Below are 57671 nucleotides of genomic sequence, written 5' to 3'. Positions count from 1 at the left end.
ATATTCAAAATAACGATGGCTTTTTATCACTCGATTATATTTTTGAGAAGGATTTTAAAGAGATCTTCAAGGAGAAAGACCCGGAGTTTTACGCGCATGTGAAGAACATGAGCATGGAAGCCTTTGTGGCCGAAATGATGGAACAGCGCGAGCGCCTGGACGCATTCCAATTACTAAAGGCAGAATATATGGAAGCCGAACGCTCCATCAAAAGAAAAGAATCCATCTTTTGGAAGGAGATGCTGGGCGTATTAAGCTTCGCGATGAACTATCCTGCCAAATATTTATGTGCCGAGGATATGCAAAGGCTGCAAAAAGTGTTGCAGCCACTAATATCGGTAGTGATCGCCTATATCCCCCAAAGTTCCTGCGAGGAATTGATGGCTATGCACGAGGCAGGCGTGCTGGAAATTGTTTCGGTAGGCGAAGACAGCAAAGTAAAACCCAACGAAACCGGCGGCGCTACCTATTATTACACCGACGAGGCCGGCGAAAAGCACGCCGACCTGTTTAAAACATTTGTAGATTCGGTTGGGCAGCCGCACCTGCCTTACGAAGATCTGCCCTATAAAAGCCTGATCGACCATAAAGCCGTCGCCCCGGCCCTGCTTAAATTCAGGGATGCTGATAAGGGTAAAGAAGCGATGCAGAAAGAGAAAAAATTGGTGCAAAAAGATGCAAAAGGCAACTATTGCCTTATTGTGCCCGGGCTTGCTATTAATGATAATTTCCAGGTGCTGAATGGCGAGGGCGTGGTAAACGATCGCATTTATATGATGGCTGTACCGTATATTGGCGGCTACAATCCCGATTACTCGGGACTGGATTTTTGCGAAGCAGCATCAGCAAACATTATTGAAAGCATGTTTAGCCAAAAAGAATGAGCGAAGGAACATCAACGGAATTAAAATTATATATGCTGCTGCTGGGCTCCAAAGCGCCGGGCAGGCACGTAGAGCAGCACGATTTTTTCTTTGGGGTTGCCCATTCCTTAAAGGAACTTGTCCCCGCTATCAAAAGCTTTTGGCATGGCACGGGCACCTCGCTACATGTTGATGGCTGGCGCGAAGTAACCAATGTAGATGGATACCGCGTAAGAGTATTGCTGAAACACGACGCTTACCCCGAATCGGAGAACAGGCTCTTCTTTGTAAATCTCGGCGGTTACCAGGCCGGTAAACTGGAGGAGCAGCATTACACCGTGTTAACCGTACAAAAGGACAAAGCACTCGCTATACAGCAATCCAAGAAAACCGTTTTCTACCGCACCGCTACCATAACAGGCATGAAGGGCGCCAACTCGCATATAGACGATAAGTACGGTATCGACGTGGACGATATTTACAAGATAGAGGAAATGCTTTCCCCCTCCCAAAAAGAAAGGTACTACATCGATATCACACCCGCTTCAGATCTTCCGGAGGATGAGGTACATTTGGGGTATTTTAGGTTAGAGAAGCTATGATCCGCCCCGCCACACCCGCCGATGCTCCCGCCATCGCCCAACTCATCCTGCTTGCCATGGGTAACGCCCTTGCAAGCAAATTTGCCAACAGCGATGACCCTGCAGTTGCCGAAGCGCTGTTCACCCGCTTCGCAGGATTAAGGGGCAATCAGTACAGTTACGAAAACGTATTGCTTTGGGAAGAGAACGGTGACGTCTGTGGGATGATAGCCGCTTACGATGGAGCGAAACTGGACGAACTGAGAACCCCGTTTTTAAATTACACCCGGCAGCAGCTCCGCTTCACGGGCACACCCGAAGATGAAACCCTAAGCGGCGAATTTTATATCGACTGCCTCAGCGTCTTCCCACAATACCAGGGCAAGGGCATCGCCAAAAGTTTGATAAAAGCTTTATTTGCGAGAGCCGCGAAACTCGGCCACCAAACCGTGGGCTTGCTGGTAAGTAAAGGCAACGATAAGGCAAAAAAGCTGTACACCGGGCTTGGCTTTGAAGTTGTAGGCGAACAGGCATTATTAGGCGGCAGGCATTACCACCTGCAGTACCAATTGCCCTAATATCGATTATGTAACTTGAATTGCATTGTAACTACTCCTACCCAAAGGAGGCACCTACGGAGCCAAAAACATATATTATTTTGCTATAAACAGGATACTCCTCCGGAGTGTTGCTTTTAATGCTAAGGCTCCAGCGGAGCTCCCTGTTTATAGCGCTTTTCTTAACCGTCATTGGCTCCGTAGGTGCCTCGTTATATATTATCGTGTTTCGTATATCTCCGGCTTAGTTGCTTGTAAACTGATAGGTTTTACCTTTTTGCGAGGCAAAAGTCAACAGGTAACTTCTTCCGTCCGCTTTAGACACTACGCCACTTCCCGCAAGCTTAACCGGCCAATTGCTACGCAACCTACAAAGGCCACCAGCCACAGATGTAATGCTTGCCTTTGTTAGCTTATGATCGCTCCAGCTGATGCTTACTTCGAAATTGCCCCTTGCTTTCAGGCCTTTAATACTGCCGCTTTTCCAGGCATCGGGCAGGGCGGGTAACAGGTACACATCGCCGGTTTGGCTTTGCAGCAGCATTTCGGCAACGCCTGCAGTGGCCCCAAAGTTACCATCTATCTGAAAAGGCGGGTGCGCGTCGAACAGGTTAGCATACGTGCCGCCGCCCTGGGCATAATCGGTACCTTCCTCGCCGGTTAGGTGCAGCAGATCGCGCAGTATTTTGTAGGCGTGGTTACCGTCCAGCAGCCTTGCCCAAAAATTTATTTTCCAGGCTTTGCTCCAGCCGGTGCCTTCATCGCCACGTATTTCCAATGTTTTTTTCGCGGCTGCCGCGAGGTCGGGCGTAGTAACCGGCGAGATCAGTTCGCCCGGGTACAAGCCGTACAGGTGCGATACGTGGCGGTGGTGCGGATCAGTTTCTTCCCAATCCTTGTACCACTCTACTAAATTTCCTTTTTTGCCGATATGGAAAGGCAGCAATTTGGCTTGCCTCGCTATCACTGTATCGCGCAATGCCTTATCCAGGTTCAATTGCTCCGACGCGGTTATAAAATGCGCAAACAGGTCGCGGATGATCGACATATCCATGGTACTGCCTAAGGCTATGGTGCCCACCTTGCCATTCTCATCCTTAAAGGCGTTTTCGGGAGAGCCGCTTGGCGCGGTAACCCAATAACCATCCTTATCCTTTACCAGCCAGCCAAGCGTAAATTCTATAGCGCCCTTCATCAGCGGGTAAGCTTTGGCCTTTAAAAAGGCTTCGTCTTTGGTAAACAGGTAGTGGTCCCAAAGGTGCCTGCTCAGCCAGTCGGCACCCATGGCCCAGTTGGCCCACATCGGGTCGCCAAAGCCGTCCCCAACGGGGTTACTCATCGCCCAGATATCGCTGTTATGGTGTACTACCCAACCGTTTAAATTATAAAACTCCTTAGCGGTCTTCCTTCCTGTAACGGCCAGCTCGCCGGTTAAGCGTAAAAGTGGCTGGTGCAGCTCGCTCAGGTTGGTGGTTTCTGCCGGCCAATAGTTCATTTGCGCGTTAATATTGGTGGTATAGTTACTGCTCCATGGCGGTTGTACCAAATTGTTCCAGATACCCTGCAAATTTGCCGCTGTGCCCCCCGGCCGCGAGCTGGAGATGAGCAGGTATCGCCCAAACTGGAAAAATAAGCCTTCAAATGCAGCGTCGTCTGCGCCCTTGGTGTAGGCCAGCAGGCGTTCATCAGTTGGCAGTTTTACCTTATCGCCATCATTTAGGGTAAGACTTACCCGGTTAAAATAGCGGTGATAATCTGCCACATGGGCAGCCAATAGCGCGGCATAGGGTTTGGTTACCGCAGCGGCTAAATATTTATTGCTGATAGCATATTCGTCCTTCCCGTCGGTTACCGGGTTTTTATCAAAACCGTTAAAGCTGGTAGCGGCGGATATCAGTATGGTAACTTCGCTTGCATTTTTTATGTTGATGCCAGATGTATCGGCAGCAACAGTACCGCCTTTGTTTACAACTTTGGTAAACCAGGCATAACGCATCCCTTTGGTTAAAGAGTCCTCATAACGCACCGGGTCGCGCTTGCGACCAAGATAGTTCGGATCCACATGCGTTGGCGCGCTGCCTTTTATCAAAATAGTATTAACGCCGATAACTGATTTTCGGTTCTTCAAAGGCGTATTAGCCAATACCTTCAGGCTAAGCTGATTGGGTTTGCTGGCGGTAAGCCTTACTACCATCACCTGCCCCGGTGCCGATGAAAACACTTGCCGGGTATAGGTAACTCCATTAACTGTAAAGCGCGTTGTGGCAACCGCATCGCCGATGTTCAGGTCGCGGTAATAATTGCTGATTGTGCTGCCGCCAAAATTTTGTTTAAGGGCAAGGTTGCCCAGTGGCAGATAGCTTTCGGAGTAATGACCCTGCATTTTTTTGCTGAGTTCCTGGGCTTTTTGGTAATCGCCTGCAAAAATGGCTTCGCGCACTTTGGGCAGGTACGAGGCCGACTCGGGGTTCATAACACTTTTTTTTACCGGCCCGCCCGACCATAAGCTACTTTCGTTCAGCTGGATGAGTTCATACTCTGCCCGCCCAAAGATCATAGCACCTAAACGGCCATTACCTACGGGTAGCGCCTGTGTCCACCGTTTAGCGGGTTGGTTGTACCACAATTTTAAGGGTTGCTGGGCAAATCCTATTAAGGGAGTTGATAGTAGCAACAGGGCAAAAAGTTTCTTCATAGGTTTATACTGGTATAATAAAACAATCGATTGCGCAGTGCATCTAAGTAACAGTTGTTTTAGATGAAATCAAAACTTTAGTGAAAGTATTTTGCGGTGCCGCCATTTCATGTCTATATAAAACAACAGCGCTTAAAACATTTTATCGCGTATAATATTATATTGATATCCAGAAAAGTGGTACATTGACATTCCTTAAAAAATCCAATACCTATGTCCGATAAGAAGCCAATTATTTCGCCCGATAGCGAAGGCATTTCCAATGGAACGCGCCGCGATTTTATCAAACAGAGCTCGGTATTAACGGCTGTGGCCCTAACGCCCGGCACCGTTGTACATGCCGCATCCGATCATATGGACGAGCAGATAGCTGCCGTATTTGAGAAAATGCCGCTAAAAATGGAGGTGAACGGCAAACCGCATAGCCTGCAGGTAGAGCCCCGCTCAACCCTGCTGGATATCCTGCGCGAACAGCTTGACCTTACGGGCACCAAAAAAGGCTGCGACCATGGCCAATGTGGCGCCTGCACCGTGCATGTGGATGGCCACAGGGTAAATTCCTGCCTCACATTAGGTGTAATGGTAAATGGTAAAAGGATAACCACTATAGAAGGCCTCGCCAAAGGCGAAGAACTGCACCCCATGCAGGAAGCGTTTTTAAAGCACGATGGTTTCCAGTGCGGGTACTGTACCCCGGGGCAGATCATGTCGGCAGTGGCTTGTATCCGCGAGGGGCACGCCAATTCCGAAGGAGAAATAAGAGAATACATGAGCGGTAATATTTGCCGCTGCGGCGCTTACCCCAATATAGTAAACGCTATACAGGAAGTAAAGGCAGGAGGGCAAGCCGTATGAAACAGTTTCAATATGTACACCCCGCCAGCCAGGCAGCTGTACTGGATGCGATAGCCAAACCGGGCAGCAAAATAATAGCCGGGGGTACTAACCTGGTCGACCTGATGAAGAAAGGCGTTATGTCGCCGGATAAGTTGATTGATATCAACAACCTGCCCTTAAACACCATAAACACCAGCCCCAACGGCTTGCACATAGGGGCACTTACACTCAACAGCGTCCTGTCTGAAAACAGTTTAGTGCTGGATAAACACCCGCTGCTGGCTATGGCCCTAAAGGCGGGCGCATCACCGCAACTGCGCAATATGGCAACCGTTGGCGGTAATATGATGCAGCGCACCCGTTGCGCTTATTTTTACGATACCGCCATGCCATGCAATAAACGCGCACCGGGCACCGGCTGCGGCGCTATGGGCGGCTACAATCGCATGCATGCTATTTTTGGTGCCAGTCCGCAATGCATCGCGGTTCACCCAAGCGACATGTGCGTGGCCCTTGCCGCGCTTGACGCCACGGTGACCATCGCCGGTAAAAAAGGCGAAAGGCGTATCCCCTTCACCGAATTTCACCGCCTGCCGGGCGAGCACCCCGAAATGGATAATCATTTGGCGGCCGGCGAAATGATCTTAGGCCTCGATATCCCCGATAACAACTTCAGCAAAAACAGTTACTACTTAAAAGTGCGCGACAGGCAGTCCTACGCTTTCGCGCTGGTTTCGGTTGCAGCTGCGCTGGAGATACAGGGCGGCGTGATCAAACAGGCACGTTTGGCCATGGGCGGCGTAGCACACAAGCCATGGCGCTTATTTGATGCCGAAAAGTTTTTAGCAGGCAAAGCGCTTACCGAAGAAAACTTTAACAAGGCCGCGCAACTGGCTATGCTGGGCGCAAAGGCACGCGAGTACAATGCATTCAAAATAAAACTTGCCCCGGCTACAATTGCCGAGGCCTTAAAACATGCGGGGGGCTTAGTTTAATATGGAAACTTTAATGAACAAACCCATACCAACATCTGCCGACGGGCTGAGCCGTGTAGACGGCCGCGCCAAAGTTACCGGCGCCGCCAAATACTCTGCCGAATATAACCAGCCGAATATGGCCTATGCCGTTTTGGTAGGCAGTACCATTACCAAAGGCACCATAGCTACTATTGATACCAAACTGGCCGCGAAAGCGCCTGGCGTACTGGCCGTGCTTACTTATTTAAACTCGCCGAAAGTGCCCGGGCATATCCCCACCAAAGCACAAAAACCGGGTGCAAAAAGCGGCCCGTTAAAGGTGTTTTACGATAACAAGATCTTATACAATGGGCACCCTATAGCCATGGTGGTTGCCGATACCTTCGAGCGTGCGCAATATGCGGCATCGCTGGTAAAGGCTACGTACAATAAGCAGGCACACGATACCAAACCACCGAAAGATTTGAGCCGAGGCGTTGGCGCATGGGGTGGTAAGGATTTTACAAGAGGCACGGTTGATGCCTGGAAAACGGCCCCCATTAAACTGGAGCAGGAATACATTCACCCCAGCGAGATCCATAACCCGATGGAACTCCACGCTATTATTGCCCGCTGGGACGCGCCCGATAAGCTCACCGTGTGGGACAAAACCCAGGGCACACAGGCTACCCGCGATGATATTGCCAAGGCCTTTAAACTAAAAAAAGAAGACGTACAGGTAAACTCGCAATTTGTGGGTGGTGCCTTCGGCAGCGCGCTACAGGTTTGGCCACACGAGGTAGCCGCGATACTTGGCGCAAAAGTGGTAAAGCGCCCGGTAAAATTGGTACTGAGCCGTCCGGACATGTTCACATCAGTTGGTTATCGCCCTTATACCTGGCAAAAAATTGGCATCGGCGCTACTGCCGATGGCAAACTGGTAGGCATTACCCACGAAGCGGTTGGGCAAACTTCCACCTTCGAAGATTTTGCCGAAGGACCTATTAATACCAGTAAGGGCTTGTATGCCGTACCGAATGTGACCACCCGCTACAAGTTATTGTCGTTGGATGTGAACACCCCCACCTGGATGCGCGGCCCGGGCGAAGCTACGGGTGCGTTCGCACTGGAATCCGCATTGGATGAATTATCTTACGCCCTGAAGATGGACCCTATCGACCTGCGCCTGAAAAACTACGCCAAAGTGGATCCTGACAATAACAAGCAATATAGCAGCAAATACCTGGACGAAGCCTACGCGATGGGTGCCGAACGAATTGGCTGGGAGAACCGGAAAGCCGAAGCCGGTACCACCATACAAAATGGCTGGCTGGTTGGCTATGGCATGGGCGGCGGCATGTTTGGCGCTTACCGCGATGTAGCAGTGGCCAGGGCCATTATGAAAGCCGATGGCACGCTTACCATCCAAACGGCCGTGAGCGATATAGGCCCGGGTACAGGTACCGCTATGGTGCTCATAGCAGCTAATAAAATGGGCATCGATCCCGGTAAAATAAAATTCGAAATGGGCGACTCGGCCTTGCCGCTTGCGCCGATGCAGGGCGGCTCGGCCACCACCTCGGCGGTAGGCTCTGCCGTACATGATGCCTGTACTGTGCTGAAGGAGAAATTCCAGCAGCTGATGGGTAACGGCGGTACCGATAACCCTGATTATGTAAAAATACTGAAAGAGAAGAACCTGCCTTCGTTGGAGGTACTAACCAAATCGCAGCCCGGGCCCGATAACGAAAAATATTCGATGCAATCGTGGTCGGTGCATTTTGTGAAGGTGTTGGTGCACCCAACCACTGGTGTAATAAAAGTTGATAAAGTAGTTTGCGTGGCCGATTCCGGTAAGATCATCAGCCCCAAAACGGCGCGCAGCCAGGTAGTTGGCGGTGCCATAGGCGGCATAGGTATGGCGCTGATGGAAGAAGCCATTATCGACCACCGCTACGGACGCTTTGTAAACAATAACTTTGCCGATTATCATGTGCCGGTGAATGCGGATATCCCGCAGATAGAAGCCCTTTTTGTAAACAAACCCGATCCGTATATCAACCCAATCGGCGCCAAGGGCATGGGCGAGATAGCGCTGATAGGTATGGCAGCGGCGGTGGCCAACGCGGTTTATAACGCCACAGGCAAACGCGTGAGGGATCTGCCGATAACGCCGGATAAATTGATATAATACGGAAAAGGCAAATAGCGATGGGTTTGAAACCTGGAGTTTTGTAACCGGGCGTAAATGTCCGCTCGGCAAGTCGACTCACCCCGACTACGCTAACGCTGGTCGACCCTCTCTGCTCCGCAAAGAGGGTGAAGAAAAATTATAAAAATAAAAAACTCCCCTCTTTACGAAGTAGAGAGGGGTTGGGGGGAGTCAACTCTGCAAGCGGACATTTGCGCCTGCAACCCCAGTCAAATTAACCAATGAAAGAACTGATAGATATAGTCGCCGCGTATGATATAGCCGCCAAACAGGGCAAAAAAACGGCGCTGGCAATAGTGGTGCAGGTAGAGGGTTCGGCCTACCGCAGGGCGGGTGCACGCATGCTCATCACCGAAGACGGTCAGCTTACGGGTGCCATCAGCGGAGGCTGTTTGGAGGGGGATGCGCTGCGCAAAGCCCGGCTGGTGATCTTACAGCAGGAACCCATGCTGGTTACCTATGATACTACCGACGATGATGACGCCAAGCTTGGCGTAGGTCTCGGCTGCAACGGCATTATCCATATCCTCATCGAACCGATAAATGAGGAACCTAACAACCCCATCAGTTTTTTAAAAACTGTAATTGCCAGTCGTAAGAACGCGGTACTGGTTACGCTGTTCTCTGTGGAGGACAGGAAAGCGCCGCAACCCGGTACGTGCCTGTGTTTAACAGAAAGCGGCCTTCTGCTGAACGGGCTGGAAAACTCGGCACACCATGCGCAGATAATTATTGATGCAAAACGGGTGATGGAAAATGGTAAATCTGAAACCAAACTGTATGATGGCGCTATGCCGTACACAGCCTTTGTTGAATTTATAAAACCCCTTTTTTCGCTGGTGATCATCGGCGCAGGGAATGATGCTGTGCCACTGGCCAAATTCGCTTCGGTTTTGGGCTGGGACACTACGGTTATTGATGGCCGCCCCAATTATGCCTTGCCCGAACGCTTCCCATCGGCACAAAAAGTAATTGTTGCTAAACCGGAACAGGTGCTATCGCACATCAGCATAAACGAGCATACCGCCTTTGTACTGATGACCCATAATTACAACTACGAACTTGCCCTACTGAAGGAATTATTACCGCTGCAATTAAATTATATAGGCATCCTCGGCCCAAAAAAGAAGCTGGCCCGCCTGCTTGCCGAGATAGAAGACGGCGGACAAAAAGTAACCGAAGAACAGCTTAAAAGCGTTTATGGCCCGGTAGGTTTGGATATCGGCTCGGAGGGCTCTGAAGAGATCGCCCTTTCTATTGTTGCCGAAATAAAGGCGGTGCTGTCTCATCGTAAAGGCTACTCGCTAAAATATAAGCCGGCATCTATCCACGCGCCGCACTTAACCACCATCACTAATTAATGGCAGGCATTATCATATTAGCCGCCGGCGAATCTAAAAGGCTGGGGCAGCCCAAGCAAAACCTCGTTTTTAAGGGCAAAACCCTCTTGCGGCACGCTATCGATACGGCGCTTGATTCGGCTTGCAGTCCCATTGTAGTTGTGCTAGGGGCGAATGGGGAGCAGATAACCATCCAACCAAATAAAAAGGTAACCATACTGCAAAACCCCGACTGGCCCGAGGGCATGGCCTCTTCCATCCGACTGGCTATCCATGAAATGATAAAACAGGGAGCCGAAAGCGCCTTCATCATGCTGTGCGACCAGCCTTTTGTTGATACCCAGCTGCTTAATGCCATGCTGCAGCAACAGAAAGATACCGGCAAACCCATCATCGCTTGCGCCTACAAAGGGGCTGCGGGTGTGCCCGTTCTGTTTAACAAATCGTTATTTCCCGATCTTCTTTTGCTGCAGGGACATGAGGGAGCCAGGAAGATCCTGCAAGATCGTGCTGATGATATCGCCCGGATACCGTTTGAAAACGGCGGGATAGATATCGATACGATAGATGATTATGAGGCGTTAATTGGTCGCCAAAATGTAAATTAATGTTATAATATGTTAATTTAGTGTTAAAGACGCTCTCAAAACCACGGCTATTACCTATCTTCATCAAGCTATTTTCACAATGCGTATGAGCACCCGTCGTTTTTCATTTTTTGTAAAAACTTTAATTATTGCGGTAGCTTTTTTGAGTTTTAATTCGGGCTCAAAAGCGCAGGTATTGTCGGCTGTACTACACGATCCCGCCGCTATTGATACCACCGGCAGGTACCTGAAAGAGAACCCGGGCTTTATTGTCAACAGGTCGCTTATTGCAAAAAGCGCATTAAAAGACCCCGCGCTTCAGCAGGAACTACAAGTATCTATCCGCAAACCATCCGACCGCAAAGCGCTGATGAAACACCTGCGGGAGATGAATATCGGCACCGATCTGGAAGCCAACCAATCTAACAAAAAACTACTTTTTAACCTCGCCAATACCTTCGCCCGCTTAAAACTGTATTCGCTGGCGATGAAATGCTTTTTTAAAACGCTGCAATATAACAAGGCCGATCAAGCCGGGGACGCCGATACACTTACTACCGCTACTCCCCTTCCGTCCGACTCGCTCAACGCGGATGTAACCAACCTCGACGAACGCTACCTCAACTTTAACGATAAAGACGACACCCTGCTGAACCACCAGCCCGCCCTGCAGCTGCCTCTTACCGACAAAGAACCGCGGAGCCCCAAAATAACCTACCAGCGTATTGTTGAAAGTTTTACGGATGGCAAAAAAGCCGTAGCCTATGCCATGCTTATCCATGTAAAACAGCCTGTAGGCGGCAAGGCCAAAGTTTACAAATTCACCAACTCGGGGCATACCTTTATTACGCTTATTAAATACAACAGCGATTCTACCTACGTATCGCTCTCCTTTGGTTTTTACCCGGATAAGCAGCACCCTTTTGCAGGCACACCATTGTTCCCCGGTTCACATTCTGCTTTCAGGGATGATGGGCAGCATAAATGGGATGAGGTGGCCGGAAAGTTCATCTCTAAACGCAGGTTTGAAAAGATCCTGGCACTCACCAAAAACTACGATGGCGTAAAATACCATCTCAGCAAAAATAACTGTACCGACTTCAGCCTGAATGCCGCCCTGATGGCCGAGCTCAGCATAAAAGAAACCACCGGCAAATGGCCCCTTGGGCATGGCAACAACCCCGGCATCACCGGGCAAAGTATGCTGCAAGGTAAAATAGCCGACGGCAATAAGCGCGGACTGGATGACGTGTTTGTGGATGATACGGTGAAGCAATAGATCCGAGCCTCACCCTGCCCTCTCCAGAGGAGAGGGTTCTAAAACTTTTTTAAGTCCCTCTCCTTTGGAGAGGGGTTTGGGGTGAGGCTCCCTTTTCCCCTTCTCCCAAAAATCTCCATCCCCCCTAAACAAAAAGCCTGCTTTTTCTATTCTATTAATCCAATGTTAATATTCTGTGATAGAATAGTTCTCATCATACTTAAAATACATTTTTATTATCATATTTGGATGTAAGAATCCTATTAACCGAAAATACAACATACTACTATGCAGGAATTAGACCCTACCATCCTTCAGAAAGCAAACTCATGGCTCGAAGGAAATTATGATGCTGATGTGAAGGCACAAATTCAGAAAATGATAGACGATAAAGCGTACACAGAACTTACCGATTCGTTTTACCGCGACCTGGAGTTTGGTACGGGCGGCCTCCGTGGTATTATGGGCCCTGGCAGTAACCGCATTAATAAATACACCATTGGTTCGGCCACACAAGGCCTGGCCAACTACCTTAAAAAAACCTACCCCGGCGAAAAGATCAAGGTGGCCATTGCACATGATAGCCGCAACAATGCCGACCTGTTCTCTACCATTACCGCTAATGTATTCTCTGCAAATGGTATCCACGTTTATTACTTTAAGGCACTGCGCCCAACGCCCGAGCTTTCCTTCGCCGTGCGCCACTTCGGTTGCAAAAGCGGGGTAATGCTTACCGCATCGCACAACCCAAAAGAGTACAACGGTTATAAAGCCTACGGCGATGATGGCGGTCAGTTTGTTGCCCCGCACGATGCTGCCGTAATGGATGAGGTTGCAGCCATCAAAAGTATCGATGAGGTGAACTTCACTCGCGTAGATGCCAACATCGAAGAAATTGGTGAAGAGGTGGATGCGCTTTATTTAGATAACATCACCACCCTTTCGGTTTCTCCTGACGCCATTAAACGCCAGAAGGACCTGAAGATCGTTTTCTCGCCTATCCATGGTACGGGTATCACTTTGGTGCCGCAGGCTTTGGAGCGTTTCGGCTTTGAGAACGTGATTTTGGTGGATGAGCAAACCACCCCGGATGGCAACTTCCCAACCGTGGTTTATCCTAATCCCGAGGAAAAAGAGGCCCTTACCCTTGCCCTTAAAAAAGCACAGGATACCGATGCCGACCTGGTACTGGCTACCGACCCGGATGCCGACCGCGTAGGTATCGCTGTAAAAAACACCGAAGGCGAGTTTGTATTGCTTAACGGTAACCAAACCGGCACCATGCTCATCAACTACCTGCTTACCGCCTGGGAAGAAAAAGGCAAACTAACCGGCAAGGAGTACATTGTAAAAACTATTGTTACCACTTACCTTTTAGATAAAATTGCCGAAGCCAAAAACGTAACCTGCTACAACACGCTTACCGGCTTTAAATACATTGGCGAGCTGATGACCAAATTCGAAGGTCAGCAAACCTTTATTGGTGGCGGCGAGGAAAGCTACGGTTACCTCATCGGCGATTTTGTGCGCGATAAGGATGCCGTTGTTTCCAGCGCGTTTATTGCCGAAATGACCGCCTACTACAAAGACAAAGGCAGCAGCCTTTTCGAGGCCCTGCTGGATACTTATGTGCAGTACGGTTTCTATAAAGAAAAGCTGATCTCGCTTACCAAAAAAGGTAAAACAGGTGCCGAGGAAATTGTGGCTATGATGGATAAGTTCCGCAACAATCCGCCTGCCGAACTGGGTGGATCAAAAGTGATCACCCTGAAGGATTACGAAAAAAGCGTGGAAACCGACCTGACCAGCAACACCACCAAAGCTATCGACCTGCCAACATCAGATGTATTGCAGTTTATTACCGCCGATGGCAGCATCATCTCGGCCCGCCCATCAGGCACTGAGCCAAAGATCAAGTTCTATTGCAGCGTAAACGGCAAACTGGCCAGCAAAGAAGCCTACGCCGAAACAGACAAGCAACTGGATGATAAGATCAATACGATAATGAAGGATCTGGGGGTATAAGCCTTTGGGATTTATAGACATTTGGAAGCCATCAGTTTTTAACTGGTGGCTTTTTTTGTTGAAATAACTTATTAATTTAGAACCATGTCAAAATATCCAACCGTTAAAGACATCGATTTAGTGGGCACATACCCAGCGCTTGTAAAATCAGGTGGTGGATATGTCTGGGACGAAGTATTAGAATATCGAGTTTGGTGCCATCCTGAAAATGGAGCCCCGGACACAGATGACGGCGAAGATTATTATTACGCTTTCGATAACTACGAGGACGCACTTGAATTTTTTGAAAGCAATCCCGGCACTGAAGAGCCATTAGCTTTAGTGTTGCAGGAAGAATACATTAGTGAACCACACCCGGGTGAATTTATACACGTTAAAGAACGACGGCTAACCGAATGGCCGGTTGAGTTTCTTGGTCGCCCTAAAAGAAGTTTAAATACAATTACCGACTTTCTCTCTCCTAATGCGCCTGCAAACAGATTGGCAATATTGCGTGGGTTGGCTTAAAATAAATACCCCTCACTGGTAGAAGTTTATAACTTCGACCTACGATGATTTAAGCTTTCAGTTTACGTGGAAATGTTAGCTCAACAAAAGCAACGATTTGGCAAGTCAGAAGTTGGGAATTTCCCATATTTTAGGTTGAAGTTATGCTGCGCTAAACTCCAACCAGTAGAGCATCTTCTCCTGCTATCATCTTTAATTCCAAACATTGCGAAGTATTCTGCAACATCATCATGAATTTGGCGTCTTTTATAACACATATATAAAACACCCTTCATGAAGTACTACCTACCCGGCCTTACGCTAAATAGTTCTGTTAAATTCTTTTTCTGCTGTATAGCCATCCTGGCAATGTCAGTTTGCGCGCACGCACAGGATAACAGCCCCTTTACTACAGGGTTTGAGGAAACCATTCCTTCGAAGATCTTAGCCCAACAGCGTAAAGTTTGGATCCATATCCCTACCAGCAACGGCGGAAATAAAGTTAAAGACCGTGGACATTACCCGGTGATCTATCTACTGGACGGAAGTGAGAATTTCAACACCGTTGTAAGTATTACCGAGCATATGGCCGAATCGAGCCTTTGTCCTCCTATGATCGTGGTTGGCATTGTACATTCTAACAGGCTTACCGAACTAACCACCGGGACCGATAAAGAATTGCCCGGTGTGGTTGGCAACGGCGAAAAGTTCATGGCTTATGTAGAGAAGGAACTTATTCCATATATCGATGCAACCTACCCCACCACCACTTATAAAACATTTATCGGTCACTCCCTTGGCGGATTAACGGTAATGAACGCGTTGCTGCATAAACCGGAGCTATTTAATTCTTATGTTTCGCTCGAGGCATCATTATGGTGGGATAATCAAAAACCCGTAAAAGAAGCGAAAACGATTTTGCCAGCTCAAAATTATAAAGGCAAAACATTGTTTATGGCCATGGCCAACCGTATGGAAAGAGGGGTTGACACATTAAGTGTTCAAAAAGACACCAGCGGGTCTACGGCGCTTATCCGCAGCAACTTGGAATTTATTAAAGACCTTAATAAAAACAAGAAGAACCAGTTGCGTTTTAAAGCGGGGTATTATGAAAACGATGATCACCCGTCTGTAAGATTGATCGGAGAATATGATGCGCTCCGGTTTATCTTTGATTTCTACAAGCTTAAAATTTACAACAGCGAATTAAAAGATCCCGGTTTTAAAATAGACTCGGTGCTGGTGGCGCATTACAAAAACGTTTCGGAACAAATGGGGTACCTGGTTAAACCAGGTGAAAGCCAGGTTAACAGCCTGGGTTACCAGATGCTGAACGCAAAGCAATACAAAAAAGCAGAGACATTATTCAAACTCAATATTGCCAACAACCCCGAAAGCGCCAATTGCTATGATTCACTGGGCGACCTATACCTCGCCACCGGCGATAAACCCAAAGCTATCCAAACTTTCAAAAAGGCTCTAACACTGCAGGCAATTCCGGAAACGAAAGAGAAACTGGAGAAGTTATTAAGCGGGAGTAAAAAATAATTCAACAAAAAGCACCTTACTTCTGCCACTGGTCGAAGTTTATACCTTCGACCGATGGTGGGGAATGAAATGGAGCCTGTCGAATGGCGCATGTAAAGGCCCTGGCCGCTATGGTTCGACAGGCTCACCATGATCCGCTACGCAAACATGCGCATGGGTAATTAAAAACACAAAAGCCACCGGTATTAACCGATGGCTTTTGTTTTGACAGATAAACGCTTACTTCTACAGCTCCTTCAACCAGGCCGCAACCTCTTCGCGGGCGGCTGTAATAACCGGTTTTCCCGCGCGGTAGTACATTTTCCATTGGCCGGGTTTGCGGCGATACTCTTCGTCGATAAATTCGCCGTTGGCGGTTTTGGCGCTAAAATCTACCTCGGCGGTAACCTTCATAAATTCTTCAAGGCGTTTCTTCACCATTTCCTGCGGATCGCCGGGATAGCTTTGTTCGCCGTTATCGCCGTTCAGCACTTTGTCCTTAGCCTTGTTTAACAGGCCTGATACACTGGGCATACCAAAGCGTTTGGCCTTGCCATAAAGCTGTTTGTTACGGAACTTTTTGTAATCGCTTGCAAAGGCGTCGGTTTGGGTGTAAGCTTTGGCCAGCTGCACCAGTTCGCGGGTGCAGGCCACGCGTACATCTACAGGCAGGCTGCGGGCTTTGTCTACCAGGTCGGTTTTAAAGTATACGTTGCTGGTTTTTACCGCCTGGAACATATACTCGTTGGCTTCTTTGCCGTCTACGTTTAGTTGGGTAAGTGCATCGCCTGTAAATGCCAGCAGTCCGATGGCTACAATAATAAGTTTGATTTTCATGATGATAAATTGTGTAATGGTTTAAGCAATTTTTGCTTGTTTACACAGACGACCATCAATAAAAAACGTTACAAACGCCGGTGGTTTTTATTACAATGCTAATTGGAGACCGAATTTACCTTACCGCAAACGCTGGGAAGCATCTTACAGACGAGATAACTGTCCCCTCAATAGATTTATCTATTTAAGATTGATTTTTGGGGTGGATAGTACCGAATCACAACACCTTAAACTTAACCGTTCCCGCTTGCTCCCAAACGCAAAGCGTTTTTCCATGGGGCAGTGCCGATGCCTGCAGAAACGCGCCCTTATCTATGGCTATGGTTTGTTTGCTTTTGAGAGACACCATCTTCACCGTGTCGTTTTGTTGATAGGTTAAGGCAAGGTTATCGCCGGTGCCGGAGATATCACAGTTGCGCCCCTTGGCAATAAAGGTTTCGGGCTGGCCGGCCTTTGCGAAATACACACCGCCTTTGCGTTGCCAGGTGGTGTAAATAGCCCCTTTATCGCCCAATAGTATTCCGCCGCCGTCCATGGTGCAGGCGTTCAATTTCCAGGTATCCAGGCCTAATTTTTGGGCAGCGCCAAAGGTTTTACCGCCGTTTGCCGACCTGGCTACATACAGATCGCGCGATCCCATCAGCCAGTTACGAAACATGATGGCAACCTCACTGCCATTTACGGCAATGTTGGGTTTGCAGCACTCACACACGTGCCCGTCTGGTGATTGATAGGCCATGGTGTTTTTCGTCCAGCGCATGCTTTTGCTACTTAGGGATGAAAAGTACACCTGGTTGTTACCACCGGTACGGATATCCAGCCAAACGGCGTAAAAGTTATCGGCCTTGTCGGCGGCAATGCTCATTAATCCTTCGGGTGCCGAGCCGGTTTTATCGTTAACGGTGCCCATGTTACTCCATTTGCCTGTGGCGTGGCTCTGGCGGAACCAATGGATGGCGCCTGCCTTATCCATAGCCGTTATAACCGTATAATTTAGCGAGCTGGTTACCTGCGGCCCGCGGGCCATACCCAAATGCATATTGGGTACGGTGGCCACCAAAACCGGGGCGGTAAAGCTTGCGCCACCATCGACAGATGTCACACAAAATATTTTGTCTTTATCCCCGTAAACCACCCGCACCACGCCTTTATTGTCAACAGCAATTTGCGGCTGCTGGCCCGGCGCAATGGTGCCGCTTTCATTCCCCTTAAAAGCAAAAATACATGCGATGATGATGACACTGAAAATAATGCCGAAGGTATTTCTCATGGTAGGGATAATTGGTTTTAGCCGCGCTTTTTTAGCGGGGTATGTTATTAACGCAAAAAAATGAATAACAGCTCGTTTTTTATTAGTTTATTTTATAAAAACACGAAAATTTTCGCACTTTTTTGCACACAGAAATGGCTGGTGTCCAGGTGCGTTCAGGGGTGTCCAATGCGTCCATAAAACAAAAACTGGACACCCTGAACGGTGGATGCCTTAAGCTTTTTTCATGGTTTGCTTCCGCAGCAAGTTAATCACCACATAAGCCCCAACCATCGCCGGGAAAAACAGCAGGAACGAGCGTTGCAACAACGTGAATATAGGCAGCAAAGTAGCCGGGATAATGGTACCGAACAGCTTGGAGATCAATACTTCGGCAAAGCCACTGCCACCCGGGCTTGGTGCAAAGTAAATGCCGAACTGGATAATTACCTGGAAGGCGATAACCTGCACCAGGTTGGCATTTACCCCGAGGCCCATCAGAATAACCCATTGCAGGCAGTACTTATTAAGGTAAAGCAGGGTGGTGATCAGCAAACTCAGCGGGAACAAAAACGGGTGCTGGCGAATGATAACGCTGCAGGTTTGCTGGTATTTACTGATGCTGATAAACGAATTTTCGGCCCATTTGCTTAGTTTTTCTTTCCGTTTAGGGAAGATGGATGATAAGCCATTCGCGATGTGTTTGATGATAGCGCCAACCCAAAGTGGTTTCCAAAAAGCCAGGATAAAAGCCATTAAAAACAGCAGGAAGAAGGTAAAACCAAACTTCAGCATCTGCGGCACAAAACTGCTTACCGAGCTGGTGTCCATCAGCATGATAGCTACGAAACCGGCCAATGGCATAAATATCAGCGTGGCGCCCATATTGATCAGGCTCACGGCAAAGGCATCAATAAATTTTACACCATTGCTGGTATACACAAAAATTTGAGCGGGACCAGCGCCGCCGTGTGCCGGGGTTACCGCACCCATAAACATATTAGCCACATTTGCCCTGAAGCTTACCCAATGCGATACGCCGGGTGCCAGCTTGCGGATGTAGATATGGTTGCGCCAGCTGCCCAGCTGCAGATCTACAAAAAGCATTACAAAACAAATGGCGATGTATTTATAGGAGATATGTTGAAGCGCCTTTACCGTATCGCCGGTATTGTTGTAAAAAAAGATGCCGGCAATGGTAATAACCGTTATCAGCGCGAACCAAAGGGCACCCTTTATGATAACGTTTTTGTTGAATACTTTATTTACTTCCTGCTTATCCGCAGTAATGGCTTCCTGCTCAGTCATTGTTGATTTTCCGTACTAATATATTAAAATAATGGCTCGCCTTCCGATTTTTCGGGCGTAATGCCTTTCCATTTCAGAATGCTGTCGAACAGGTCGGCAGTACGTGCGGGGCGGGTGTCCCAGCCTTTTTGGTTGTAGATCAAAGGCACGTGGATGTGCTGGCGATGCAGCGACCCGTGCGAACCCAAATGTTCCGGATATTCCCAAAAATCGCGCAGGTCATAACCTACAGCGGCGCTTATTACAATATCCCCTGCCCTGCGGCTCTGGAATAATTGGTAGATCTGGAAGATGGCATCCGGGTAATCGGTTTCAAAAGTAGCTTCCAAGATAGCACGGTGACCGGTGGCTTCTATCTTGCCGCCGTATTTCAGCACATCGGTAGTTAATGGTTCGTAGATAAATACATCATCCTTAACCGCTATTTTGGCTTTGCCTTCGTGGTTGTGGATGATAAAGGTTTGCTCCTCCTCGCCCCGGTAAATGGCAAAATCAACGGCATCTTCTTTGATCAGTTTCTCCAGGCGCTCCTGGCCCATTATTTTCATAATTTCCGCTTCGCGGAGCACATGGTCGCCCTCATGATCCAACAAGTGAATGCTGCCGAAGGAGTTACCCGATATCATTACCGCCGATTTTGGGTTTTGCTTCCAGATAACCGGGTAGTAAACAGATTTTAAACCGTTATTGGTCATCCAGTCGCCCAGGTCGAGGTGCTTGGTGGTTGGGGTGAGGCCGTGATCGGATGTCATTACAAACAACGTATCTTCCCACCAGCCTTTGCTTTCGAGCTTGGCGCGAACGGTGCCCAGGCTCCTGTCTACAATTTTATAAGCTTCTATCGTGCGCTCATCGCGGATATGGTGATAGTGCGAATCCCAATCCACACTGGGGAACACCGCAAACAGGAAATCGAAATCCTTACCCGATTCCAGCATCTCCATAATACGGGCATGCCCCTGCAGATCTACCGGGTGGTGGATCTGTTTAAAATGTGCTTTGGTGTACAGCCAGCCCTTACCTTTTTTGCCCAGATCGTTTTCATCAGGCACGTTCCGGGTGATCATGTTGTACATATTGTACGATTCGCCCATCAACTCAAACAGCGTAGGCTTATCCGGGTGCATATCGGTATTAAACCAGGCTGCTTCGGGGCCGCAATAGCTGCGCATGGCGTTTTTGTTCCAGCGTGTACGTTTAAATTCTTTTTTATCAAACCAGCGGATGCCGGTAATATCCTGCGTGCCGGGGAAGTGGCCGGTTAAAAATGGCAAATATGCCGGGCCTGTGGTAGAAGGGAAACAGGTAGTAGCCTTGCGGTAGGTACCCTCATCAATAATACGTTTTATATTGGGTAAAAGGCCCTGTTCTAATAGTTCGGGCAGTACCTCGCTATGCGCGCCATCCACCAAATAAAACAGCACACGCTTTTTGCTTTGCATCAGTATCAATTATGTTAGCGATAACCAAAAGTTGACTAAATGTCGTTTTCGGTCAATTCCGCAAAGTTAAATTAATTTGCTTAGTGTGAAACACCCGTTTGGCAATATAGCCAGGAAATGACCATTGCATTTTGTTAAATTTTAGTTAAAATTGCATTGTTTAGAACCATTATTAATTGAAACGGATTTTTGCCTTTGTAATGCTCAGTCTCCACCTGTTTAATTCGGGCGGATATTTGTTGTTACAGCAATACCAGGTTTACCGTACCGATAAGCAGATGAATGAGCTTATCAGCCAAAACCTATACAATCCAAATGCGCTGATAGAGGTAAAGGTAGCCCAGCACCTCCCCGGCGTTACCGAAACCTGGGGCGATTATAAAAATATCGACGGCCAGGTGCAGCTAAAAAACGCTTGCTACAATTACGTAAAATTAAAGGTAACCCGCGACACCTTATACCTGATGGTGATCCAGAACTACGCGAAGACTAAACTGATAGATAAAAACATCATCTACGCCAAACAGATAAACGATATCCCCCAGGGCGATAAAGACCACGATGGCTCCCTCAAAAAAGCAGGCTCGGATATTAAGTACAATCATTCTGTGCTTAATTATCAATTCATGGCGTTTGAGGATATCGCTCCAATAACTATTAAACCCATACAAGTTGGTTTAATAGATCCCTTCATCCCTGTTGCCGGCCAGCCTCCGGAGTTTTTAGGTTAACCCGAACAAAGGCGGCTATTATTTAAAATCCCTGCGCACAGGTTGCGGCAGGCTGTCGCTATTATTCATTATTCCTAAAAATCATTTACAAAACACACATGAAACATTTATATAAAATGTTGCTGTTTGGGCTATTTTCCATTGGCGTAAGCTATGCACAGGCACAACAAAAAGCGGTAAAGGATACCGTAAAACTCGATAGCGTTATTATTAAAGAAGGCCGCAGCAAACACCTGCCCGATCAAAGCGGCACTTATCTCTTCTCCGGCAAAAAAACAAACATCATTTACAGCGACCCGGGCAAGGCAAACTTATCGGGCAACGTAGCGCGGACTTTGTTCTCCCAAATTCCCGGCATCAATGTTTGGGAAATGGACGGCGCGGGATTGCAATTAAACATCGGCACGCGCGGGACGGACATGCACCGCTCCATAGAAACCAACATCCGCCAGAACGGATATAACACCAACTCGGATGTATTTGGCTACCCCGAAAACCATTACAATATGCCGTTCCAGGCCATTGGCGAGGTGCAGGTGCTGCGGGGCTCATCTGCACTACAATTTGGCAGTCAGTTTGGAGGAATGGTGAACTTTAAAATTAAAGAGCCTGATACCACCAAAACCTTCGGGTTAGAAAGCGAGCAAACTGTTGGCTCCAACCGTTTCTTTAACACTTACAATGCCATTGGCGGCAAAGTGGGCAAGATCAGCTATTACGCCTACTTTGATGCCCGCAGCGGCGATGGCTGGCGGCCCGACGCAGCGTTTAATTACCACGCTTTTTACGCCAACATCAAATACCAGTTCAACAACAAGGGCAGTCTTTCGTTCCAATTCTCCCGGTCGGATTATGTGCAGCAGATAGCGGGTGGCTTAACCGATGCACAATACGCGGTTACCAGCCGCCAGTCTAACCGTTTCCGTAACTTTTTTAATCCGGTTATTAATATACCTGCATTGTTGCTTAACTATAACTTCAGCCCAAAAACCAAACTGGAAGTCATCTCGCACTTTTTGGGTGGACAGCGCAACAGCGTGCAATTCATCGCACCCTCAAGTGTGAACGATACACTGAACACCACGCTAAAAACCTTTAACCCGCGGCAGGTAGACCGCGATTATTACACCAGCTTTACTACCGAAGCCCGCTTAGCGCACAGCTATAATTTGGGCGGATTGACCAGCACCCTAAGCACCGGCGTAAGATACTCCAACACGCTTACCAAGCGCCGGCAAAAAGGTGTGGGTACAACGGCAACCAATTTCGACCTGAGCCTGGTGAAGGACTACGGTATCGACCTGCATCTGCAAACAGATAATTACGCTGTGTTTGCCGAAAACCTTTTCCGCATCACCCATAAATTATCATTCACGCCGGGTGCAAGGATAGAGGTAATTAAATCATCGTTGACAGGTGTTGTAAACAACAGGACAACTAATGTTGATTACCACCAGAGCCGCAACCTCCCGCTGTTTGGCGCGGGCTTACAGTACCAGGTAAACAATAGCAGTCAGTTATACGGCAATATTTCGCAGGCTTACCGCCCGTATATTTATGCCGCGGTTACCCCCGCCGACCAGCTCACGATTGTTGACCCTAACATGAAGGACAGCCGCGGCTATGATATCGACCTGGGTTATCGCGGGCACATCAGGCAGGTATTTACTTTTGATATAAACGCCTTTTATGTACAGTATAAAAACCGTGCGGGTACTTTAACCGTGCAGGACGGGGGTGGCGCAAATCACCTGTATTTAACCAACATAGGCAACGCGGTTGCCAAAGGTGTCGAGGCTTATACCGAGGTATCTTTACTCCGTTCGTTCAACCCCCAATCGGGCAGCGATATCCGGTTATTTAACACCCTTGCGTATACAAACGGCAGGTACAAAACCGGTTCCATCAATGTATCGGGTATAAACAACAGCCTGGTTGGCCATCAAATAGAAGGCACCCCAACCTGGACCAACCGCACCGGCCTTACTTACTTAAGCGGCGCCGTAACCGGCACCGTATTGCTTAGCTATGTGGGCAAAAACTTTAGCGATGCCAACAACACCATCTTTAACCCGACCGGTGCAAGCGGAACAGTGCTGGCCTATAAACTGGTAGATGTGGCGTTTAACTACCGTTTCCTGAAAAACTACCACGTAAATTTCAATATCAACAATCTGCTGAACGAGAAATACTTCACCCGCAGGATAAATATGTATCCCGGCCCCGGCATTTTGCCCGGCGACGGTATAACGTTTAATGTGGGATTGGGGATAAAGATTTAGAGGCGCCCCACCCCCCACCCCCCTGAAGGGGGAGCAGAATTTAGAACGAGAAGCTAACAAAAAAGATAAAAAGTAAAGCCCGGCCAATTCATGTGGCTGGGCTTTACAATGTTTAAGCGTTTCAAAAGCTCCCCCTTCAGGGGGTTGGGGGGCTCGTGTACTTCTTCACTACTGCCGCCAATTCTGCCAGGTCAAACGGTTTTTTTAAATACCCATCGGCCATGCCAGCTTCGGCAATTTCTTTGATATTACTTACTGCCGATACGATGATCACCGGGATATGGCTGGTGGCCGGGTTAGTTTTCAGGTCTTTGCTTAATTGTTGCCCGTTGGCATCGCTGCTCCAATCGGTAAGCCAGTTATCAAGCAGGATAATATCGGGAGCAACTACATCCAATTGTTTCAGTATTTTAGCATTGTCGGATGATATTACCTCGTAGCCTTCATCCTCCAGGGCAAGCGTTACGGCATCCCTTATATCTTTATCATCCTCAATAACTAAAACTTTCTTAGCCATAATTACATTCCTATAGGTTGTGGTATCGATGCGAACTTAGGTTAACGTACTGTTTAACATTAACACTAAAGCAGATAATTTGTTTATTACGAAAAGCAAAAAACACTATATCAAACGGGTCAATATTTTCACTTCGGCGGGCTTTTCCAGCAACGCCGGGCATATGTGTACAAAATACTTATGATGCGGCGTTTCCATGTGTCGCGATAGCGTATCCTCATCGGTCCACTCCTCTTCAATTACATAGCGGGTAGCTTCATCCTTATATTGATAAAGTTCGTAGGCCAGGCAGCCCTCTTCCTTTACCGATGCATTCACCAACTTCTTTAATTCGGTATCAAACGCCACCTCCGCATCTTTTTTGCAATGCAGGTACGCTAACAAACTAATGCTCATAAACTTTTTTGTAATGGTAACCTGCAGGCGGGGCTGTTTGTTTATAAACAAATTGTAATATTATTGTGCGGATGTGCGGATCAATGTTGTCTACTTAAGAGTTGGCCTGTTGCGTAGCCTCACCCCAACCCCTCTCCAAAGGAGAGGGGCTAAAAGTCCTCTCCTTTGGAGAGGATTATTTCATGAGGGCTTCGCCGTTTAGGTGAGGTACAAAAAAGCTTAAGTAAACGACGTTGATGTGCAGATTAAACACAGCCTTAATTAATGGTAACTGATATTGTTAATTGCCTGCTGCAAACTGCGAACTGTGCTAACTGCAAACTGCCCACTACTACCCTACCGAGCCATCCAAATTAAAGCAATTGCGGCAGCGGGGTTCGTAGCTTTCTTTTTCGCCCAGCAGTATCTGGCTTTCGTCGGGCACCAGGCGGTACGAGTTTAAGGCCGGGCTACCACATTTTACACACACGGCGTGCAGCTTGGTTACCGATTCGGCCATGGCCATCAGCTCGGGCATGGTACCGAAGGGTCGGCCTTTAAAATCCATATCAAGGCCGGCAATAATTACCCTTACGCCGCTGTTGGCCAGGCTGCTTACTACACGCGGCAGGTCCTCATCAAAAAACTGGGCCTCATCAATACCAACAACCTGTATGTGCGCAGCGAGGGGTAAAATAGCTGCCGCTTTATCAACTGGTTTAGAAGGGATTGAATTAAGATTATGCGATACCAGGGCGCTTTTATCGTAACGGGTATCGGCCACAGGGCTAAATATCTCTACATGTACTTTGGCAATGCGGGCACGGTTAACCCGCCTGATCAGTTCTTCGGTTTTACCCGAAAACATCGACCCGCAGATCACTTCTATACTCCCGCCTATCTCGTTACGCCTTCTAAAAACTTCCTCTGTGTACAAACCTCAAAACTTTTGTGAGGGGCTAATATCAGAATTTTATACTATTTTTGATAAGCATTTTCCTAACATAATAGCATGAAGCAACAGGAAGTTTTTAAAAAGATAGGCGTAATAATACAGGAGATAAACGAACAGTATGAGTATCTGCAAGGTACCGTAGAAAACCTAAACGACCTGGAGCTTGAACTTTTTGTAGCCAACACCCACTTTTTAAAAGACCACGCCGAGATACTGCGCAAACTGAACGCCATAAAAAGCCAGCCCATTGCCAAAAGCAGTATTAAGGATGAGCCCAAATGGTTTGAACCCGTTGTACAGCCCGTGAAACCGGCCGGCGCGCCCTTTAAATTGGACACGCCGAAACCGGCCCATAACGACAGCATTAAATTTGAAATAGTACAGCCGGAAGAGGAATTACAGCTTGAACAAGCCGAACCCCTTGAAGAGCCTGCTCCGTCTATCGATTTAAGCAATGATACACCTGCCGATACATTTTCGTTTGAACGCGAAGAACCGGAGACCGTTCGCCATGAATTGGTTTTGGATGAGGCTGATAATTTTGAAGATGAGGAAGACGGGCAAAGCCAGGATGAAACCTTGTTAACACCCATTGCGGAGATAGAAGCAGAGGCTGAAGTGGAAAACCCGGAGCCCGAGGAAGAAGACCCTAAAACCGACGCTGAGCCTGAAGTTGTGGAGGAAACCCCGGAAGCAGAAAAAGCGCCGGAAGTGAAAGAAATACCCGAACCGGTAGCGGAGGCCCCTGAGCTGGAACCCGAAATTGAGGCGGAGGAAGAAGAAACCCAGGAACCGGAGCCTGAACTATTTGAAGAGCCAACGAAAAAAGGCAACAAGGTTTTGGCCGAAAGCATGGAAGATATACAGGTAGATAACCTGAAACCCAAAGCCGACGAACAGCCTCCGCTTACGCTTAACCAGCGTTTATCGGCACAAAAAAAAGAAAGCAAGCCTGTCGAGTTGGAAGCGGTTGAACCCTTATCTGATATCAAAGCTGCCATCACCCTTAACGATAAGCTCCTTTTTGTAAAGGACCTGTTTAAAGGTTATAACCTTGCCTATACCGAAGCTATTGAAATTGTGAACCGCTTTAGCAGTTTTGAAGAGGCCGACAGGTTCCTGAAAAACAATTACGTAACCAAAAACAACTGGGAAGGCAAAAAGGAAACATCAGACAAGTTTTATGCGCTGCTGAGAAGACGTTACGCCTGATTGCTTTAGCGATTTTCCTTACCCGTAAATAACCCCCATACGGTTACTATCCAGCTTAAGCAATATAAACAGCAGGATAGTAAAGCTCCAGAGGGAGGACCCGCCGTAACTGATAAAGGGCAACGGTATCCCAATCACCGGCATCAGCCCAATAGCCATAGCGATATTGATGAGTACGTGGAAGAAAATGACTGACGCTGCCCCATAAGCGTATATGCGCGAGAATGGCGCTCGTTGCCGTTCGGCTATCATAATAATGCGCAACAGTAAAAACAAGTAAAGCCCCAATACTACTACCGAGCCGGCAAACCCCCACTCCTCTCCTATGGTGCAAAAAATAAAGTCGGTGCTTTGCTCGGGTACAAAGGCGTACTTGGTTTGCGTACCCTGCAAATACCCCTTACCCCAGGCACCACCCGAACCGATGGCAATTTTAGATTGGTTTTGGTTATAGCCAACATGCTTTTTATCCTTGCTAAGGCCCAGCACAACATCAATACGATCGCGCTGGTGTTTTTTTAAGCCATTATTGTATAAGGGCTTAACTGCAAAAACAAAGGCAATACTTATCGCAGCCCCTATTATTAATTTAAATATCAGCGGCCGGTTTCGTTTTATAGAGAGGGCGATAAGCGTGGTAGCTATCGCTATCGCGATAATTACGTACCAGGAATTAAATATAAGCGATGTTACAAATAGCGTTATCAGCAGGCCTACAATGATCAAAAAGTATGGCGACAAGCCCTCGCGGTAAAGCACAAATATCAGGGAGCAAAACACCAGGGTAGAGCCATCATCCGGCTGCATTTTAATAAGCATCATCGGCAGCAAAATAATAGCACCCGCTATCAGGAACGACTTGGGATCAGTTACCTTTACGTTGGTAGCGCTGAGATATCGCGCCAGCAGCAAGCACGTAGCAAATTTTGCAAACTCCGATGGCTGCAGCTTAAAGCCGCCGCCAAGATCTATCCAGGCCTGGTTACCACCTACCCCACGCCCGACTACCAGTACCAGTATCAATAGTATAACTGTTACCACGTATATGGCCGGTGCCAGCGCCGAAAGGAAACGGCTCTCTAAAAGCAAAATAACGGTACCGATAATAATGCCCGACACGATAAAAATGAATTGCTTACCATATTGGGTATCAAAATCAAGAATGCTGGGTTTGTTCTCATCAAAAACCGCAGCATGGATATTGAACCAGCCAACAAGGCACAGGCTAAGGTAAATGAGTACAGTTACCCAATCTACATTTAAAAAAAAGCTGCGCTGCTGGTTGTTATTGTAGCTCATCGTCCTTTCGTTTTGGCAGCATGGCCGATGGTTTACTCACCGGCGCTTTTTGCGGTAGTTTATTTGATGCCGCTTTCAATTTTAATTTAGAGACAGAATCTGCCTGGGCTTTTTTCACGCTATCCAAACGTAATTGCCTTTTGTCTGCCGCGGATAGCACCGGCGGCGGCAACAGGTTGGCATTCATGTAATAGTCCGGATTGATGCCCGACGAACGTGTGGAGATCTTACCGGTTAAATATTTTTCTACAATAAAGCTGGCAATAGGTGCCGCCCATGTTGCTCCCTGGCCCGAGTTTTCTACCACAACTGCTATAGCAATTTTAGGATTATCGCGCGGGGCGAAGGCCACAAATACGGAATTATCTCTCTTATTTTTCACCTCGGCGGTACCTGTTTTTCCACACATAATAATGCCGGGGATTTTTGAGCCTGCCGCAGTACCAAAATCAACTACCTGCTGCATCCCCTCAATTGCCGGGTGGAAGTATTGCGAATCTACGCCCACATAATTACGCACGGTGTATTCGTGTTTAATAACCTGTTTTTCGCCTATCGCTTTTATCAAATGGGGTTTATAATAGAACCCGCGATTGGCTATAACAGCTTCGATATTGGCTAATTGCAAAGGCGTTGCCAAAAGCTCTCCCTGCCCTATTCCCAGGGAGATAACCGTACTGGAACGCCAGCCGCCTTTTTTGTAAATTTTATCATAAAAAGCAGCTTTAGGCAACAGGCCCCTGCTTTCGCTCGGCATATCAAGGTCCAGCCGGCCACCTAAACCGAATTTGGCCACATTGTTTCGCCAGGCGTTGTATCCGGTATCAATATTACGCGCGCCGAAACGGTTCACTAATTTCTCAAACACCATATCAAAATACCCGTTGCAGGAATGGGCGATGGCCTGACTTAAACTTACGGCCCCATGAACCTCATTATGGAAACATTTTATGCGGCGGTTACCCGACTGGTAATAGCCACGGCATACATAAACCGTTTGCGGCGTGATCATGCCTTCCTGCATGGCAATCAAAGCGCTCAGGGGCTTAAAGGATGAACCCGGCGGGTACAATGCCTGCACCGGGCGGGTAAAGAATGGCTTATATGGATCTTTATATAATTTGGCAGCGTTGTTACCACGCTCTCTGCCAACCAACAAATTCGGGTCGTAAGTAGGGCTGCTTACAAAAGCGAGGATCTCGCCGGTTGAGGGTTCTATGGCCACAATGCTGCCCACTTTGTTCCGCATCAGGGCTTCGCCCAGTTTTTGGATATTCATATCCAATGATGATACCAGCCTGTCGCCAGCAACCGCACTGGTATCAAAAGCACCGTTTGCATAAGTACCTTTGCGCACATTGCGCGAATCTACCATCCAGTTTTGTACGCCGCGCTGGCCGCGTAAAACAGTTTCGTATGATTTTTCTACACCGGTGATGCCGATGTAATCGCCGGGACTGTAATAGCCGCCGGAGCGCTTAATAATAGGATCGGTAACTTCACCAATGTAACCCAGAAACTGCGCTGCAGCCGAATCAGGATATGTACGTACGGGCCTTTGCTGCGGAAAGAACCCGGGAAATTCCGAAAGCCGCTCCTGGAAGGATGCATATAATTGTGCCGACAACTGCTTCTCGAAAACAGAGGCGCGGTAAGGCGAGTACTTACGGGCTTTGATGATACGTTTATCATAACCTTCCCTATCAATGCCCAGCAGTTTGCAAAACTCCACAGTATCAAAGGCGGTTACCTGTTTGGGTATCACCATAATATCGTAAACGGGCTCGTTCTGCACCATTATTTTGCCATTACGGTCTAATATGGGTCCGCGGGCGGGGTACTGGATCATTTTACGCACCACGTTCTGGCTGGCGTAAAGGGCATAGCGGTCGTCAACCACCTGTATGTAAAACAAGCGGCCCAGCAATACCAATATAAAAGCTATGAAGATACCGGCAACAATGTAGCGCCGTTCAAAAAAACTGTTCATTTACGCTCTTTCCTTCTGAAAAATAACAGCCCCGAAATCAGCATTAAAAATACTGTAAATATTGAACTCAATAAAAAGCGGCTTAGTGTGTATTGTATTTCAGTTAGGCGAAAAACTTCCAGGTTGAAGAGGAAGAAATGATGAAATAAGGTAAGTACCAGCGCATAAGTAAAAAACCAGCGGAAGCCCATAATACTTAGTGTTGGCTCGGGCTCGTTATCAAAGCCATCCTTCTGTACCGTTATACTGATGAACATTACACGCACCAGGGCCAGAACCGTACACGCCGCGGCATGCAGCCCGGGCGTATCGTAAAACATATCAATAGTTAAGCCTACTAAAAACGACAGGATGAACAGCACTATATTCGGTGTTTCGAAGGGCAGCAGCAGGATAAAAAGGATATAAAGATAGGGCGTGCTCAAATCGTAAAGCGCTACATTCTTCAGCAGGAAAACCTGCAGGAAGATGAGCATAATAAAACGCACCAGGTTCATCAGGATAATTCTACTCATCTTTCTTCTCCTGGGCCTCCAATCCCGCCTGCTCGGTGGCAAGCTTATTGTTTATCACATACACATACTCCAGCTTGCTAAAATCTACCGACAACGCCACTTCCATGTTCAGGAAAAAGCCCGCTCCTTTTGCATTCAGCTTGCTTACTTTACCAATTGGTATGCCTGCCGGGAAAAGCGACAGCTGCGAGGTTACTACCATTTCGCCAATTTTTGGCTGCGCGGTGTTCGATACATCTACCAGCAAACCTTTATGCGGGTCGAGGTCGTCGCCCCATTCCAGGTAGCCTATCTCTTTATTGGTTGCCAGCATAGCGCTAAAGCGCGAATCTTTATGCAACAGGGATTGTACAATAGAAATATGCTCGCCCACCAGCACTACTTTACCTACAACACCCGCGCCGGTTATTACCCCCATGCCTTTTGCTACGCCATCCTTACTCCCCTTGGTTATGGTGAGGTAGTTATTGCGTTTGTTAACCGAGTTGTTGATCACCTTGGCATCAATGTACTCGTATTGTTGCTTGTAAATGGTATCGTTAACCACATGCTTTGCAACAGAATCTAAAAACTTAGAGGAGCGCAACTGGTTGCGCAGATCGGCATTCTCTTTTGCCAGCTGATCGTTCACCTCCCGCAGCGAAAGGTAGCCTTTCACCTCGTCGGCCCGGGTATAAAACTCGCTGATTACCTTATTGGTGCTGTTGATGAATGTAGCCTTCTGAAAAGAGTTGTACTTAACGTAAATAATAAGCGAAGCGATCTCGAAAATGAGAAACAAAAAGAATGCGTTGTACTTAGTGATAAATATCAGGAGGTTACGCATTGCGGTAAGTAGTGAATAGAAAGTGGTGAGTGGAGAGTTGTGAATTAACTACTCACTATTCTCTACTCACCACTCACAAAATTATTGCATTAAAAACTTAAAGTTACCAATATTTTTAAGGGCGGTACCTGTGCCGCGTACTACGGCGCGCAGCGGGTCTTCGGCAACGTGTACGGGCAGTTTGGTTTTTGCAGCTACACGTTTATCAAGGCCGCGCAATAATGCGCCACCGCCTGTAAGGTAAATACCGGTTTGGTAAATATCCGCAGAAAGCTCAGGCGGAGTTATCTCCAACGCTTTTAAGATCGCTTCCTCAATTTTAGAGATTGATTTATCCAGGCAATGTGCAATTTCGGTGTACGATACGGTGATCTGTTTTGGCACGCCGGTCATCAAATCGCGACCCTGTACGGCGAAATCTGCAGGTGGTTCAGAAAGCTCGGGAAGAGCGGCACCTACTTCAATTTTTATTTTCTCGGCAGTACGGTCGCCAATCATGATATTGTGCTGGCGGCGGATGTACTGAACAATGTCCGAGTCGAAGTTATCACCCGCAACGCGAATACTCTGGTCGCAAACGATACCAGACAGCGCGATAACGGCAATCTCGGTTGTACCACCACCAATATCAATGATCATGTTACCCATTGGCTCTTCCACGTCGATACCGATACCTACGGCAGCAGCCATTGGTTCGTATATCAGGTACACTTCTTTAGCGCCTGCAATTTCGGCGCTATCGCGTACCGCGCGTTTCTCCACCTCGGTAATACCCGATGGGATACAGATAACCATCCGAAGCGACGGAAAGAACCATCCTTTACCCTGGTTGATCATTTTTATCATCCCGCGGATCATCAGCTCGGCGGCGTTAAAGTCAGCAATTACACCATCCTTAAGCGGGCGCACGGTGCGGATGTTATCGTGAGTTTTACCTTCCATTTGCATAGCCTGGCGGCCAATGGCAATAACCTTGTTTGTTGTACGGTCAAAAGCTACTATCGATGGTTCATCAACAACAACTTTATCATTATGTATAATGAGGGTATTGGCGGTACCCAAATCTATGGCGATCTCTTGAGTGAAAAAATTAAATAAACCCATGTGGCGTTATTTCAAATATTTTGCAAAGTTAATAATAATAATGAACACGAATTTTCACGAAACTGACCGCTTCGATACGAATTTCACGAATTAAAACTAATTAATAGTTAATAACTCCCGATTTGTATAATTCGTGCCTTTGCGTCGATTTTTATTCGCTAAAACCTTCGTGTAAGTTCGGTTTTATTTATCGGATTAGCGCCTTTCTTTTCTATGGAATTGGCGTTAATTCGTATAGTTTGTGTTATAAATTTTATTCGGTTTTTTTAGAGGATGCTTATGGCGTTGCCTTCGGCCCGGGTTATCCGCTTATACTGCACAGGCATTAGCCACAGGCCGGTATCCGCTTCTACCCCTAACGCGAGAGCACCATTTTACAACCACTCACCATTCTCAACTCACCACTCACCAACCCTTAGTGCTTAAAGTGCCTTATACCCGTGGTAACCATGGCAATGCCTTTTTGGTTACACATATTGATAGAATCCTGATCCTTTATCGACCCGCCCGGCTGCAAAACGGCTGTGATACCGGCATCAGCAGCAATCTCCACACAATCCGGGAAAGGGAAGAAAGCATCTGATGCCATTACAGCACCTTTCAGGTCGAAACCAAAGCTTTCTGCTTTGATGATGGCCTGTTTCAGGGAATCTACCCTTGAGGTTTGGCCAACACCGCTTGCCATCAACTGGTTGTTTTTGGCGAAAACGATGGTGTTTGATTTGGTATGTTTTACCACCTTGTTGGCAAAGTACAGGTCTTTCAGCTCTTCGGTAGTAGGTTTTTTATCGGTAACCGGGTTCATCTGTGCAGGGCCTTCTATTACCAGGTCCATATCCTGCTCAATAACACCATTCAGCAGGGTTTTAAATTGCTTTGTTGGCAATTCAACCTTATTGCGGATAAGCACGATGCGGTTCTTTTTGGCAGTTAATACTTTCAGTGCATCATTGGTATAAGCCGGAGCGATCAGTACCTCGTAGAATATCTTATCTATTTCCAAAGCAGTTGCCTCGCAAACCTCAGCATTGGTGATCAGTACACCGCCAAAGGCCGAAACCGGGTCGCAAGCCAATGCATCTAACCAGGCCTCTTTGGTATGTAAACGACTGGCAATACCGCAGGCGTTGGTATGTTTCAGGATAGCGAAGGTTGGCTCTGTAAACTCGTTTATTAAAGCAACAGCAGCATCAACATCTACCAGGTTGTTATAAGATAGTTCTTTACCGTTCAGTTTGGTGAACATGGCTTCCAGGTTACCATAGAAGGTACCCTTTTGATGCGGGTTTTCGCCATAACGCAGGGTCTGGCTGGTTTGGATGCTCTGTTTAAAAACAGGCATCGGCTCCGCCTGGTCGAAATAATTAAAAATATGCGTATCGTAGTTCGACGAGATATTGAATGCTTTTTGCGCAAAAGTGCGGCGCTGATCGATAGTGGTAGCACCATCCTGGCTTTTCAGGATCTCTTCTAAAATACCGTAATCGTTCTTAGAAGCCACGATAACCACATCTTTAAAGTTCTTAGCAGCCGCGCGGATCAACGAGATACCGCCAATATCTATCTTCTCGATGATATCTTCCTGGCCTGCGCCCGAATTTACCGTTTCTTCGAAGGGATAAAGATCTACGATCACCAGGTCGATTTCCGGGATGGCGTATTGCTCCAGTTGCTGCGCATCGCTATCTAAACCACGGCGCGATAAAATACCGCCGAACACCTTTGGATGCAAGGTTTTTACACGGCCGCCCAGTATAGACGGGTACGAGGTAAGATCCTCAACCGCTATCACATCAACACCAAGGTCGCGGATAAACGTTTCGGTACCACCGGTTGAATATATGTTGACACCAAGGCGATTCAGCTCGTGAATTATCGGCTCGAGGTTGTCTTTGTAATAAACGGAAATAAGGGCATTTTTTATTTGAACAGACTGGCTCATTTGCAGGGCGTTTTTTGAGCCGCAAAGGTAGGGATTAGAGTTTAGAGATTTGTGATTAGAGAATAGTTTTTTTTACGTAGTTTGTAATTGATGCTTAGGCAGATAAAATTTACTTATCGCAATAAAACTGCTGCCTTATTTGTAGCGTTATGGTGGGATAGCACGTAATGTTAAAAAAGCCAACTATGAAAACTTTAATTAAACTATCGGCAATGGCAATATTGCTATTTGTAGCCGCCTGTAAAAAAGAAAGTAAGCCTGCAATAAACGCTTCCTTATCGGGCAAATGGCAGGCCCAGGTGCAAACCACCGATGGCACCGGTATGCCGGTACGTATAACGCCGCCAACACCGGGGTACCTGCAATTTAATGCTAATGGCACCTTAGAAGGCACCGTTTTGGATAATTACGAAAGCTATGTAATAAAAGATAACACAACCCTGGTTTTTACGGCGGACGACCACACTACCACTCAAAACTACCGTTACACCATCACCGGCAATGAACTAAACCTGGTACCCGATGGGCCCATACATTGCTTTGACAACGGCTGCGGCTATTATTTTACAAAGGCCAATTAAAATCCATCATAAACACCTTATGAAAACATTAACTAAGCTATCCGCCTGCCTTATTATCTTTTTAGCTGCGGCCTGTACCAAAATGCAGGAAGTGGTTTTGATCAACACTCCGCTCACCGGCACCTGGAAATTAAACGCAACTTATATGGACCCGGGTAATGGCAGTGGCACCTACCGCCCTGTTGACAACCCCGGCAACAACAGTATCACCCTCAAAACCAACGGAGCGTTAGAAGTTAGCGGGTTAGACGATTCGGAGAATTTTTTACTCCATTTTTCGCAATACAAAAGCTTTACCATACAGGATAGTGTAACCCTTGTATTTAAAGAACATGCTAACAATAACACGCAGAAATTTATCTATAAAATAGAAGGCGATCAGCTATCGTTAATACCCGCCGGGCCTGTAATGTGTATTGAGGGTTGCGGCATCAGGTTTAAAAAGGCTGGCCAATAAATTGCAGGAAATGAAAGCTACGGCAAAAATTCTATCGATATTATTTATCATCGGCATTATTGTAGCGGGTTGCACCAAACAGGGCGCCACGCCAAATGCATCGCTCACCGGCAAATGGCGCTTTGTTGGCAGCCGGCAAAGCAGCGGTGGCCCAATGTATTGGGTACCTGCAACCAATAACAACAATTATTTGGAGCTGAAGGCAAACGGAACTATGGAATGGACAACCGGCAATGAATATAAAAAATACACCTTAACAGATAGCGTTACCCTCACCATGACCCATGCCGACGGCAGCAATTATCAAAATTACTATTACAAAATAAAGGGCGACTCGCTTGGCATTAGCCCGATCGCCCCAATACGATGTTATGAGGGCTGCTCTGAGCATTTTGTAAAGGTGAAATAGAATTTACGCCGGGCGGATTTGCGGCAATGGGTTAAGGTTGCTATTTTAGGGCATCGCAATTAACCACATCATGGCCAATAACCTGCAATTAAGCCCCCCTATTGAGATTCCCTTAAGCAAAAAGAAAATGCTACTGATGGCAGTCGGTTCGGTAGCCTTTGTTGCGGCAGGCTTTTGGTTTATCACCCATCCGGGTATCAGGCTATTCGGCAACAAACCTTACCCGGTATTCACCACCATTATCGGCTATGCCGCAATAGCATTCTTTGGATTTTGTGCATTTTGCCTCGGCAAGAAACTATTTGATACCAAACCCGGGCTGGTTGTAAACGAGGAAGGTGTTACAGATAATTGCAGCGGTTTTTCATTCGGCCTTATCCCCTGGGCAGATATGGAAGATATTTACGTGATAGAAATTGGCAGGCAAAAACTGATCATGGTATTGGTCAATAATCCCGACGAGTACATTAACCGCCAAACTAACGCGCTGATGAAAAAACTGGCGGCTATGAATTATCGAAGCTATAAAACGCCGGTAAGTATTACCGCTAATACGCTGCAATATGATTTTGAGGAGTTGTATGTGTTGTTGAGGACATGTATGGAAGGGGCAAAGTAGTATAGATGGACAAAACAACCGAAATAGACATCAACGACTATTCCTTTCACGATTCTGAAATTCTGGAAGTTAGGGAGACCAACTATCAGATTTTAGAATTCCTGATAGATTTTCCTACTGATTGGGAAAAGAATGTTTTTGAGCGCCATGTAATAAGCTTCCATGACGTGATAAATTACAGCATAAAGGAAATTCCGTTTGAAGTAACTATAACAATATTGGATATTAATGATTTAGGAAGCGTTACACGCACATGGGGACAAGGTAAAAACGCGATGAAAGCGACGAGAAATAGTATCGAAATTGTCACTAATGCCGGAAGCAGAAAAATTGAGTATAGCACCTGTCACTTCAAAAAAGCCTAACCGCGACCCTATCGCTACGGCCTCATCTTCGTCAACAAATCCTCTATCACTTTCGGGGAATGCTGGTGCTGTAATAGTTTTACTATTTCGGATTATAAAAGGTTGAAAGGTAAATTATAAATAACATAGAGTAGTTAAAAACTACTATAGCGCCTTACGATTAACCTCAATACTCTTAACTTAGTATTATGACAACTGTTATCATTCAATCCGACTCAGATAAAAAAACGTCGTTGCTTATGCAATTGGCTGAAGAGTTAGGCTTATCTTCGGAAGCGCAAACCTTCCATGATTTGACTGTAAATGATATGGTGACGGGCATTGGCAGGAAAGCAACTGATGAAGAATTAATAGCTTACCTTAACAAAGGAATCGATGATAAGCCAATAGACATCGATGTTGCGTTTGCCAAATATTTTCATGAATAGTACTTTGTGAAAGTCACAATAACACCAAAAGCGATTGAGGTACGAAGTAATTCATGGTTCACTACTCAGCTAATCTCTAACTCCGCATCTTCTTCAGCAAATTCTCTATCACCTTCGGGAAGTGCATATGCTCCAACTGCTGACCCTTAAATTTAACGATCTCCAGGGTATCACCGGGTTCAATTTTAAATTTCGACTGGTGAATAACCTCCCCCTCATCAAACTCGGCATTTACAAAATGAATAGTAATGCCCGATTCCTCCTCGCCAGCCGCTAAAATGGCCTTGTGCACATTATCGCCATACATACCCTTACCGCCAAACTTAGGCAGCAACGCCGGATGGAGGTTAATGATCTTATTAGGGAATGCTTTCAACAGGCTTTTAGGTACCAGCCACAGGAAGCCCGCTAATACAATAATATCTACCTGCAGGTTTTTCAGCAGGGATATTACATCATCGCTATCGTAAAATTCGGCGCGGGTAAATATGTGCGAGGGAATCTCAAAATTATCGGCACGCTGTAAAACGTAGGCCTGCGGGTTATTGGTTAGGATCAGTACAACCTCAGCATCGGCATTACGCTTAAAATGCTCCATTATCTTCTGCGCGTTAGACCCTGATCCTGAAGCAAAAATGGCTATTCTCTTTTTCAAAATGGCTTGTAGCTTTGGTTACTGCAAAGTATAAAAAAATTGCAAGTTATCGTGTAGTTACTTCTTTTTGGCGTATAAATCCCCAACGGTATATGGTTCGCGGCTGGTTAGATGTATAATAAGCCTGGGTATCGCCCGTTTGCAGCACCATCGAAAACTCGCCCAGGTTACTTATCTGCGCATTGGCAAATGGTTTCGAACTACCCACAGTGCTATTATCCAAACAAACCATATCGGCAAACAGCGTCAGTTTAGTATCGCTTAAGCTATAGCTACCCTTTGCTATGGCCTGGTCCTTACAATCGAAATTGGTATAGGTGCAGCTGCCATCTTTATAAAACTTAAATATCTGGGTAGTGTCGCAAGTTATGGTATCGGTAGATTGCTGGGTATCGCCTATATAATTGTAGACCTGTACCGACGCCAGTTCCCACTGCCTGATGGTTAGCAGATTGGGGATATTGCTTTGGTCGGTTTTTTTACAGGAATTAACCGCTAACGTAACAAGCAGCAATACAGGTAAACACCAAAAACTTATTTTTTTCTTCATCCGTTAATTAATTGCAAAAATAGGAATTCCCTTTACATAGAGGCCCACGGCAATCAATATAACTCCATTAGCGCGTCATTATTTTACGCAGGCTTACATTGCCCGGGAAATCGCTTTTAGAATTTTTGCAGGTTTATCCGGTAATGATTTGTTTAAGATCGCGCTTGTTCGGGCTTGTTCGGGCTGTTCGCGCTGCATGTCGAACGCGAACAAGCTTAATTTACATTGTAAAGTTTTAAATTGCACCTGCAAAACAAACCGGATTAAATAAAGTGCTGTTAATTACCCACCCCATCAACCATTCGCCAGATCAGCCTACTATGCGTATACCTTATTTATTACTAAAAACCGAAATGAAAAGGGTATTGCTTTCCCTTGGTTTTGCAGATGATAAAGCAGATACCTGCGCCGGCATGTTCGCCGATAACAGCCGCGACGGCGTTGCCTCGCACGGGTTAAACCGCTTCCGTGTGTTTGTGGATTATTTAAAAGAAGGATTGGTTACACCCAACGCCGAGCCTACGCTGGTAAATGCCTTTGGCGCTATAGAGCAATGGGACGGCCGCTTTGCAACCGGCATGCTAAACGCGCGGCTAAGTATGGACAGGGCGATTACCCTTGCCAAAGAGAATGGTATAGGCTGCGTTGCCATTAAAAACACCAACCACTGGATGCGCGGCGGCACTTATGGCTGGCAAGCTGCCGAGGCCGGCTGCGTGGGCATTTGCTTTACCAATACCACCGCCAATTTACCTCCCTGGGGCGGCACCGAACCACGGCTTGGTAACAACCCCTTAGTAATAGCTGTGCCGAAAAAGGGCGGCCACGTAGTACTGGATATGGCCATGACGCAATTTTCCTTTGGCAAACTTTGGCAGTACCAGGCGCAAAACAAAGCCCTGCCCCACCCCGGCGGCTACGATAGCGAGGGAAATCTAACTACCGATGCCGCGGCTATTTTGGCAACAAAAAGGGCATTGCCTATCGGTTTCTGGAAAGGCTCGGGACTATCGTTGGTGCTTGATCTGCTGGCTACTATCCTCAGCGGCGGCAACTCAACAGCTGCGGTCTCCAAAAACGGGCGAAGGGAAACGGGCGTATCGCAGGTATTTATTGCCATAAAAGCCGATGATGAACAAAACGAAGCATTGATAAACGAGATCATCGCCTATACCAAAACCAGCGCTGCCATAGATAACGGCGAAATTTTATACCCCGGCGAAAACATGCTGCGCACACGGGAGAAAAGCATGGCGGAGGGTGTTTTGGTGGATGAGAAGATTTGGGAAGAGGTGAGGGAGATGTAAATGTTATATATTTACTTAAGCAATTTAAATCTATTTTATGAGCTGGGGGAGTAAGCTAACATATACTTATAAGATAGAAACAGAGCTATCAAAAGCCGACTTTATCGAGCGTTTTAAAAACCTTAATCATAGGGCTATCCACAATACGGGTTGGCAATCAATTTCCAACTATCCTGATTACAGCACGATGGGTTTCCTTGAAGATGGAATCGTAATTAAAAATTTCAACTCTTCTGAATCCGGCAAAGGCACCGTTTATAATGTTTTTATTAAACTTTCCGAAAAACGAGTATCCAGAACAGAATTAAACGTCAGCTTTAAAAATATTGATGGAGATATTCCACCTATTTACGGGAGTATAATGTTCGAATCCGGCGCTATCATAATGGCGCTGATGCTAAAGTTTATTCTTAAATTCAGTACCGTCGTTACCATTATCTTTTACTTGTATGACAGTATTTTCTATTATACTTTACTGGGCAAACTCAAAAAATGAGCCGGAATCTTTAAAGAATCGCCTAAAAATCATCCTTCGTGACATCGATATTAAAGAAGAAATTTTAATAATTGAAAACCCATTTAATGATTATAACAGTAATAAATAGCGAAAATGATTATCACAAAGCTTTAGCAGGGATCGAGTTATATCTTTGATAATAAGATTTTTACCCGAATGTGAGGAGCTGGAAGAGTAAGGAATTTAAATTGAGCAATTCTTGATAATAATTTCGACCAAGGTCACGAATCTATAACACTGAGCACGCTAAAAAAGAAAAGCAAACCCACCGCCTTTTCCCGGCTTTTGCATCTCTCTAAATTTAGCAATTTCGAGTTTAAGCATATCAGTATACTCACCAACCATAAACTGCCTGAATATATTGATATCCTCTCGCTCGCGCGTGTCAATCAGCGCCTGAATGTAAGCCGCTTTATTTTCACTTCGTACAATTGCAAGTGGCAGGCCGAAATAAGCCTGTATATAGTTCATCAGCAACCTTGATGTCCGGCCGTTACCATCATAATAAGGATGAATGCTAACGAGGTTGAAATGCGCATCAAAAGAAAGGCTTAGTTGCTTCTCGATAGTCAGGGGTTGGCGCATGGCATCGTTGAGTTTTTTAACCAGGTCTTTTGTTAACCGCTCTACTTTATCAAAGTTGGGGAAATAAGAAACTCCCGCGGTTACATTCCCTTTTCTGTAGGCTCCCGTTGCAGAGTCTACGGTACCCAATATGGTATTATAAACTTTCCCGGTGCGTTTCATCACCAAGCTGTTTATGCTTTGCAAAAGTAAAACATCAAGGCTTTTTTTTGCCTTTGCATTTTCTAAGGCAAACAACAGGGCGGCATGATGGTCGGTTACCATCAGGCTTTCTTCAATAGGTTTGCCATTAGGGGTGCGCCCCTCGTTTATCAAAACCTGCGTTTCAACTTCGGTAAGGGTAGAGCCTTCTATGCGGGTGGAATGATGGTCAATAGCGATCAGATTAAACCGTTCGTGGTCAATCACGCCGGCGATGCCGAGGTCATTATATTCCGCTATGAGTTTAACCGCTTCCATTGTTACGGATGCGAAAATACTTATAAATTGTTATTAATCGAGAGAAGCGATAGAGTAAGGATGTCTGATTAGCAAGATCTCTCATCATCTGCACATCTGAAATTTGCACATCTGCACATTAATCCCCTACTTCACCAACCCCTCAAACTTTTCCCAAAAGCCATCTTTGGGTAATGGTGCCACAATAAGTATGGATTCGTGTTTTACGGGGTGCTCAAACTGCAGGCGGCGGGCATGCAGGCAAATGCTTTTGCGCAGGCTGCCGCGCGGGTAACCGTATTTATTATCGCCAACAATGGGGCAGCCAAGGGTGGATAATTGCACCCGTATCTGGTGCGGGCGGCCGGTTATGGGGTCAACCTCTATTACATAATATCCGTCCAGCTCACCTACAAGCTTATAGCTTAGTTCCGAACGGAGGCTTCCCTGCACCTCTTTATCGTGGGCCTTGGTTACGTTTTTCTGCGGATTTTTTATTAGCCAGTGCACCAGGGTACCGGCTTCGGGCTGGGGGCGTTTACGGGTAATAGCATAATAGGTTTTATGCATCTCGCGGCCTTTAAACAGCTTGTTTATCCGTTCCAGCGCCTTACTGGTTTTGGCAAAGAGGATCACACCGCTTACGGGCCTGTCCAGCCGGTGCACCACACCCAGGAAGGCACCATTAGGCTTGCTGTATTTTTGGGCAATGTATTTCTTTACCTTTTCGTCCAGCGGCTCATCCATGGTATCATCTACCTGCACAATATCGCCGGCCCGTTTATTAACGGCAATCAGGTGGTTATCCTCGTAAAGGATATCCTTATCGGTAATATCGTGGTTGGTATAATTATGTTCGGGGCGAGCCATATTTTAGTTCATAGTTGATGGATGATAGTTCATGGAAAGCGTTCATAGTTCATAGATGCTGGTTCATGGTAGCTGTGTGTAAGTACTACTACATTCCGACTATGATCTATGAACCATTTACCATTAACTATATTAATACTCCTCCTTCTCGTTCGGGAAATTATTTGCCCTTACATCGCTTACATAGTTCTTTATCGCGCCATCCATTACATCGTAAAGGTTGGCGTACTGGCGCAAAAAGCGTGGTTTAAAGCCTTTGTTGAGGCCCAGCATATCGTGTATCACCAAAACCTGGCCGCTACAATGCTGCCCGGCACCTATGCCTATCGTTGGGATATTCAAACTCTCGCTTACCTCTTTGGCCAGTTTAGATGGGATCTTTTCCAGCACAATACCAAAGCAACCCAGTTCCTGCAGTTTTAGGGCATCCTCTTTCAGCTTTGCAGCTTCGGCTTCTTCTTTAGCCCTTACAGTGTATGTACCAAATTTATAAATCGATTGTGGTGTAAGGCCTAAATGGCCCATTACCGGTATACCTGCGGTTAATATCCGACTGATGGATTCTGCAATTTCAACCCCGCCCTCCAGCTTTACGGCGTGTGCGCCGGCTTCTTTCATGATGCGTATGGCCGAGGCCAGGGCTTCTTTTGAGTTTCCCTGGTAAGAACCAAAGGGAAGATCTACCACCACCAGCGAGCGTTTGGCTGCACGAACTACCGACGCTGCATGGTATATCATTTGGTCTAAGGTGATCGGCAGGGTAGTTTCATGCCCGGCCATTACGTTGGAGGCCGAATCGCCAACCAAAATAATATCGGTACCGGCATTATCTACTATTAACGCCATCGAGTAATCGTATGCTGTAAGCATGGCAATTTTATCGCCGCGGTTCTTCATTTCCTGCAGGGTGTGCACGGTAATGCGCTTTACTTCCTTATTTACCGACATAGCTTTTCTTTGGTGTTATTTCTGCCAGCAAAGTTAGAAACTCATTCGGGATTTATTCTAATGAAAAAAATCACCATCGCTTTACATTTATTTAATATTTTATACTTTAGTGCCGCCCCAATTATAACACTATTACTATCTGATTTTTAATGGCCGATAAAATATTCCCATGCGTTTACTGTGGTAAACCCATGAACCATACCGATCGTAAACCGCGTAATTTTTACCTCAAAAAATTCCTCCCGTTTTTGCCGATAATGCCGTTTTGGTGCACCCATTGCCTTAAAACAACTTTCTTTTGGGGTAGAAAGAGTAAGTAACCTGCTTAAAGCTTGTTGGAGATATTTAAAAAAATCGGGGGCAGGTATTCAAAATTCAAATTTTAATACCTACTTTTGCGGCGTGAATAAAGAGGTGTTTTACTTCAATCTTCCGTCCAGTTTTTACGGAGCTTCGTGCCAGAAAATCCGAACAAATTACCCTTTCAATTTTTTTGCAAAATGAATCACTACACCAAATTGCCTGCTATATTATTATTGGCCGACGGCACCGTTTTTTACGGCAAAGCCGCAGGTAAAATAGGCACCACCACCGGCGAGATCTGTTTTAACACCGGGATGACGGGCTACCAGGAAATTTTTACCGACCCATCTTACTTCGGCCAAATAATGGTGGCTACTAACGCCCACATTGGTAACTACGGTATTGCTACCGAAGAAGTAGAATCGGGCCAGATACAAATAGCAGGGCTGGTTTGTAAAAACTATAACATTGCCTACAGCCGCAAACAGGCGAATGAATCGATACAGGATTATTTCCAGGAGCAAAATATCGTGGGGATCTCTGATATAGATACCCGCCAGCTGGTGCGCCACATACGCGATAAAGGCGCCATGAACGCCATTATCTCTTCGGAAATATTGGATCTGGAAGAACTGAAAGCCAAATTGGCCGAAGCACCTGATATGGATGGCCTGGAGCTTTCCTCGCAGGTATCTACCAAAGAAACTTACACTTTTGGTAGCGAGAACGCCGCCTACCGCGTGGCAGTTTTAGACCTTGGTGTTAAAAAGAACATCCTGCGTAATTTTGACGACCGCGATGTTTACGCCAAAGTTTACCCCGCAAAAACCACCTTTGCCGAAATGGAAAAGGATTTTGCCCCATCGGGATATTTCATCTCAAACGGCCCCGGCGATCCGTCTGCCATGCCTTATGCCATTGATACGGTTAAAGAAATTTTAGGTGCCGATAAACCATTGTTCGGCATTTGCCTTGGCCACCAGCTGCTGGCTTTGGCTAACGATATCCCAACTAAAAAAATGTTTAACGGCCACCGTGGCCTAAACCACCCGGTGAAGAACGTGATCATCAACCATTGCGAAGTAACTTCACAAAATCATGGCTTTGGTGTGGTACCGGAAGCCGTAAGAGCTTCTGAAAAGGTAGAAATAACACACGTAAACCTTAACGACCAATCGATTGAAGGGATTCGTGTAAAAGGCAAAAAAGCATTTTCGGTACAATACCACCCCGAATCATCTCCCGGCCCACATGATAGCCGTTATTTATTCGACGATTTTATCGGGCTGATGAAATAATAACAGAACCGGGAAACCGGTTTTTAGGATTAAGCAGATCTCAAAATCAGGAAATCGCAAAATCAAGAAAATCACGGTTCAGACAAAAAGCCTTTCAAGCGATAAACTTGAAAGGCTTTTTACTTTATATCGAGCCCCCATCTGCACATCTGTAATTTGCACATCTGCATATCAACTCTTAACTTACATCCCTATGGATGTATCGCTCGCCCGGATCTTGGTCTGCCTTTTTGCCGGTATCGGGCTCATTGTTTTGCTTACGGCAAAGTACCGGGTGCACGCTTTTTTCGCGCTGATATTGGCCTGCTTAATAGTTGGGCTGGGCGTTGGTATGCCCGTAGATGCGGTGCTTACTTCCGTTAAAGATGGCTTTGGCAATATCCTCAAATCATTAGGGCTAATCATTGTTTTGGGCACTACCCTTGGTGCTGTGCTGGAACATACCGGCTGCACAAGTGTAATGGCCAACAGTATTTTAAAACAGATAGGGAGTAAACGCGCCAACCTGGCCATGAGCCTTACGGGGCTAATAGTCGGCCTGCCCATTTTTTGTGATTCGGGCTATATCGTTTTAAGCGGATTAAATAAGTCGCTGGCCCGCAGCAGTGGCATTGCTATGGCAGTTATGGCAACATCGCTGGCAACAGGCTTATACTCGGTACATTGTTTAATACCGCCGCATCCCGGTGCATCAGCAGCGGCGGCACTTATTGGAGTGGATTATGGCCGACTGATAATAACCGGCACCCTGGTAGCCATCCCGGCCATGCTGGTGGGTTACTTTTGGGCTGGTTACTCAGGCAAAAAATATCCGGACGTGGTAACCGAAACCGAAGAAGCGCCAACAGAACCCGCATATCTGCCATCGGCATTAAAAGCATTTTTACCTGTTGCTATCCCTATTTTATTGATCGCTGTTAAAGCTTTTTTTGTGATAGATACTGTAGCTCCCAACAAATGGTTAACCATGTTCCTTTCCCTGGGCGACCCGGCTATTGCGCTCGCCATCGGCATTTTACTTGCATTTAATGCCGGGAGCAACTGGCGTAAAGATGCTGTTGCCAAACTCCTGCAGGATGGTGCCGAAAAAGCCGGCGGCATTTTGGTTATCATTGGCGCCGGCGGGGCTTTCGGCGCGGTGCTGGCCGCTACCAAAATTGGCGGGCACCTTAGCGCGGCATTGCCGTTGGCCAGCATGGGGCTTTTCTTCCCCTTCCTCATCACGTTCATCATTAAAACTGCGCAGGGTTCCTCAACAGTAGCTATCATTACGGCGGCATCCATTGTATTGCCACTGCTAAAACCGCTGGGATTAGATACCGCCACTGGCCACCTGCTTGGTGTGCTGGCCATGGGCGCAGGCTCCATGATGATATCGCACGCCAACGATGCTTACTTTTGGGTAATAGCCAAATTCTCGGGCCTGGAAATGAAAACCATGCTGGGCGTTTATTCCGTATCCACCGTATTAATGGGGCTTACCTCTTTTGCCATGGTTTACCTACTTTCGTTTATCCTATGATGCACATCCTCATTGCCCCAAACGCTTTTAAGAACAGCCTTTCGGCACAGGTTGCCGCAGCTGCCCTTGCTAAAGGGGTAAGCCAAAGCAGCCTCAATTGCACCACCGAATGCTTCCCGATAGCGGATGGCGGCGATGGTACGGCGCAGCTCATCATTCAAAAACTAAAGGGCGAAGTGATCCCGGTAACGGTTACCGATCCATTGGGCAGGCCGGTAAAAACCTCCTTCGGTTTGATAGACGGCGGGCAAACAGCCGTAATAGAAATGGCCGATGCGTCCGGCTTACGCTTGTTAAAAACCGATGAACTAAACCCGTTGCGTGCCAGCAGCTATGGCACCGGCGAAATGATAAAAGCAGCGCTGGATACCGGCGCCCGGAAAATAATAATTGCTATGGGCGGCTCTGCCACGGTAGACGGCGCAACGGGTATATTGAGCGCACTTGGCGCACGGTTTTTAGATGCTACGGGTAATCCACTAATCCACCTGCCCGAAAGCCTGTCTCAATTGGAAAGTATTGATCTATCGGGATTAGACAACCGCCTTGCCGGTTGCGAAGTGGTTGTATTGTGCGATGTAGATAACCAACTATTGGGTGATAACGGCGCTGCCGCGGTTTTCGGTCCGCAAAAAGGGGCGGATGCGGCGGCAGTAAAATTATTGGATGCAGGCCTGGCAAAATTGAGCGAAGTGGTCATGAAAACAACCGGCAAAAACATGGCTGCCATAAAGTACGGCGGCGCGGCGGGTGGTGCATCGGCAGGCGTTTATGCCCTGCTAAACGCCAAACTGGTAAACGGAATTAATTACCTTTTAGATATCACCGGATTTGATGATGCCCTGCAAAAAGCGCAACTGGTTATTACCGGCGAAGGCAGTATAGACGAGCAAACCCTGCAGGGCAAAGGGCCGTTTGGGGTAGCCAGCCGTGCAAAAGCCAAAGGCCTCCCGGTGATCGGCGTGGCGGGTAAGATCCCACTGGAAAGTAATGAAAGGCTTAGCCAGTATTTTGATGTGTTGCTGGCGATTGGCCACGGCCCTGCAGATATTGCAACCGCTTTAGCTGATACTGAAAAGAATTTAATTAGAACAGGACAAAGCATTGGGAACATGCTGAAGATGTAGACGTGCGGGTTGTAAATAGAAAAAACTTTTTACAAGTGATGCGTTTGGATCGTTTTCCATGCCTCACCATCGGTATAAATCACATCGCAAACATTTGATTATTTGAATGTTATTGACAAGATCTGTTTTGGAAAGATACTTAGATCATAAAAATACCGGTGGCGAACTCATATCAATTATTAATAAATATCTTTTAGTAAGCCACGCTTTTTTTACGGTTATTATTTGGGTGTTTTTACCGTAACAACACTTAAGTTTCGTACACATATTTGATGATATTAATCACCTCACCTTTAGTATCATGAAATATAAACTATTGTTCGTATCATTAATATTTAGCTGCAAGCTTACATTTTCGCAAACGGTAGATAAAACCATCTACGATAATGTTTACACCTTTATAACATCGGAAACATTATTAAAATGCAGCGGGAAAGGTGTGGACATTGCAGGGTCTGCCGAAGATATCCCCACCGGCACTGAATTTAAAGTGACCAAGATACTGGATGATGGTAATTTTGTTATCCAATTTTTAATTTGGAACCCGGATGGTGCAGATGCCGCGGAAACAACCAAGCGAAAAAACCTAAACACAAAGTATGTAAGTTCAACAACCGACCAAACCACCGGGAAAGCCGGGGCGACGGATCGTTATTTTAAATTACCCTTAAAGGTATTTGTAAACAGTTGCGATAAACGGCTTAATCGCCATAGCTTCACACTGGGCGCGTTGGTACTACCAATTAAATTACGTTTCGGCGGCGAAACATCCGATGCTAATCACCATCGTGATTTTACTTTTGCAAACGATATAAGCATAGGGCTTTCTATAGGTTACAAATATTCGCCAAGTAAAAAATACTCGCACAACTTTTTAACGGGGATAGCACTTACTTCAATCGGCGTTACACCCGGTAATACAAAAAGTACCGTTACCTCAGAAACTAACCTTGCCGCTATTACATGGCACCTGGGGTATTTGTTCCAAATAGATAACTTCCAGATAGGCGCCTTTACCGGTATTGACTACCTTGGCGGTAACGTGGGCCGTAACTGGGATTACAAAGGCAAACCCTGGTTTGGTATAGGTTTGGGGTATTCTATATTTAAATCAAAAAGCACCTCTGATACGCAACCGTAACAGTTTATGTATAAGTTATTCAATTATTAAAAGGCCGGAGACATCATTTAACAATGCTCCGGCCTAACATTGGCAATATCCCTGCAAATCTCCTGTAGTAATTAAATTACTTCTTCAGGTAATAATCCGGCACAGGCAAACTCTTCTTCTCTACATCCCAAATAATACTACTCACCTTCCAGCCTTTAGGTGTTTTAATAAGCTGAAAGCTATTCACGCCGCGCTCGGCTATACTATCCCTTGTATTTAAGTAGGTGTTATAGGTACTGATGCGGTGGGCTACCCTGCCGAACTGTTCGGTTTTACCAAATGCTTCTTCCTCGTAAAACTCATCAATATGGGCGCTACTTACAAACTGCTTATACAGGTTAATAAACTGCGGCAACGTGCTAACATCCGCCGTATCCGTGCGGAAATTGATCAGCTGCGCCTGCGGGATAAAGTAATTACCTATCTCATCAAGCCTGGGCTTCTCTCCTTTTTTAAAACTGATGGCGGCATAAGCATCGTGTACTGCTTTGGTAATGGCACTATCCTCCGGAACGGTATAAGCTGATGGACTTGTTGATGAATCAGCAGCTTTTTTCTCTGCAGTTTGGCAGGCCGATATTGCCAGGGTTAAAGCGGCGATAAGTAGCAGGTTTTTCATTGTGATATCGAGTTGGGGTTAGGCGAAAATAATCAATTGGATATGCTTTTCAAACTATTGAAAAGCGAATTACACATCGTAAAACGAAATTCCTTTCCTACTGTAGAGACGCGATACTTCGCGTCTTCTATAGGTAGAAAAGACGCGAAGTATCGCGTCTCTATCAAGAAATAAAATTTCCTTATTTTTATTTGGATTTATTCTAAATAAGGTTTTACTTTGCCATGTAAGCCGGCTAACAAACGGCTATGAAAAACTTAAGCCCTGCTTTTATGGCGAATATTGCTGGTGCGATATTTTGCCAAACAGAGCAGGCACAAACTTTTTAATCATCTACCTATGTGCGACGCGAAAGTTCTTAGTCAGAAAGGAGCATCGGTAATTAGCCGGTGCTCCGAATGTCGTTGTGTTTTCATCTGGAACCACAACCTCATTCTCAGTTTTACGCCGGAGCAGTTTATGCAGTTTAAGGATTTTGCCGCCGAACTTGATTTTACCGGCCACTCCTTCCCTTTCCCCGATGGGCAGGAACGCGTGGTAATGCGCACGCCCACCAACGATATCCAATTTACCTTTACAACCGATGAGTGGGAAGATTTCCAGGCTGCAATGGAGGAAGCCGCCTACATGCAGGAGGTGTACGCGCTGATGGGCGGATAACTGAGAAACAAGAGATAAGAAGCAAGAATCAAGACTAAAAATCGGAAGAAACTCTCATTGCATACCCGATAATTCAGTCCAAATAAATTACTTTGCCGCCAACATGAAAGATATCCCGGTACATAAGATACAGGACAGGGCCAACAGCGGCCTGGATATCCGCCATTTTGTACCGGGTGCACACTCAAAAGATGTGGAGAAACTTGGCGTACACCGGGATGATCATTACATATTTTTTGTATTGAGAGAAGGCAGCGCATCCCTCATGGTCGATTTCCATGAAATGCATTTTGCAGAAAGTTCCTTGTTTTACCTTTTGCCCGGCCAGGTGCATCACCCCACGCGGTATAACCTGGGCGATGGCTGGTTTATTGCCGTAGATACACCATTGATAGCGCCCGATTACCGCATGGTATTTGAAGGCCATTTACAACTGCAACAACCCTTTCCATTAAGCCCGCAGCAATTAGAAGAATTCCATACGGTGTTGAGCTTGCTGGAAAACAAATATCAAAGTAACGAAGAAGACCCTTTTTACCTGCCTGTAATACATTCATTATTGCAATCTTTTTTGGGGATAGCCGCCAGCTGTTTTTGTACGGCTAACAGTAACAGGCAACAGTTGTCGCGGCCGGCACAGTTGGCGCAGCAATTCAAAAAAATACTTACCGAAAATATGCGCACCATAAAAAGCCCCTCGGCTTACGCTGCGCAATTGAATGTATCAGAATCGTACCTGAACGAGGCCCTCAAAAAAACTACTGGTATGACGGTTAGCTACTGGATAACGCAGGAAGTGGTGCTGGAAGCCAAACGCCTTTTGTACTATAGCGAAATGAATACCAAAGAAATAGCCCATACCCTCGGATATGAGGATCCTACCTATTTCTCCCGGATCTTTAAACGCACGGCCAACCTTACCCCGCTGGAATTTCGCAGGCATTACCGTAAATAGTCCAATCATTACCCCAAAGCGGCCATTGCTTCCGGGCACATACTTGCCTTTCTTTGTGATATTAAAATATCACACCTATGCAAACATCTACCTTACATAAACTAAAAGCCAGGGCAGGCCGCCTGCTGGAAAACCGGCTGCTGCAAAGCGGCCGTGTGCTGGAAGTGCGCCACTGGGAACCCGCCACAATGATAGAGATAGACCTTTACCTGCCCCATGCCGATGTACAAAGCTGGCAGGAGATCCCCTACATTAAATTTAAAGTGGATAACCTCACCTACCGCGATTATACCCCAAGCGGCTGGGACGCCGAAACACATACCTGCACACTATACATTGATGCCGCACACAAAGGGCCCGGCAGCAAATGGGCGGCCGCCTTAAAAAAAGACGATACCGTGCATTACCTTAAAATAGGCAGTACCCGCCACGCGCCGCAAAGCACATCGGCCATTATTGCGCTGGGCGATGAAAGCAGCATGGGGCATATGCTTGCCCTGCAGCAAATGGTGATACCAAGGGCACGCTTTTCGGGCGCGGTGCTTATAGCCAACCCGCACCACCGCAAATTATTCGAGGAGTATTTTTGGTCGCCCCTGCAGCCTATCGAACGGAACGATGTATACGGGCACCACAGTATTATCCAGTGGGTAATACAGCAGCACTACGATATGGCGCACACTGTGTTTTACCTTGCCGGCAACAACACCATGGTGAGCGAATTACGCAAACTGTTAAAACAGCTGGGGTATCCATCCTCACAAATTAAAACGCAGGGTTTTTGGAATTAAGTCCCGGTTATTTTAGCCGGTTAAAATAAACCATTGCACTTCCGCATAGTCTATAACCAAACGGCTATGCGGATTTTTTATGTAGCGCCGCCTGTTAATCTTCCTTCGGTAAACAACGTGCGGCGCATTCGCACACCAAAAAACGCCGCTTACCGACACGCGCTCCATTCACCGATAGCGTCTGCCCCGCTCATTCCTCCTACAAATCCATTCACCGACATTTTGCGCTACTTCGCCTAATAACGCTAAACGATTTTTGCCCGCTGATGCACCTTTGTACTGTAAAACAACACAAAAAACATCATGACAACGTCGCTTACCATACCTTCACTTTACTCAATGATAGCCCTTGTAGTTACCGCTGTGGTAGTTATCAGCATAGGTTGCTTAACCTGCTAAACTGGGCAGGCATATTGCTTTATCCCCGGCAAAAACAATTAACATGAAAAAGGGAGATACCGTAAACTGGCAATGGGGCGCATCTGAAGCTGAAGGTAAAATAGAAAAGAAGCATACCCAACCTGTTATCAAAACCATAAAAGGCACAAAAGTAAAACGCCAGGCCAGTACCGATGAGCCGGCCTTCGAAATAAAACAAAGCAACGGCAGCAATTGCTGAAATCTGAAAGCGAACTGAAGAAGGGCGGGAAGTAAAAACACAAACATAACCTGTTCTCTTTTCCTACTTGCTCCGTTAGGAGCAACCGCTTTGTAGCAAACAACGAACAATATCTTATGCGCCGTTAGGTGCTATCCTTAGCCAATTTGTTAAGGATTGCACCTAACGGCGCAATTGCTTTTAGGACGAATTTATCGTGTTCGGGCTTGTTCGGGCTGTTCGGGCGCCATGCCGAACGCGAACAAGCCTAAAAAGCAGTTTATAATAGCGTTTTTTTCATTCCTCTCCACTATCACACGCAGCCAATTTTATCCACTGCAAAATCTAATCAAATTTTAATGCGCTAAGCACTATGCCGTGTGCAAATCCACCAAATCCGTTGCTATATTTACGGTATGGCAAAACAACCTATTATTACGGTTAATAATCTCACCAAAAACTACGGCGATTTCGCTGCTGTAAAGTGCATCAGCTTTGAGGTTTACGAGGGCGAGATCTTCGGCCTCCTCGGCCCAAACGGTGCCGGTAAAACCACCACACTGGAGATCATCGAAACCCTGCGCGATAAAACATCGGGCGAGGTTACGGTTGACGGATTTTCGATAGATAAGGATGCCGATAGCATTAAAAAAATAATAGGTGTGCAGCTGCAGGCGGCGGGCTATTACCCAAACCTCAATCTCTCAGAGCTCATCTCGTTGTTCTGCGGCTTATACGGTGTCACTAAAACGCCAATGGAAATGCTGGAAAAAGTTGCCCTTACCGATAAGGCAAAAGCCAAATACAAGGAACTTTCCGGCGGGCAAAAGCAGCGCTTTTCCATTGCTACCACCTTAATAAACAACCCGCGTATTATATTTTTAGACGAGCCCACCACCGGCCTCGACCCGCAGGCCCGCCGCAACCTTTGGGACCTGATCCGTGAGATCCGCGATGCGGGCACTACCGTGGTGATCACCACCCACTACATGGACGAAGCCGAGGTGCTTTGCGACCGCGTAGCCTTCGTAGACGGCGGCCATATTGTAGGTATAGATACCCCCGACCATTTTATAGATAAACTGTTAGAAAGCGGTTTCGAACGCAAAAAACAAGTAAAAGATGCCAACCTGGAGGATGTTTTCATCAACCTGACGGGGAAGGAATGGCGGGAAGGGTAAGCACAGTTTGCAGTTGGCGGTTAGCAGTTTGCAAGCGCCGCTAAAGGACTAATGAACTATTGAACTATTGAACAAATGAACTATTGAACCACCCCGAACTAATGAACAACTATAGTAACACCCGTGCAACGCTGGCCATTGCCAAAGCAAGTTTCCGTTCTATCATCCGCAGCCCTTCGGCGGTGGTGTTTAGTTTGGCTTTCCCGCTGATATTTATTTTGGTATTCGCCAATATTGGAAGCGGCGGGGTTGCTGTAGATGTGGGCGTGGCTAAGGGCAGCGATACGCTTAGCCCGGTATACGTTGCGCTAAAGAAAGTGAAGATCATAAACCTCATTACCACGCAATCTGCCGAGGATATGAAAGCTGACCTTTCCAAAGGCTCTATAGACGCAATTCTGAATATTCAGAAAAACAAAAACGGGGCTATGACTTTGTATCCGCCCCTATCAGCGCTCGGCAACAATCAGAAAGCGCCCTATACGGTGAATGTGCAATACACAAAAGCATCATCTAAAGGAGCTATATTGCAATCTGTATTGGTCAATATTTTAAATAACATCAACGAAACATTCCGTAAAAAAATAAGTCTCGACCACTTCCCTGTACTTGCCGAAGTGAAGGAAACCACTATAACCGGCCGCGCTTATAAATACATCGATTTTATCCTCCCCGGCCAGTTGGGTTTCTCATTACTCAGCAGCGGGGTTTTTGGTACCGCCTTCGTGTTCATCAGCTTAAGGCTTACGCTGGTAATTAAACGCTTTTTTGCAACGCCTGTTAAACGCTACAGTATTGTACTGGGCGAAGCGCTTGCGAGGCTCACCTTTTCATTATTAGGCGCTACATTCATTATTATGGTGGGGCATTTTATGTTTGGCTTTACGCTGATCCATGGTATAGTTACAGTATTGAATATGCTCGTCCTGTCGGCTATCGGGCTTATTATATTTATGGGCTTCGGGTTTACGGTATCCGGCATCGCCAAAAACGAAAGCACGGTGCCCCCGCTCTCAAACATCATTACGCTGCCGCAATTTTTGTTATCGGGCACCTTCTTTTCGGTTACGGCTTTCCCAAAATGGCTGCAGTACGTGAGTAACGCGTTGCCGCTAACACACCTCAACAACGCCATGCGCAAGGTTGCCTTTGAAGGTGCCGGCCTGGGCGATGTAACCCACCAGCTCTTCATCCTGCTGTTATGGGGGATAGGTGTTTACGCCGTTGCTGTGAAAACCTTTAAATGGGAATAGGGAGAAGATAGAATTAAGACTGTAAGAATCAAGAGATAATAAAAGAGGGAGTCCGATACGGCTCCCTCTTTTTGTATCGCAATTTCTTGGGTTTCCATGTTTCAATTATTTTGTTGATAATTTCCCACCTGGCTTACTTCCATGCGGGCAGGCGGGTTTTCTATACGCTCTTTTAATGCAGCCCTAAATGCTTTAAAGGCGGGCATTTCTGTAAACGCCGCGTTAGCGCCATCGCTGTCAAAGGATATCATGTGCATAAAAGAACTGTCGCCGGTTTTATACACTACATATTCTATGCCATCAGGTTTACTCTCCTGTAGCTGGGTAAATACATCTTTAATTAAATCCTCGTTCTCGGTGGCGCGCCCTTCTTTTACGGTGTATTGGATAATGGAATGTTTCATACCTGCATGTTTTGATTTATACCAAAACTACGGCAGGGTATTGAATTTGAGTGAGGTGCATAGGCGACAGGTTGCGGGGTGAAACAAGCCATGGAATAACCGCAGATCGATTATCCAAACATCAATTTAAAAACCAATTCTTAACATTATAATAACATTAATATTAATAATGTTAACATTGAAATAACATTATGGAAATACATTTGCATTAAAATAATATTAAATAAATGTTAAAAAATACCGCCCTTATACTATTTACCCTCATGATGGTGCTTTCATTCAGTACTGCAAATGCGCAAAACAATAAAACAGGCACCTGGGGAATTGCCACCGTAGTTTTACCCGGCGACAGCACACACCGTTGGGGGGGCTATGTAGAACTGCAGGCACGCAGCAATACTTTTTTTAATCAATTTTTTTACTACGAAACCAAGGGTGGTGTTAGCTATGATATTGCTAAGAACTACAGCGCACTTATTGGTACAGGCCGCTATATTACTTATGATTATAATGACCTTGATGGGCCACCAACGGTAAAAGAGTTTAGGATGTGGGAACAGCTGACGATCAACTCCTTTTTAGAGAGGATAAAAATAGAACACCGCTACCGCGCCGAACAGCGCTGGCTTAACGGTATCTACCGAAACCGTTTCCGTTACCGCCTTAACCTGGTTGTACCGTTAAATCACAAAAAGATACAGGCTAAAACTTTCTTCATATCGGTATTTGATGAGATCTTCCTCAACAATAAAGCGCCGCACTTCGAGCGGAACCGTTTTTCGGCAGCGTTTGGCTACCAGTTTGATAAGTCGTTAAGCGTGCAGGCCGGCTACCTCGACCAATATAACTACAGCCTGACTACTGCCGGCGGCAAAAACAACCTGGCCATAACAGTTATGTATCGCATAAACCGCAAAAACACCAAGCCGAAGGAGCATATCCCTACCACAGTTGACTAATAATGATTACAAATACAAAATTTACGTTGCGATTTGCTGATTTTGCGCTTAACTTAGCCGACCAAATTAGTATAGTAATCCAAAAAATACAACAATAAATAAATTATGAGCTTAATAATTGATGTTCATGCGCGCCAGATACTTGATTCGCGCGGTAACCCTACAATTGAGGTAGATGTTTTAACCGAAAATGGCGCATTGGGCCGTGCTGCAGTACCTTCTGGTGCATCAACCGGCATGCATGAAGCTGTTGAGCTTCGCGATGATGACAAAAAAGTATACATGGGTAAAGGCGTTTTAAAAGCCGTTGCCAATGTAAATGATAAAATTGCTGCCGAACTGAAAGGTATCGACGTTTTTGAGCAAAACCTGATCGACAAGCTCATGATAGACCTTGACGGTACCGAAAACAAAGGCAACCTTGGCGCTAATGCTATCCTTGGTGTTTCTTTAGCCGTTGCTAAAGCTGCAGCGCAGGAAAGCCGCCAGCCTTTATACCGCTACATTGGCGGTGTAAATGCAAACACGCTTCCTATCCCGATGATGAACATTGTAAACGGTGGCTCGCACTCTGATGCGCCTATCGCTTTCCAGGAATTCATGATCATGCCGGTTGGTGCTTCTTCTTTCTCTGAAGCCTTGCGCTGGGGTACCGAAGTATTCCACAACCTTAAAAAGATCTTACACGACCGCGGCCTTTCTACCGCAGTGGGCGACGAAGGTGGTTTTGCACCAACCTTTGATGGTACCGAAGATGGCGTTGAAACCATCCTGAAAGCGATTGAAAAAGCCGGCTACAAACCAGGTGTTGATATTTTCATCGCTTTTGACTGTGCTGCTTCTGAGTTTTACAAAGACGGCAAATACGATTACACCAAATTTGAAGGCGAAAAAGGCTCTATCCGCACCAGCGAAGAGCAGGTAGAATACCTTGCCGAATTAGCAGGCAAATACCCTATCATCTCTATTGAAGATGGTATGGCAGAAGATGACTGGGCGGGCTGGAAATTATTAACCGAAAAATTGGGCAGCAAAGTGCAGTTAGTAGGCGATGACCTTTTTGTAACCAACGTAAAACGTTTACAACAAGGTATTGATAGCGATACAGGTAACTCTATATTAGTGAAAGTAAACCAGATAGGCAGCTTAACCGAAACCATCAACGCAGTTACTTTGGCACAAACCAACGGTTATACATCGGTAATGAGCCACCGTAGCGGCGAAACTGAGGACGTTACCATTGCTGATTTAGCTGTAGCCCTAAACTGTGGCCAGATCAAAACCGGTTCGGCATCACGCTCAGACAGGATCGCTAAATACAACCAGTTATTGCGTATCGAAGAAGAATTGGGTTCTGCAGCACGCTTTATTGGTAAAGATTTTAAGTTTTTAAAGAAATAAGCCCCCCAACCCCCTGAAGGGGGAGCAGGATAAATATTTAAAGCCCCGGTTTTGCCGGGGCTTTTTTATTGCTGATGTCCCGTCCTGAAATAAGTTGACACCCAAGTTGACTTATATGAAAGAAAGAAAAAAACAAAGCGATCGGCGCAGTCAGCGCGATTATAGCCTTGCCTTTAAGTTGCAGGTTGTTCA

General features: G+C 46.5%; 56 protein-coding genes (1 of these 56 running past the window's edge). 35 read left to right on the top strand and 21 right to left on the bottom strand.

The features are described from left to right. The 3 genes in view from IDJ77_RS23260 to IDJ77_RS23250 are tightly spaced (each overlapping or abutting the next) and all read left to right on the top strand, a layout consistent with a single transcriptional unit that may run on beyond the window. Nucleotides 1-884 carry the 3' portion of an FAD/NAD(P)-binding protein gene (locus IDJ77_RS23260; protein WP_191191385.1) on the top strand. 826 nt of this gene lie to the left of the window's left edge, so the window shows 884 of its 1710 coding nt (coding positions 827-1710); the start codon falls outside the window, past its left edge; its stop codon occupies nt 882-884. Continuing rightward, the gene (locus tag IDJ77_RS23255) at nt 881-1465 is read left to right on the top strand and encodes a DUF1543 domain-containing protein (RefSeq protein ID WP_191191384.1); all 585 of its coding nucleotides are present in this window, start codon (nt 881-883) and stop codon (nt 1463-1465) included. Before IDJ77_RS23260 ends, IDJ77_RS23255 begins: the two co-directional genes overlap by 4 nt. Beyond that, nucleotides 1462-2022, top strand: a complete 561-nt coding sequence (locus tag IDJ77_RS23250) for a GNAT family N-acetyltransferase (protein ID WP_191191383.1) — start codon at nt 1462-1464, stop codon at nt 2020-2022. The genes IDJ77_RS23255 and IDJ77_RS23250 overlap by 4 nt, the downstream gene beginning before the upstream one ends. A gap of 223 nt (nt 2023-2245) precedes the next feature. On the opposite strand, the gene IDJ77_RS23245 is transcribed toward IDJ77_RS23250, so the two are convergent. After that, nucleotides 2246-4696, bottom strand: coding sequence for a glycoside hydrolase family 95 protein (locus IDJ77_RS23245; protein ID WP_191191382.1), 2451 nt, complete (start codon nt 4694-4696; stop codon nt 2246-2248). Nucleotides 4697-4909: 213 nt separating this feature from the next. Between IDJ77_RS23245 and IDJ77_RS23240 the strand changes: the two genes are divergently transcribed. The 9 genes from IDJ77_RS23240 (at nt 4910) to IDJ77_RS23200 (ending at nt 15945) form a co-directional block, all read left to right on the top strand. Then, on the top strand, nt 4910-5551 hold the full coding sequence (locus IDJ77_RS23240) for a (2Fe-2S)-binding protein (protein WP_191191381.1): 642 nt from the start codon (nt 4910-4912) through the stop codon (nt 5549-5551). Then, nucleotides 5548-6528, top strand: coding sequence for an FAD binding domain-containing protein (locus tag IDJ77_RS23235; protein WP_191191380.1), 981 nt, complete (start codon nt 5548-5550; stop codon nt 6526-6528). Before IDJ77_RS23240 ends, IDJ77_RS23235 begins: the two co-directional genes overlap by 4 nt. A 13-nt stretch (nt 6529-6541) precedes the next feature. After that, nucleotides 6542-8680 carry a xanthine dehydrogenase family protein molybdopterin-binding subunit gene (locus IDJ77_RS23230; RefSeq protein ID WP_191191379.1) on the top strand — a complete coding sequence of 713 codons (2139 nt, stop codon included), beginning with the start codon at nt 6542-6544 and terminating at the stop codon, nt 8678-8680. 242 nt (nt 8681-8922) lie between these two features. Then, complete coding sequence (locus IDJ77_RS23225; RefSeq protein ID WP_191191378.1) at nt 8923-10062, top strand: XdhC family protein; 1140 nt, start codon at nt 8923-8925, stop codon at nt 10060-10062. Continuing rightward, the gene (locus IDJ77_RS23220; protein WP_191191377.1) at nt 10062-10649 is read left to right on the top strand and encodes a nucleotidyltransferase family protein; all 588 of its coding nucleotides are present in this window, start codon (nt 10062-10064) and stop codon (nt 10647-10649) included. Before IDJ77_RS23225 ends, IDJ77_RS23220 begins: the two co-directional genes overlap by 1 nt. Before the next feature lie 85 nt (nt 10650-10734). Then, complete coding sequence (locus tag IDJ77_RS23215; RefSeq protein WP_191191376.1) at nt 10735-11907, top strand: hypothetical protein; 1173 nt, start codon at nt 10735-10737, stop codon at nt 11905-11907. Nucleotides 11908-12174: 267 nt separating this feature from the next. Beyond that, entirely contained in the window at nt 12175-13911 is a 1737-nt protein-coding gene (locus tag IDJ77_RS23210; protein ID WP_191191375.1) for a phospho-sugar mutase, read from the top strand. Between the two features lie 84 nt (nt 13912-13995). Continuing rightward, nucleotides 13996-14418, top strand: a complete 423-nt coding sequence (locus IDJ77_RS23205; protein WP_191191374.1) for a GCN5 family acetyltransferase — start codon at nt 13996-13998, stop codon at nt 14416-14418. Nucleotides 14419-14691: 273 nt separating this feature from the next. Further along, nucleotides 14692-15945 carry an alpha/beta hydrolase-fold protein gene (locus tag IDJ77_RS23200; RefSeq protein WP_191191373.1) on the top strand — a complete coding sequence of 418 codons (1254 nt, stop codon included), beginning with the start codon at nt 14692-14694 and terminating at the stop codon, nt 15943-15945. A 225-nt stretch (nt 15946-16170) separates the two neighbouring features. On the opposite strand, the gene IDJ77_RS23195 is transcribed toward IDJ77_RS23200, so the two are convergent. The 4 genes from IDJ77_RS23195 to IDJ77_RS23180 all read right to left on the bottom strand — a co-directional run bounded on the left by IDJ77_RS23195 (nt 16171) and on the right by IDJ77_RS23180 (nt 20760). Continuing rightward, nucleotides 16171-16761, bottom strand: a complete 591-nt coding sequence (locus IDJ77_RS23195; protein ID WP_191191372.1) for a hypothetical protein — start codon at nt 16759-16761, stop codon at nt 16171-16173. 217 nt (nt 16762-16978) lie between these two features. Further along, nucleotides 16979-18031: a hypothetical protein gene (locus IDJ77_RS23190; RefSeq protein WP_191191371.1), complete on the bottom strand. Its 1053-nt coding sequence runs from the start codon at nt 18029-18031 to the stop codon at nt 16979-16981. 213 nt (nt 18032-18244) lie between these two features. Further along, nucleotides 18245-19318, bottom strand: coding sequence for a lysylphosphatidylglycerol synthase transmembrane domain-containing protein (locus IDJ77_RS23185; RefSeq protein WP_191191370.1), 1074 nt, complete (start codon nt 19316-19318; stop codon nt 18245-18247). Nucleotides 19319-19341: 23 nt separating this feature from the next. Then, the gene (locus IDJ77_RS23180; RefSeq protein ID WP_191191369.1) at nt 19342-20760 is read right to left on the bottom strand and encodes an alkaline phosphatase family protein; all 1419 of its coding nucleotides are present in this window, start codon (nt 20758-20760) and stop codon (nt 19342-19344) included. A gap of 176 nt (nt 20761-20936) precedes the next feature. On the opposite strand from IDJ77_RS23180, the gene IDJ77_RS23175 reads away from it, so the two are divergent. Both IDJ77_RS23175 and IDJ77_RS23170 read left to right on the top strand, forming a co-directional pair. Further along, complete coding sequence (locus tag IDJ77_RS23175) at nt 20937-21491, top strand: hypothetical protein (protein ID WP_191191368.1); 555 nt, start codon at nt 20937-20939, stop codon at nt 21489-21491. Nucleotides 21492-21589: 98 nt separating this feature from the next. Continuing rightward, nucleotides 21590-23773 (top strand): TonB-dependent receptor family protein, encoded by a 2184-nt coding sequence (locus IDJ77_RS23170; RefSeq protein WP_191191367.1) that lies wholly within the window; start codon nt 21590-21592, stop codon nt 23771-23773. Nucleotides 23774-23909: 136 nt separating this feature from the next. On the opposite strand, the gene IDJ77_RS23165 is transcribed toward IDJ77_RS23170, so the two are convergent. The 3 genes from IDJ77_RS23165 to IDJ77_RS23155 form a co-directional block, all read right to left on the bottom strand. Beyond that, complete coding sequence (locus IDJ77_RS23165; protein WP_191191366.1) at nt 23910-24290, bottom strand: response regulator transcription factor; 381 nt, start codon at nt 24288-24290, stop codon at nt 23910-23912. A gap of 105 nt (nt 24291-24395) precedes the next feature. Then, a complete protein-coding gene (locus IDJ77_RS23160) occupies nt 24396-24686 on the bottom strand; it encodes a putative quinol monooxygenase (protein ID WP_191191365.1) in 291 nt (96 codons plus the stop codon). A gap of 331 nt (nt 24687-25017) precedes the next feature. Next, nucleotides 25018-25602 carry a thymidine kinase gene (locus IDJ77_RS23155; RefSeq protein ID WP_191191364.1) on the bottom strand — a complete coding sequence of 195 codons (585 nt, stop codon included), beginning with the start codon at nt 25600-25602 and terminating at the stop codon, nt 25018-25020. A 75-nt stretch (nt 25603-25677) separates the two neighbouring features. Between IDJ77_RS23155 and IDJ77_RS23150 the strand changes: the two genes are divergently transcribed. Continuing rightward, nucleotides 25678-26832: a hypothetical protein gene (locus IDJ77_RS23150; RefSeq protein ID WP_191191363.1), complete on the top strand. Its 1155-nt coding sequence runs from the start codon at nt 25678-25680 to the stop codon at nt 26830-26832. Nucleotides 26833-26850: 18 nt separating this feature from the next. Here IDJ77_RS23150 and rodA read toward each other — a convergent pair whose 3' ends face one another. From rodA to purH, 6 genes are all read right to left on the bottom strand, one after another. Continuing rightward, entirely contained in the window at nt 26851-28131 is a 1281-nt protein-coding gene (rodA, locus tag IDJ77_RS23145) for a rod shape-determining protein RodA (RefSeq protein ID WP_191191362.1), read from the bottom strand. Beyond that, on the bottom strand, nt 28118-30121 hold the full coding sequence (gene mrdA, locus IDJ77_RS23140) for a penicillin-binding protein 2 (RefSeq protein ID WP_191191361.1): 2004 nt from the start codon (nt 30119-30121) through the stop codon (nt 28118-28120). Before mrdA ends, rodA begins: the two co-directional genes overlap by 14 nt. Continuing rightward, complete coding sequence (locus tag IDJ77_RS23135) at nt 30118-30636, bottom strand: rod shape-determining protein MreD (RefSeq protein WP_191191360.1); 519 nt, start codon at nt 30634-30636, stop codon at nt 30118-30120. Before IDJ77_RS23135 ends, mrdA begins: the two co-directional genes overlap by 4 nt. After that, nucleotides 30629-31462 carry a rod shape-determining protein MreC gene (gene mreC / locus IDJ77_RS23130; protein ID WP_191191359.1) on the bottom strand — a complete coding sequence of 278 codons (834 nt, stop codon included), beginning with the start codon at nt 31460-31462 and terminating at the stop codon, nt 30629-30631. The genes IDJ77_RS23135 and mreC overlap by 8 nt, the downstream gene beginning before the upstream one ends. A gap of 81 nt (nt 31463-31543) precedes the next feature. Next, the gene (locus IDJ77_RS23125) at nt 31544-32566 is read right to left on the bottom strand and encodes a rod shape-determining protein (RefSeq protein WP_067054626.1); all 1023 of its coding nucleotides are present in this window, start codon (nt 32564-32566) and stop codon (nt 31544-31546) included. 415 nt (nt 32567-32981) lie between these two features. Continuing rightward, the gene (gene purH / locus IDJ77_RS23120) at nt 32982-34508 is read right to left on the bottom strand and encodes a bifunctional phosphoribosylaminoimidazolecarboxamide formyltransferase/IMP cyclohydrolase (RefSeq protein WP_191191358.1); all 1527 of its coding nucleotides are present in this window, start codon (nt 34506-34508) and stop codon (nt 32982-32984) included. Nucleotides 34509-34693: 185 nt separating this feature from the next. Here purH and IDJ77_RS23115 point away from each other — a divergent pair, with 185 nt between their 5' ends. The 6 genes from IDJ77_RS23115 to IDJ77_RS23090 all read left to right on the top strand — a co-directional run bounded on the left by IDJ77_RS23115 (nt 34694) and on the right by IDJ77_RS23090 (nt 37367). Beyond that, a complete protein-coding gene (locus IDJ77_RS23115; protein WP_191191357.1) occupies nt 34694-35089 on the top strand; it encodes a lipocalin family protein in 396 nt (131 codons plus the stop codon). Nucleotides 35090-35108: 19 nt separating this feature from the next. Then, nucleotides 35109-35546: a hypothetical protein gene (locus tag IDJ77_RS23110; protein WP_191191356.1), complete on the top strand. Its 438-nt coding sequence runs from the start codon at nt 35109-35111 to the stop codon at nt 35544-35546. A gap of 10 nt (nt 35547-35556) precedes the next feature. After that, nucleotides 35557-35955, top strand: a complete 399-nt coding sequence (locus IDJ77_RS23105) for a hypothetical protein (RefSeq protein ID WP_191191355.1) — start codon at nt 35557-35559, stop codon at nt 35953-35955. Between the two features lie 70 nt (nt 35956-36025). Further along, nucleotides 36026-36574, top strand: coding sequence for an STM3941 family protein (locus IDJ77_RS23100; protein WP_224751210.1), 549 nt, complete (start codon nt 36026-36028; stop codon nt 36572-36574). A 5-nt stretch (nt 36575-36579) separates the two neighbouring features. Continuing rightward, on the top strand, nt 36580-36939 hold the full coding sequence (locus IDJ77_RS23095; RefSeq protein ID WP_191191354.1) for a hypothetical protein: 360 nt from the start codon (nt 36580-36582) through the stop codon (nt 36937-36939). A 188-nt stretch (nt 36940-37127) separates the two neighbouring features. Further along, nucleotides 37128-37367, top strand: coding sequence for a hypothetical protein (locus IDJ77_RS23090; protein ID WP_191191353.1), 240 nt, complete (start codon nt 37128-37130; stop codon nt 37365-37367). Nucleotides 37368-37443: 76 nt separating this feature from the next. On the opposite strand, the gene purN is transcribed toward IDJ77_RS23090, so the two are convergent. Further along, entirely contained in the window at nt 37444-38022 is a 579-nt protein-coding gene (gene purN, locus IDJ77_RS23085; protein WP_191191352.1) for a phosphoribosylglycinamide formyltransferase, read from the bottom strand. Nucleotides 38023-38068: 46 nt separating this feature from the next. Beyond that, nucleotides 38069-38572, bottom strand: coding sequence for a hypothetical protein (locus tag IDJ77_RS23080; protein ID WP_191191351.1), 504 nt, complete (start codon nt 38570-38572; stop codon nt 38069-38071). 320 nt (nt 38573-38892) lie between these two features. Here IDJ77_RS23080 and yiaK point away from each other — a divergent pair, with 320 nt between their 5' ends. Together yiaK and IDJ77_RS23070 are read left to right on the top strand one after the other, a co-directional pair. Beyond that, nucleotides 38893-39879, top strand: coding sequence for a 3-dehydro-L-gulonate 2-dehydrogenase (gene yiaK / locus IDJ77_RS23075; RefSeq protein WP_191191477.1), 987 nt, complete (start codon nt 38893-38895; stop codon nt 39877-39879). Nucleotides 39880-39916: 37 nt separating this feature from the next. Then, nucleotides 39917-40375: a hypothetical protein gene (locus IDJ77_RS23070; RefSeq protein WP_191191350.1), complete on the top strand. Its 459-nt coding sequence runs from the start codon at nt 39917-39919 to the stop codon at nt 40373-40375. A 267-nt stretch (nt 40376-40642) separates the two neighbouring features. On the opposite strand, the gene IDJ77_RS23065 is transcribed toward IDJ77_RS23070, so the two are convergent. The 3 genes from IDJ77_RS23065 to panB form a co-directional block, all read right to left on the bottom strand. Further along, nucleotides 40643-41440, bottom strand: coding sequence for a Fic family protein (locus tag IDJ77_RS23065; RefSeq protein WP_191191349.1), 798 nt, complete (start codon nt 41438-41440; stop codon nt 40643-40645). 126 nt (nt 41441-41566) lie between these two features. Next, complete coding sequence (locus IDJ77_RS23060) at nt 41567-42289, bottom strand: RluA family pseudouridine synthase (protein ID WP_191191348.1); 723 nt, start codon at nt 42287-42289, stop codon at nt 41567-41569. 132 nt (nt 42290-42421) lie between these two features. Next, nucleotides 42422-43237: a 3-methyl-2-oxobutanoate hydroxymethyltransferase gene (panB, locus tag IDJ77_RS23055; protein WP_191191347.1), complete on the bottom strand. Its 816-nt coding sequence runs from the start codon at nt 43235-43237 to the stop codon at nt 42422-42424. Between the two features lie 500 nt (nt 43238-43737). On the opposite strand from panB, the gene carA reads away from it, so the two are divergent. The 4 genes from carA to IDJ77_RS23035 all read left to right on the top strand — a co-directional run bounded on the left by carA (nt 43738) and on the right by IDJ77_RS23035 (nt 48628). Beyond that, on the top strand, nt 43738-44838 hold the full coding sequence (gene carA / locus IDJ77_RS23050; RefSeq protein WP_191191346.1) for a glutamine-hydrolyzing carbamoyl-phosphate synthase small subunit: 1101 nt from the start codon (nt 43738-43740) through the stop codon (nt 44836-44838). A gap of 193 nt (nt 44839-45031) precedes the next feature. Continuing rightward, nucleotides 45032-46360 (top strand): GntP family permease, encoded by a 1329-nt coding sequence (locus IDJ77_RS23045; protein WP_191191345.1) that lies wholly within the window; start codon nt 45032-45034, stop codon nt 46358-46360. Further along, on the top strand, nt 46357-47487 hold the full coding sequence (locus tag IDJ77_RS23040) for a glycerate kinase (RefSeq protein ID WP_224751209.1): 1131 nt from the start codon (nt 46357-46359) through the stop codon (nt 47485-47487). Before IDJ77_RS23045 ends, IDJ77_RS23040 begins: the two co-directional genes overlap by 4 nt. Nucleotides 47488-47788: 301 nt before the next feature. After that, nucleotides 47789-48628: a hypothetical protein gene (locus IDJ77_RS23035; RefSeq protein ID WP_191191344.1), complete on the top strand. Its 840-nt coding sequence runs from the start codon at nt 47789-47791 to the stop codon at nt 48626-48628. 106 nt (nt 48629-48734) lie between these two features. Here the strand turns inward: IDJ77_RS23035 and IDJ77_RS23030 are convergent, their stop codons facing one another. After that, nucleotides 48735-49277, bottom strand: a complete 543-nt coding sequence (locus tag IDJ77_RS23030; protein WP_191191343.1) for a hypothetical protein — start codon at nt 49275-49277, stop codon at nt 48735-48737. A gap of 339 nt (nt 49278-49616) precedes the next feature. Here IDJ77_RS23030 and IDJ77_RS23025 point away from each other — a divergent pair, with 339 nt between their 5' ends. From IDJ77_RS23025 to IDJ77_RS23000, 6 genes are all read left to right on the top strand, one after another. Beyond that, on the top strand, nt 49617-49937 hold the full coding sequence (locus IDJ77_RS23025; RefSeq protein WP_191191342.1) for a DUF6686 family protein: 321 nt from the start codon (nt 49617-49619) through the stop codon (nt 49935-49937). Between the two features lie 103 nt (nt 49938-50040). Beyond that, on the top strand, nt 50041-50892 hold the full coding sequence (locus tag IDJ77_RS23020) for a helix-turn-helix domain-containing protein (protein ID WP_191191341.1): 852 nt from the start codon (nt 50041-50043) through the stop codon (nt 50890-50892). Nucleotides 50893-50969: 77 nt separating this feature from the next. After that, nucleotides 50970-51683, top strand: a complete 714-nt coding sequence (locus IDJ77_RS23015) for an SIP domain-containing protein (protein WP_191191340.1) — start codon at nt 50970-50972, stop codon at nt 51681-51683. A 442-nt stretch (nt 51684-52125) separates the two neighbouring features. Then, nucleotides 52126-52302 carry a hypervirulence associated TUDOR domain-containing protein gene (locus IDJ77_RS23010; protein ID WP_224751208.1) on the top strand — a complete coding sequence of 59 codons (177 nt, stop codon included), beginning with the start codon at nt 52126-52128 and terminating at the stop codon, nt 52300-52302. A gap of 395 nt (nt 52303-52697) precedes the next feature. Further along, on the top strand, nt 52698-53462 hold the full coding sequence (locus IDJ77_RS23005; RefSeq protein WP_191191339.1) for an ABC transporter ATP-binding protein: 765 nt from the start codon (nt 52698-52700) through the stop codon (nt 53460-53462). 101 nt (nt 53463-53563) lie between these two features. Further along, a complete protein-coding gene (locus tag IDJ77_RS23000) occupies nt 53564-54715 on the top strand; it encodes an ABC transporter permease (RefSeq protein WP_191191338.1) in 1152 nt (383 codons plus the stop codon). Nucleotides 54716-54816: 101 nt separating this feature from the next. Here IDJ77_RS23000 and IDJ77_RS22995 read toward each other — a convergent pair whose 3' ends face one another. Beyond that, nucleotides 54817-55119 carry an antibiotic biosynthesis monooxygenase gene (locus IDJ77_RS22995; RefSeq protein ID WP_191191337.1) on the bottom strand — a complete coding sequence of 101 codons (303 nt, stop codon included), beginning with the start codon at nt 55117-55119 and terminating at the stop codon, nt 54817-54819. A 227-nt stretch (nt 55120-55346) separates the two neighbouring features. Here IDJ77_RS22995 and IDJ77_RS22990 point away from each other — a divergent pair, with 227 nt between their 5' ends. Then, nucleotides 55347-56078 carry a DUF2490 domain-containing protein gene (locus IDJ77_RS22990; RefSeq protein ID WP_191191336.1) on the top strand — a complete coding sequence of 244 codons (732 nt, stop codon included), beginning with the start codon at nt 55347-55349 and terminating at the stop codon, nt 56076-56078. Between the two features lie 105 nt (nt 56079-56183). Further along, nucleotides 56184-57479 carry a phosphopyruvate hydratase gene (gene eno / locus IDJ77_RS22985; protein WP_191191335.1) on the top strand — a complete coding sequence of 432 codons (1296 nt, stop codon included), beginning with the start codon at nt 56184-56186 and terminating at the stop codon, nt 57477-57479. Nucleotides 57480-57671 lie beyond the last annotated feature (192 nt).

This window comes from Mucilaginibacter pankratovii (genome assembly GCF_014773265.1).
Taxonomy (GTDB): domain Bacteria; phylum Bacteroidota; class Bacteroidia; order Sphingobacteriales; family Sphingobacteriaceae; genus Mucilaginibacter; species Mucilaginibacter pankratovii.
Note: the sequence above shows the minus strand (reverse complement) of the source record. Positions and strands in the feature narration are given on the sequence as shown.

Bases quoted from the DNA above. Each gene is read 5' to 3' on its own strand.
- IDJ77_RS23250 (WP_191191383.1), top strand. From the start codon at position 1,462: ATGATCCGCCCCGCCACACCCGCCGATGCTCCCGCCATCGCCCAACTC.
- IDJ77_RS23060 (WP_191191348.1), bottom strand. From the start codon at position 42,289: ATGGCTCGCCCCGAACATAATTATACCAACCACGATATTACCGATAAG.
- IDJ77_RS23030 (WP_191191343.1), bottom strand. From the start codon at position 49,277: ATGAAAAACCTGCTACTTATCGCCGCTTTAACCCTGGCAATATCGGCC.
- IDJ77_RS23080 (WP_191191351.1), bottom strand. From the start codon at position 38,572: ATGAAGAAAAAAATAAGTTTTTGGTGTTTACCTGTATTGCTGCTTGTT.
- IDJ77_RS23095 (WP_191191354.1), top strand. From the start codon at position 36,580: ATGGACAAAACAACCGAAATAGACATCAACGACTATTCCTTTCACGAT.
- eno (WP_191191335.1), top strand. From the start codon at position 56,184: ATGAGCTTAATAATTGATGTTCATGCGCGCCAGATACTTGATTCGCGC.
- IDJ77_RS23040 (WP_224751209.1), top strand. From the start codon at position 46,357: ATGATGCACATCCTCATTGCCCCAAACGCTTTTAAGAACAGCCTTTCG.
- IDJ77_RS23025 (WP_191191342.1), top strand. From the start codon at position 49,617: ATGTGCGACGCGAAAGTTCTTAGTCAGAAAGGAGCATCGGTAATTAGC.
- mrdA (WP_191191361.1), bottom strand. From the start codon at position 30,121: ATGAACAGTTTTTTTGAACGGCGCTACATTGTTGCCGGTATCTTCATA.
- yiaK (WP_191191477.1), top strand. From the start codon at position 38,893: ATGCGTATACCTTATTTATTACTAAAAACCGAAATGAAAAGGGTATTG.
- IDJ77_RS23240 (WP_191191381.1), top strand. From the start codon at position 4,910: ATGTCCGATAAGAAGCCAATTATTTCGCCCGATAGCGAAGGCATTTCC.
- mreC (WP_191191359.1), bottom strand. From the start codon at position 31,462: ATGCGTAACCTCCTGATATTTATCACTAAGTACAACGCATTCTTTTTG.
- IDJ77_RS23115 (WP_191191357.1), top strand. From the start codon at position 34,694: ATGAAAACTTTAATTAAACTATCGGCAATGGCAATATTGCTATTTGTA.
- IDJ77_RS23010 (WP_224751208.1), top strand. From the start codon at position 52,126: ATGAAAAAGGGAGATACCGTAAACTGGCAATGGGGCGCATCTGAAGCT.
- IDJ77_RS23180 (WP_191191369.1), bottom strand. From the start codon at position 20,760: ATGCAAAGCAAAAAGCGTGTGCTGTTTTATTTGGTGGATGGCGCGCAT.
- IDJ77_RS23200 (WP_191191373.1), top strand. From the start codon at position 14,692: ATGAAGTACTACCTACCCGGCCTTACGCTAAATAGTTCTGTTAAATTC.
- IDJ77_RS23110 (WP_191191356.1), top strand. From the start codon at position 35,109: ATGAAAACATTAACTAAGCTATCCGCCTGCCTTATTATCTTTTTAGCT.
- IDJ77_RS23220 (WP_191191377.1), top strand. From the start codon at position 10,062: ATGGCAGGCATTATCATATTAGCCGCCGGCGAATCTAAAAGGCTGGGG.
- IDJ77_RS23160 (WP_191191365.1), bottom strand. From the start codon at position 24,686: ATGAGCATTAGTTTGTTAGCGTACCTGCATTGCAAAAAAGATGCGGAG.
- IDJ77_RS23105 (WP_191191355.1), top strand. From the start codon at position 35,557: ATGAAAGCTACGGCAAAAATTCTATCGATATTATTTATCATCGGCATT.
- IDJ77_RS23150 (WP_191191363.1), top strand. From the start codon at position 25,678: ATGAAGCAACAGGAAGTTTTTAAAAAGATAGGCGTAATAATACAGGAG.
- IDJ77_RS23170 (WP_191191367.1), top strand. From the start codon at position 21,590: ATGAAACATTTATATAAAATGTTGCTGTTTGGGCTATTTTCCATTGGC.
- IDJ77_RS23190 (WP_191191371.1), bottom strand. From the start codon at position 18,031: ATGAGAAATACCTTCGGCATTATTTTCAGTGTCATCATCATCGCATGT.
- IDJ77_RS23165 (WP_191191366.1), bottom strand. From the start codon at position 24,290: ATGGCTAAGAAAGTTTTAGTTATTGAGGATGATAAAGATATAAGGGAT.
- IDJ77_RS23020 (WP_191191341.1), top strand. From the start codon at position 50,041: ATGAAAGATATCCCGGTACATAAGATACAGGACAGGGCCAACAGCGGC.
- IDJ77_RS23100 (WP_224751210.1), top strand. From the start codon at position 36,026: ATGGCCAATAACCTGCAATTAAGCCCCCCTATTGAGATTCCCTTAAGC.
- IDJ77_RS23070 (WP_191191350.1), top strand. From the start codon at position 39,917: ATGAGCTGGGGGAGTAAGCTAACATATACTTATAAGATAGAAACAGAG.
- IDJ77_RS23045 (WP_191191345.1), top strand. From the start codon at position 45,032: ATGGATGTATCGCTCGCCCGGATCTTGGTCTGCCTTTTTGCCGGTATC.
- IDJ77_RS23185 (WP_191191370.1), bottom strand. From the start codon at position 19,318: ATGACTGAGCAGGAAGCCATTACTGCGGATAAGCAGGAAGTAAATAAA.
- IDJ77_RS23230 (WP_191191379.1), top strand. From the start codon at position 6,542: ATGAACAAACCCATACCAACATCTGCCGACGGGCTGAGCCGTGTAGAC.
- IDJ77_RS23225 (WP_191191378.1), top strand. From the start codon at position 8,923: ATGAAAGAACTGATAGATATAGTCGCCGCGTATGATATAGCCGCCAAA.
- panB (WP_191191347.1), bottom strand. From the start codon at position 43,237: ATGTCGGTAAATAAGGAAGTAAAGCGCATTACCGTGCACACCCTGCAG.
- IDJ77_RS23005 (WP_191191339.1), top strand. From the start codon at position 52,698: ATGGCAAAACAACCTATTATTACGGTTAATAATCTCACCAAAAACTAC.
- IDJ77_RS23000 (WP_191191338.1), top strand. From the start codon at position 53,564: ATGAACAACTATAGTAACACCCGTGCAACGCTGGCCATTGCCAAAGCA.
- purH (WP_191191358.1), bottom strand. From the start codon at position 34,508: ATGAGCCAGTCTGTTCAAATAAAAAATGCCCTTATTTCCGTTTATTAC.
- IDJ77_RS23015 (WP_191191340.1), top strand. From the start codon at position 50,970: ATGCAAACATCTACCTTACATAAACTAAAAGCCAGGGCAGGCCGCCTG.
- IDJ77_RS23135 (WP_191191360.1), bottom strand. From the start codon at position 30,636: ATGAGTAGAATTATCCTGATGAACCTGGTGCGTTTTATTATGCTCATC.
- IDJ77_RS23245 (WP_191191382.1), bottom strand. From the start codon at position 4,696: ATGAAGAAACTTTTTGCCCTGTTGCTACTATCAACTCCCTTAATAGGA.
- IDJ77_RS22990 (WP_191191336.1), top strand. From the start codon at position 55,347: ATGTTAAAAAATACCGCCCTTATACTATTTACCCTCATGATGGTGCTT.
- IDJ77_RS23125 (WP_067054626.1), bottom strand. From the start codon at position 32,566: ATGGGTTTATTTAATTTTTTCACTCAAGAGATCGCCATAGATTTGGGT.
- IDJ77_RS23210 (WP_191191375.1), top strand. From the start codon at position 12,175: ATGCAGGAATTAGACCCTACCATCCTTCAGAAAGCAAACTCATGGCTC.
- IDJ77_RS23090 (WP_191191353.1), top strand. From the start codon at position 37,128: ATGACAACTGTTATCATTCAATCCGACTCAGATAAAAAAACGTCGTTG.
- IDJ77_RS23065 (WP_191191349.1), bottom strand. From the start codon at position 41,440: ATGGAAGCGGTTAAACTCATAGCGGAATATAATGACCTCGGCATCGCC.
- IDJ77_RS23205 (WP_191191374.1), top strand. From the start codon at position 13,996: ATGTCAAAATATCCAACCGTTAAAGACATCGATTTAGTGGGCACATAC.
- rodA (WP_191191362.1), bottom strand. From the start codon at position 28,131: ATGAGCTACAATAACAACCAGCAGCGCAGCTTTTTTTTAAATGTAGAT.
- IDJ77_RS23255 (WP_191191384.1), top strand. From the start codon at position 881: ATGAGCGAAGGAACATCAACGGAATTAAAATTATATATGCTGCTGCTG.
- IDJ77_RS23215 (WP_191191376.1), top strand. From the start codon at position 10,735: ATGAGCACCCGTCGTTTTTCATTTTTTGTAAAAACTTTAATTATTGCG.
- IDJ77_RS23235 (WP_191191380.1), top strand. From the start codon at position 5,548: ATGAAACAGTTTCAATATGTACACCCCGCCAGCCAGGCAGCTGTACTG.
- carA (WP_191191346.1), top strand. From the start codon at position 43,738: ATGAATCACTACACCAAATTGCCTGCTATATTATTATTGGCCGACGGC.
- IDJ77_RS23035 (WP_191191344.1), top strand. From the start codon at position 47,789: ATGAAATATAAACTATTGTTCGTATCATTAATATTTAGCTGCAAGCTT.
- IDJ77_RS23195 (WP_191191372.1), bottom strand. From the start codon at position 16,761: ATGAAAATCAAACTTATTATTGTAGCCATCGGACTGCTGGCATTTACA.
- IDJ77_RS22995 (WP_191191337.1), bottom strand. From the start codon at position 55,119: ATGAAACATTCCATTATCCAATACACCGTAAAAGAAGGGCGCGCCACC.